Below are 57,671 nucleotides of genomic sequence, written 5' to 3' on the forward strand. Positions count from 1 at the left end.
GCCCCGCCCCGCCCTCCGAAGGGTTACTCCCCCTCGTTCTCGAAAGTCCGCAGCAGATCCGCCGCGACACTCACCGCGATCGTCGCGGGCTCCTTGCCTGTGATGTCGGTCAATCCGATCGGGGTCTGGATCCGGTCGATGGTGGCGTCGTCGTGGCCGCCCTCGGTGGCGAGGCGCTTGCGGAACCGTGTCCACTTGGCCGCCGAGCCGATCAGTCCCACGGAGCCGAGGTGGGTGGTGCGCAGGGCGGCGTCGCAGAGGGCCGCGTCCTCGGCGTGGTCGTGGGTCATGATCAGGATGTGGGTGCCGCGCGGCAGGTCCTCGAGGATTTCCTCGGGCAGCAGAGGCGTGTGATGCACGTGCAGCTGCGCCACCGAGTCCGACAGCGGTTCGAGCCGCTCGTCGGTGAGCATGTCCGAGCGGCTGTCGATCAGATGCAGGTCGAGATCCTGGCGGGCCAGGATGCGCGCCAGTTCCAGCCCGACGTGCCCCACGCCGAAGATCGCCACCGCCCGCACCACCGGGAGTGGTTCGAGCAGGACCGAGACCGTGCCGCCACAGCACTGCACGCCGTGCTGGTTGGTCACTTTGTCGTTCAGGGCGAAATCCATCAGTTCCGGCTCCGCCTTGGCCGCGGTGAGCATCTCCCGTGCGCGGTCGATCGCGACGGCCTCCACGTTGCCGCCGCCGATCGAGCCCCATGTCTCGCCGTGTCCGACGACGAGCTTGGCTCCGGCGTCGCGCGGGGCATGGCCGCGCACGGTCGCGACGGTCACCAGCACACCGGACTCCCGGCGTGCCCGCAACCGCGCGACCGCGGCGATCCACGTCATGTCAGGCACCGTTGACCGCTGTCGTGGCGGCCCGCACGCGGTCCGAGGCAGCAGGTGCGGGCTCGAACCGGCCATCGGCCGACGGCGCGTCGAGCGCTCGGTCGTTCTCGCGGACGCCGCCGCGGCGTGCCTCCTCGATCGCCCAGAACACCGCTTCCGGCGTCGCGGGCGAGGCCAGCTCGACGCTGATGCCGCTCGGTCCGAACTCCGCGGCCGCCTGCCGCAGCGCCTCACGCACCGAGAACGCCAGCATCAGCGGCGGCTCGCCCACCGCCTTGGAGCCGTAGACCGCGCCCTCCTCGGTGGCGCGCTCGAGCAGCGTGACGTTGAGCTCCTCCGGCGTCTCGGAGAAGCTCGGCAGCTTGTACGTGCTCGCCGCCTGGGTCTGCAGTCGGCCTCGGTTCGGGCCGTCGCCGGTGTCCCAACGCAGGTCCTCCAGCGTCAGCCAGCCGGCGCCCTGGACGAAGCCGCCCTCGACCTGACCGATGTCGATCATCGGGGAGAGGCTGTCGCCGACGTCGTGCACGATGTCCACGCGCCGGATCCGGTAGGCGCCGGTGAAGCCGTCGACCTCCACCTCGGTCGCGGCGGCTCCGTGGGCGAAGTACTTGAACGGCGAGCCCCGGAACGTCTTCGCGTCCCAGTGCAGTCCCTCCGTCCGGTAGAAGCCCGCCGCCGACAGCTGGACCCGCTGGAAGTACGCGGTGCGCACCAGGTCGTCCCAGGCCACCTCCTTGTCGCTGCCCAGGGCGCGTGCGACGCCCTCGACGATGCGTACGTCCGACGCGTTCGCGCCCAGCTGGGTGGCGGCCACCTGGAGCAGACGCTCGCGGAGCTGCTCGCAGGCGTTCTTGATCGCCCCGCCGTTGAGGTCGGCGCCTGCGCTGGCGGCGGTGGCGGAGGTGTTGGGCACCTTGTCGGTACGCGTCGGGGCGAGGCGCACCTTGGCCAGCGGGATGCCGAGGGTGGTCGCGGCCACCTGCATCATCTTGGTGTGCAGGCCCTGGCCCATCTCGGTGCCGCCGTGGTTGATCAGGACCGAGCCGTCCTTGTAGATCAGCACCAGCGCGCCGCCCTGGTTGAAGGCGGTGAGGTTGAAGGAGATGCCGAACTTGATGCCGGTGATCGCGACTGCCCGCTTGGTGTGCGGGTGCGTGGCGTTGAACGCGGCGATCTCGCGCTTGCGGTCGGCGATGCGTGCGTCCTTCTGCACCTGCTGCCAGACGGTGGAGATCCGCTCGGCCTGTGTGACGGGCTGTCCGTAGGGCGTGGTCTGGCCCTGTCCGGGCCGGTAGAAGTTGCGTTCCCGCAGCTCCATGGGGTCCAGGCCGAGCATCGGCGCGCAACGGCCCAGGATGTCCTCGATGACCAGCATGCCCTGGGGGCCGCCGAACCCGCGGAAGGCGGTGTTGGAGACGGTGTTGGTCCTGGCGATGCGGCCTGCCACGCGCGCGTTGGGTATCCAGTAGGTGTTGTCGATGTGGCACAGCGCGCGGGCGAGGACGGGTTCGGAGAGGTCCAGGCTCCAGCCGCCGTCGGCGACGAGGGTGGCGTCCAGGGCCTGGATACGGCCGTCCGCGTCGAAGCCGATCTTCCATGTGGCGTGGAAGCCGTGCCGCTTGCCGGACATGGTCAGGTCCTGGGTCCGGTTGAGCCGGAAACGGACCGGGCGGCCGGTGAGCTTGGCGCCGAGCCCGGCGATGGCCGCGAACCCGTGCGGCTGCATCTCCTTGCCGCCGAAGCCGCCGCCCATCCGCAGGCACTGCACGGTCACTTCGTGGGCGGGGACGCCGAGCACGTGCGAGACGATCTCCTGCGTCTCCGACGGGTGCTGGGTGCTGCTCTGGATGAACACCTGCCCGTTCTCGTCGATCTGGGCCAGGGCCGCATGCGTCTCGAGGTAGAAGTGCTCCTGTCCGGCGAACTGGAACTCGCCGCTGAGCACGTGTGCGGAGTCGGCGAAGCCCGCGTCGATGTCGCCGGTCTCCATCAGGGGCCGGGCGCCGTGGTAGCTGTCGGCCTCGATCGCTTCCCGGAGTGTGACCAGGGACGGCAGTTCCTCCAGGTCGACTTCGACGGCCGCCGCGCCGAGACGGGCCGCCTCCAGGGTCTCGGCCAGCACCCAGGCGACCGCGTGGCCGTGGAACATGACCTCGTCGGGGAAGAGCGGTTCGTCGTGCTTCATGCCCGCGTCGTTGACGCCGGGCACGTCGGCGCCGGTCAGCACGCGGATGACGCCGGGCACGGCGAGCGCGGCGTCGGTGTGCAGCGCGGTGATCCTGCCGCGGGCCTTCATGACCTGGACCGGGTACGCGTGCAGGACGCCCTTGGTGCGCTGGACCAGGTCGTCGGTGTAGAGGGCGGTGCCGGTGACGTGCTGGACGGCGCTCTCGTGCGGCATGGAGACGCCGACCACGGGCTTTTCGGGACGCTCGGACAGATGACTCATGACGACACCGCCTCGGTGGTTTGTGCGTGCAGCTTGAGCAGGCTCTGGCCGAGCATCGCGGAGCGGTAGAGGGCGCTGGCGCGATGATCGCTCATCGGGGTGCCCTCCCCGCGCAGCACTCGGGCCGCGGCCTCGACGGTCTCGGCCGACCACGGCTTGCCCTCAAGGACGGCCTCGGTGGCGAGGGAGCGGATGGGGGTTGCGGCCACACCGCCCAGACCGATGCGTGCCGTGCGTACGATCCCGTCCTCGATGTCCAGCGCGAAGGCGACCGCCACGCTGGAGATGTCGTCGAAACGCCGCTTGGCGATCTTGTGGAAGGCCGTGACCGGCGCCAGCGGCAGCGGGATGCGGACCGCCCGGATCAGCTCACCGGGGCGGCGGACGCTCTGCCGGTATCCGGTGAAGTAGTCCGCGAGCGGGACCACGCGCTCGCCGTCGGCGTCGGCGAGCACCAGCGACGCGTCGAGCGCGAGCAGCACCGGCGGGCTGTCGCCGATGGGCGAGCCGGTGCCCAGGTTGCCGCCGAGGGTGGCGCCGTTGCGGATGAGCCGGGATGCGAACTGCGGGAACAGTTGGGCGAGCAGCGGGACGTCTCCGTCCAGGCGGCGCTCGATCTCCGTGAGCGTCAGCGCCGCCCCGATCTCGATGTGGCCGGACTCGACGTGCAGCTCCCGCAGTTCGGGCAGCCGGTCGACGGCGACCACGCAGTCGGCCCGCCGGGAGCGGATGTTGACTTCGACGCCCCAGTCGGTGGAGCCGGCGACCACGACGGCGTCGGGCCGCTCGCGCAGCAGCCGCAACGTCTCGTTCAGGGTGCTCCTGCGCAGGAACGTACTGCCGTCCCGGGTGTACTCGGTGGCCACGGGCGGGGGCGGGGCCTGTTCGCGGCGTCGGGCCAGCGGGTCGTCCTCGGCAGGCGCGCCGACGGCGAACGCGGCGTCGCGGATGGGGCGGTAGCCGGTGCAGCGGCACAGGTTCCCGCTCAGCGCGTGCAGGTCGAAGCCGTTCGGCCCGTGCTCGGGGTCGGCACCGGCTGCCGCCTCCGCACCGTGCCCGGCTGCCGCGCCACCGCCCGCTTCCGTGCCGCTTCCGCTGTGCTCGCAGCGGCCCGGGCGGTAGTACTCCGCGGCCATGCTGCAGACGAATCCCGGTGTGCAGTAGCCGCACTGGGAGCCGCCTCGGATCGCCATCTCCTCCTGTACGGGGTGCAGCGAGGGCATCGAGCCGGGTTCGCCGTCCGTGGCGAGCCCTTCGGAGGTGATGATCTCCTGGCCGTCGAGTGCGGCGGCCGGGACCAGGCAGGCGTTGACCGCGACCCAGTCGGTGGGCCGGTGCACTCCGGGCTTGGCCACCATGACCGAGCAGGCGCCGCACTCACCCTCGGCACAGCCCTCCTTGGTTCCGGTCAGGCCGCGCTCGCGCAGGAAGTCGAGCGCGGTGGTGTGGGGCGTGGCCGGTGAGAGCGGTGTCTCTTTCCCGTTGACCGTGATCCGTGCCTCCGGCACGCCGGGCAGCCGTTCCGGTGCGTGATCGGTCGATGTCATGTTCGCCAATTTCAGGCAGCTTTCTGTGTTCAGACGCGCCTCGTGAGAGAAGCGGGCGCGGGAGGGCACGGGACAGCGACGTGCCGAAAAGGGGCGGGGAGAAAACCGGAGAATGCCGCAGAGCGGCACATCAGGACGGCGTGCTTCAGGAGCCGTGCGCGATACGACCCGGAGCCCAGGCGGTGCGCTGGGCGAGGCGACCGAGGTCGGAGCTGATGTACATCCGCTGGTCGCCTCCTTTCGATGCCGTGGGTCAGTGTCATCGCAAAGTAGTGACTCGGTTCACGCAGGTCAAGGGGAAGGGAGCGGGACCCGGGGCCGTGACGTCGAACCGTCGGCTTATGCGCCACCCCATAGACTCGAGAACAGACCCACATCGCGGTTTTGAAGGCCAAGATTCTTCTCAAGATCGACGGGGGCATCGGCATGATCAAGGCACCGTGGAGCAGGCCCGGGACTCATTCGCGCGGGAGCAGGAACCGACCATGACTCCCTTGGTCGGGCGCGACATCGACCTGCTGAATCTCTCTCTTCAACTCAGGCAGTACGAAGGCCGGTTGTTCACACTCGTCGGGCCCGACGGCGTCGGCAAGAGCTGCCTCGCCGAGGCCGCGGTGGCCGACGCCGCGCTGCCCGTCGTACGCCACGTGGACGCACATGGCATGGAGGCCTCCCAGGCGCTGGCCGAGGCCGTGGACATGCCCTCGCTGTCGGCCGGGAGCTGGCTCGTCCTCGACGGCTTCGAGCTGTCGGAAGACACCGCGCCCGGCGTGGTCGACTCGTTCCTCGGCGAGCGGCCCCCGCTGCGGATCCTGGCCACCGGGCGCAGACCGCTGCAGGTCTCCGGCGAGCAGGTGTTCCCCGTGCAGCCGCTGTCCGCGCCGACGCCTCCCTACCATCAGCAGGTGTCGGAGCTGCATGAGTACCCCGCAGTGGCGCTCTTCGTCGATCGGGCCAGGAGAATCATCCCCTCGTTCGCCCTGACCGCGTACAACGCCCGGCCCGTCGCGGAGATCTGCGCCCGACTGGACGGCATCCCCCTCGCCATCGAACTCGCCGCCAACCGGCTCCAGTTGTTCGACCTCAACGCCCTGCTGACCCGGCTGCGGGACGGCAGGCCGGTCCTCGGAGGTTCGCACCCCGCACGCTCGCCGGGGCACCGCTCCATCAGCGCGATCTCGGAACGCAGCCACCACCTGCTCGACGAGCGTCGGCGCGGGCAGTTCGACCGGCTGTCGGTGGCCGTCGGCAGCCTGAACCTCACCACGATCGCGGAGCTTTGGGGTTCGCCTGCCGACGGGGCGAAGGAGGCCGTCGACGCCTTGGTCGCCGATGAGCTGCTGCACGTGGACGCCACCGAATCCGGGGCCAGGTACTCGGTGTACCACCTCGTCCGCGAGGGCGGCCTGGCACGGCTCGCCGCAGCCGGTGCCCTCACCCACGCCCGCGATCAGCACGCCGAGCTCTTCCTGGCGCAGGTGCTGAGCGCGGAACCGCACCTGGCCGGGCCGCGGCAGCACGAATGGCTGGGCCGGTTGGCGGAGGACCACGGCAACGTCCAGGCCGCCCTCGCCCAACTCACCGCGCAGGGACGGCAGTACGACACGGCCCTGGCCGCACTCGCCCTGCGCCGCTACTGGCTGACGCGCGGTCACCTCGCGTCCGGCGAGCGATGGCTGTCGGACGCCGCGGCCGTCTTCCTCACCGACGCCGGACAGCGCCAACTCACCGCGCGGGCCGAGTCGGCGCGCGGCGCGCTCGCCATGGCCACCGGGGACGGCCACCTCGCGACGGACTGTTTCCAGCGGGCCGCCATCGCCTACGCGGAGTGCGGCCAACGCCACCACGAGCTGACCGCCCTCGCCCGACTCGCCGCGGCGCGGCCCGGCACGGCATCCGGCGACTCCCGAGTGTTGGCGGACCATGTCCTCAAGGCCTCACAGACGTCCCCGGCGCCCGAGGAGGTCGGGGAAGCGGCGCTCGCACTCGCCGCGCAGGCGCGCCAGACCGACGTCAAGCTCGCCTCGGACCTCCTCGACGCGGCGGAATCCGTGTACGCGCGAGCACAGGACGTACGCGGCCGGGGCCTCGTCCTGATTCAGCGCGCCGACCTGAGCATCGCGCGCGGCGATCAGGAGTTGGCGGAGAGCCTCCTCCACGAAGGCTTGCTCCGGCTGCAGGCCGTCGGGGAGTGCACCATGCTGCCCCGGGCCCTGGAAGCACGCGCCTATCTGCTGTGGCAGCGCCTGCCGGAGCAGGGCCCGCGGGTCGCCCGGATACTGGCCGCCTCGGCGGCCATCCGGGAGTCGACCGGAGCGAACCCGCTGCCGGCCACGGCCGTGCCCTCCACCGCCGCACGGGAACTGCACACACTCTTCTCCGCTCCGGAGTACGAGGCCGTACGACACGAGGGACGCACCCTGACGCCGTGGGCGGCGGCCCAGGAAGCGCTGGCCGCCCCCCTGTCAGCCAGGTCATCGCCGTCGGCGGCGCCCCGCTCCGCGCGCCTTTCGGCCCGCCAGTACGAGGTGGCCCTGCTCGTCAGCAACGGATTGACCAACCGGCAGATCGCCAGTCGGCTCGACCTGTCGGAGTGGACCGTGGTGAATCACGTACGGCACATCATGCGTCGGCTGGACGTGCCGTCCCGTATCCACATCGCTCAGTGGGTGGCGCAGCGGCAGGCGCGGTAGCGGCCATCGGGAGGCGGAGGGGCGGGACCCCCGAAGAGCCAGGGGCCGGCCCCTCCGACCTCCGTCCCGCGAGCGTCACTCCAGCAGTGGACGCAGCAGACCGATGACGACCTTCCCGTTCTCGTTCTTGGGAAGCTCCACGACTTCCAGCACGCGTTCGGGGATGTACCACTCCGTCATGCCGCGCCCGGCGAGGAACGCGCGCAACTCGGCCAGGTCGGGCGTCCGTTCCACCCTGGGAGCGAGGACCGCGCACGCGTGTTCCTGGCCGTCCTCGCCCGTGTATCCGATGATCACGGCCTCACGGACATCGGGGTGGTGCAGGATCTCCCCCTCCACGTCCGCCACGGGGATCATGTACGGCCCCCCGACGCGGCGGCTCGCCCGTCCCTCGAAGTGCACGCCGCCCGCGCCGTCGTCGCGGACCAGGTCGCCGGTGTCCATCCACCCTGCGTCGGTCGTCCAGGTCGGCGTCGCCGTACCGCCGTCCACACCGGGCGACCACACGGCCGTGCAGACGGAGGGGCCACGGACCCAGAGCCGGTAGAGGCCCTCCTCCCCCGCGACCTCCCGCAGGGAGGTCTCCAGACCTGCGAGGGGGCGTCCGTCGCTGCGCACGGCGCCGGGCGGCGGCCCGCCTTCCGGGGTGCGGATGCCCATGCCGAGTTCGGTCATTCCCCAACAGGTGCGCACCGGCACCGCCAAGGCGTCGGTGACGTCGGCCACGAGCTTCGGCACGACGGGCGCGCCCCCGCACATGACGAACCGCAGATCGGGCATCCGGCGCGGGTCCGCCCGCTGCGCCTCGACCAGCTGCGCCGCGAACGGTGGCGCGGCGAACACCTGGGTGACCTGCGCCTTCGCCATCAACTCCAGTTGCTCCGCCGCGTTCCAGGTGTCCAGGTACACCCCGGTCCCCCGGGCGATGACCGGCCCCCAGAGGCAGTACAGGAGACCGGCGAGACCCGAGATGGGGTGGGGCGAACAGAACACCTCACCCGTGTCCCAGCCTCGTTCGGCGACGCCCGCCGCCGCGGCGGTCCCGGCGTAGAGCGTGTTCTCGGTGTGCAGCACGGCCTTGCGCTCGCCCGTGGTGCCGGAGGTGAACATCACCAGGGTCACGTCGTCGAGGTCCCGCCCGGAGGGCACTTCCAGCGGGTGCGGCAGACGGGTCTCGTGCTCGGTGTCCAGGAAGTACGTCGCGAAGTCGACGGCCCCGTCGGGCACCTTGTCACCGTAGACGACCCGGTGGCGCAGCTCGGGGAGCCTGGGAGCCACCTCGTCGAGGGCCGCCGCGTAGTCGTGGCCGCCCCAGCTGTCGGGGACGACGCAGAGGCTCGCTCCGGTCACCCGGAGCAGGCGCTCGATCTCACGGCTGCGCATCGTGGGCAGCAGCGGTACGGCGACGGCCCCCGTCCACGTGCAGGCCAGGGTCAGCGCCGCGGCCTCCCACCAGCCGGGGAGCTGGAAGGCGACCCGGTCACCGCGGCGGATCCCGAGGGAGAGCAGGGCGGCGCCGAACCGTTCGGCGTGGAGCGCGAGTTGGCCGTATCCGATGGTGACCGCGGCGGCGGCGTTCGTGCGGGCGGCAACGACTGCCGGAGCATCGGGATGCTCGGCGGCCGCGTCGAGGAGGTCCTGGATGATGGACCGGTCGCGCCACCAGCCGCGCTCGCGCATGCGGGTGGTGACGTCGTCGGGCGGCCGGGTGCCGAAGGGGATCCCCGTGGCACGCGGTGCGTTCGGCCCGGAGGCGAGGGAGGTCACGGGCTCAGCCATGCGTCCCCCCGCCCTGCGGGGAGGACACGATTTCGGGCCCCGGGTCGACCAGGTCGCGGGGGAACTCGATGCCCCAGCGCACGAGCTCGATGTACGGCAGATGCAGCGACCCCACGGCCACGACCTGTTCGGTGATGCGGCCGTCGCGGACCCGCACGGTGTGGGCCTCGATGCTCGACCCGCGCTCGCCGGTGGGCTCGTGCCCGAGGAACGGGCCGGTGTTGTGCCAGTGCATCGAGAAGCGGAACGCCACCCGGGTGCCGTCCGCGTTGGAGAACTCGTCGTGCAGGGCCACCCGGACGCCGGGGAAGCCCTGGTGCACCGCCTTGCAGAACTGGACGATGAACGGGACGCCCTTGACCCCCCACTTGAGGGGCGTGTAGAAGACGGCGTCCTCGTCGTAGAGCTCGGTCAGGGTGTCCCAGTCCTGTTCTCCTAGGGCCCGGATGTATCGCTGGATGAGTGTCTCGCCGTTCAATTTTCGCCCTGCCTTCTCGTGTCGTCGTGCCTGCCGGTCCGTCGTACGCGTCGGGGCGGCCCTCCCGCAGCCACCCTCAACCAGGACCGACGCAGCGCAGCCGCGAAGTGTGACAGGACCGCCCTGACCAGGGGATTCCGTTCCGGTCCTGCGCCCATGTCACGGTTTCGCGCCCGGCTGCGTCGGTCCTGTTGAAGCACCTCACACGACTACGAACGAGAGGCCGCCGGATGGTCACGGACGCACCCCATACTCGACAGCGGAATCCCTGGCTGGTGCTTGCGGTGCTCTGCGCCAGCTCCTTCATGACGCTGCTGGACACGACGATCGTCACGATCGCCATCCCCGAGATGGCGGCGGGGCTCGGCGCGTCCCTGGACGACATCCTCTGGTTCGCCAACGCCTACATGCTGGTCTTCGCGGCGCTGCTGCTGCTCTCCGGACGGCTCGGCGACCGCTTCGGGGCCCAACGGGTCTTCGCCACCGGGCTCGCGGTCTTCACCCTGGCGTCGGTGGTGTGCGGCCTCGTGGACACACCGGGTCAGATGATCGCGGCCCGGGCGGTCCAGGGGCTCGGCGCCGCAGTGATGATGCCGCAGACCCTGGCCCTGATCAGCGCCGTCTTCCCGGCGGAGCGGCGCGGGGCGGCGTTCGGCGTGTGGTCGGCGGTCGCCGGCCTGGCCACGGTCGCCGGTCCCACCCTCGGCGGCGCGCTGGTCTCCGGCCTCGACTGGCGCTGGATCTTCTTCATCAATCTCCCGATCGGCGTGGCGGCCCTGTTGGGCGCGATCGTCGTGGTGCCGGACATCCGGAGGGAGCAGCGGCCCCCGCTGGACCTGGCGGGCGCCGTGCTGTCCACGGCGGGGCTCAGCCTGATCGTGTACGGATTGATCGAGGGCGAGCGCTACGACTGGGGCACCATCGAGTCGTTCCTCAGCATCCCGCTGGTCCTCGTGCTCGGCGTGGCGCTGCTCGGGGTCTTCGCGCTGCACCAGCGGACCCGTCAGGGCCGGCGTCCGCTGGTGCCGTTCGAGCTGTTCCGCAGCCGCGGGTTCACCGTCTCCGCGCTGCTCGGCGCGATGTTGCTGTTCGGTTCCATCGGCGTGCTGCTGCCGCTCACCCTCTACCTGCAGTCCGTGCTCGGGCTCTCCGCGGGTGAGGCCGGTCTCGCTCTGGTGCCCGGCCCTCTGGTCTCGATGGTGGTGGCGCCGCTGGCCGGTAATGCGGTCGGCAAGGTGGGGGGCCGCAAACTCCTCGTCCCCGGGATGCTGATCTTCGGGGCCGGTATCGCCCTCATCGCGGTGATGGCCAAGCCGGACTCCAGCGTATGGGCCATCATCCCGGGCCAGATCGTCTTCGGGGTCGGCATGGGTCTGGTGTTCGCGCCCACCAGCACGCTCGCCATGCAGGAGATCCAGCCGCAGCTGACCGGTGTCGCCTCCGGCATGTTCACCACGTTCCGGCAGATCGGCGCGGTCGTCGGCGGTGCCGCGGTCGGCGCCCTCCTGCAGAACCGGCTCGCCGCCGAGGGCGTCCCGGAGCAGGTGCGCCAGCAGGCCGGCCGGCTCACGGACTCGAGGTACGCCGACGGCCTCACCGACGCGGTGCGCTACGGCCTGCTGCTGACGGTCGCGGTGGCCGTCGTCGCCTCCGTAGTCGCCCTGCTCCTGCCGCCGGCCCCGCGCCGCGAGCCGGAATCGTCCGCACAGCTGCAGACGGAAACGGATGTGGTCCAGGCCCGGGACTAGCAGAATTGTTTCCGAGATATCGGCCTGTCCCCGGAGAGTGATTTCCCACCCGGAATCCCCGGAATTGATGGACATCATCTTCGAGTGCGACATGCCGCGATGATTGCTGCCCACACGACCGTACGAGATTCTCCGCGAAGCCACCGCTCGAGAACGGCAAGATTCCGTATCAGTGACCAGAGGTCATGATTGTAGACTCGGCGGGCAGTTGGCGATCGAACCCGATGCGCCCTGAACCTGAGTGAAGGTGGGACGGAGAGTCATGGCCGAGGCGACAGCCATCTCCGAGCGATCCGGCACCTCGGATCCGTTCGAACGGTACCGGCAGCTGCTGTTCGGAATCTCGTACCGCATGCTAGGCACCGTCGCCGATGCCGAGGACGCCGTCCAGGAGACCTGGCTTCGCTGGCAGCGCATCGACCAGGACGGCGTGGCAGATCCACGCGGTTACCTGGTGCGCGCCGTCACCCGCACCACCATCGACGAGATGCGCCGCAGCCGGGCCCGCCGCGAGGAGTACGTGGGGCCCTGGCTGCCCGAACCGCTGCTGGTCTCCTCCGACGTCGCGGTGGAGTCCTCACTGCTCGACGAGTCGGTGGGCATGGCGGTCCTGGTGATGATGGAGACGCTGTCCCCGCTGGAGCGCGTGGTGTTCGTGCTGCACGAGGTGTTCGCGTTCAGCTTCCCCGAGGTCGCCGAGGCGGTCGACCGCAGCGAGCAGGCCGTTCGGCAGCTCGGCAGCCGGGCCCGGCGCCGTGTGCGGCTGCGTGACCGGCGCTTCGAATCGGACCGTCGCCGGATCCGCGAGATCACCGAGAGCTTCGTCACCGCCTGCCTCGACGGCGACATGGAAACACTCATGACGGTGCTGGCCCCCGACGTGACCATGTGGGCGGACGGCAACGGCCGGGCGGAGACCCCGCGCGTCCCGCTGCACGGAGCCACCGGTGTCGCCGAGTACTTCGCGTCCACCGCGGGCAGCTACCCGGCCGGGCTCGTGGTCCGGATGGATGTGCAGTACGACGGCACGCCCGCCGCCGTACTGGCCACGCCCGCTGGGGTGTTCGCCTTGGTCACCGCGGAGGTCGACCTCACGGGCGACCACCCCCGCATCACCGCCGTGCGCGCCGTGCGCAACCCCGACAAGCTGAGCCGGATCCCGATCACGCCCTGAGCTGCCCCCCGGTCACTTCGCCACGGCGGTCGGAGCGTCCTCCTGCTGCCGTTCCAGCACCCACTTCGCCACATGCAGGCGCGATGGCACCTCCAAACGGCGCATGACCTCCCGGACGTGGTTGACCACGGTCCACTCGGACAACCGCAGCTGCTGCGCTATCTGGCGGTTGGTCATCCCCTGGCTGACCAGCACCGCCACCTCGTGCTGACGGGCCGTGAGCTGCGCCGGACGGGGCGCCTCCGAGGCGGGCCCGACGGGCGGCGGGCCGAAGGCGAGCGCCTCGCCCGCGGCCGCGACGGCCGAGAGCACCCGCCCCTCCTGCCACGCCGTCGCGTACTCGGAACCGGACAACACGCGGCGCACGTCGGGCAGGGCGGCGGCCGCGCCGTGCACGATCGGCGGCGGATGTGCCCCGGTCGACTCCCGCAGGGCGGACGCGGCCGCGAGCAGCCGGGCCACCCGGTGCCCCTGGTGCGGCAACCGGTGCCACAGGAGCACCGCATGGCTCTCCAGCACCATGGGCAGCACCATGTGTTCCTCGATGGACCGCAGCCGGTACAGCCCCTCCCACAGCAGCTGTTCCGACAGCGCCCGGTCGCCCTGGGAGTCGGCCAGCGCACCCCGCATGCCGAGGACCAGCCCCTCGCCCCGGACGTCCCTCGCCCGCCTGAACAGGGCGTTCGCCACGTCCAGCAGATCGGCGGTGAGTTTGGTGTCGGTGGACGAGCTCCCGACCGCCAACGGCAGGGCGGCGTTCGCCACCTCGACGGTCGCCTGCTCGTGGTCCGCCACGCGGAGCAACTGCGCCGCGGCCTGGTGCACCGTCTCGGGCCCCGTGGGCCGGTGGTCGGTGGAGGCGAGCCAGGCCAGCGCGGCCCCCTCGTGGGCGGTGTCGCCCTGCTCGCGGAAGACGCGGGCCGCGCGCCAGAAGCAGTCCGCCGCGAGCCGCACGCTGCCGCGCACCAGGGCCACCTCGCCCCGTGCCGACTCGGCCCGCGCGGCCTGCTCCTCGTGTCCGGGAGTGGCGGCGAACGCCTGTGCCGCCTTGGCCAGCCACTGTTCGCCGAGGTCCAGATGGCCGCGCACCAGCCAGAAGCGGTGCAGGGCGAGGGCGGCACGCGCCGCGTCCACGTGGCGGCCGCTCGCTTCCAGGCAGGTCAGCGCGGCCAGCATGTCCTCGTGCAGCGGGGCCAGCCGCTGCAGCCACTGCGCCTGCTGCGGCCCCGTCAGGTGGGGTTCGGCTTCCGTGGCGAGCACCAGAAAGTGCTCCGCGTGCCGCAGCCGGGCGTCCGACAACTCCCCCGCGGCGGACAGCTGCTCCAGGCAGAACTCGCGGACGGTGTTGGACATCGTGAACCGCGGCTCGTCGCCGCCCGGCGCCACGTGGAGCAGATGGTGGCCGACCAGCGTCTCCACCGCCTGCTCCGTCCGGTGCGAGGGGAGGCCCCAGTACTCCTCGGCGGTGGGGAAGTTCGTCCCGGCCGTGAAGACCGAGAGCCGGGCGAGCAGCGCGCGCTGTTCCTCGTCGAGCAGCCGGAAGCTGTGATCGGCGATCGAGCGGATGCTGCGGTGCAGCGGCGAGCGCACGGCGTGCCGGCCGCCCGGCACCGGCTGGTCCTGGCGCAGCCGGGTCAGCAGACCGTCCACCCGGCAGTGGCGCAGCTTCTCGGCTACCAGCTCGATCGCCAGTGGCAGTCCGTCCATGCGGGTGCAGATCTCAGCCACCGCCCGGGCGTTCTGCGCGGTCAGCGCGAACGACGGGTCGATCGACCGGGCCCGTTCGACGAACAACTGCACCGAGGCGCAGTCCTGGAGTTCGAGGACGTCCTGCCGGTACGGCGAGGGCGGGGTCGGCAGCGGTGGTACGGGAAAGAACTGCTCCCCGTACAGCCGGAGCGCCCGGCGGCTGGTGGCCAGGACGCGCAGTCCCGGCACGTGGCCAAGCAGGGTGTCGACCGCGGCGGCGACGACGTCGGCGGCCTGTTCGCAGCCGTCGAGCACCAACAGGCACGGCTCGTCCGGCAGCAGGGCGGCCATGGTCTTGGTGAGACCGTCACGCCCGGTGGTCCCGTGCAGGTCCAGATAGGCGACCCGGGCGATCCGGGCATCGGCCGCGGCCTCGCAGGCCAACCGGCTCTTGCCGACGCCGCCGGGGCCGGTCAGGGTGATCAGCCGGTGCGTCTCCTCGCCGAGCAGCGCGGAAAGGGTGAGTACTTCCAGGTCGCGTCCCACCAGCGTGTCGCGGTGGGTGGGCAGGCGGGACGCGATGTCGATGATCAGTTGTGGGCACAGTTCCCCTGTGGCGAGCGCCACGGCGGTCATGGGGACGTCGCGATCACTAATGGTGCGAATTTCTGGCACGCCGATAAATGAAGCCTTGTATTCCGCATAACACTACCCCCGTAGTCCCCCATGCGTGTTCCTCTGGAGAAAGCATACGGACCGCATATCCCGAGGGGAACCTTCTTTTCACTTTCATGGTTTCACTGTCGCCTCCCCTTTAGATCGGGGGACGAGCTGTCCATGTCAGAATTCCCATTCCGCTCCGGTTTCGTCAGTACCATCCGGCAGGCCACCCCGAAGACGAGACCCCACAAAGCCGCTCCGAGTCCCCACAAGGTGAGACCGGAAGCGGTGGTGAGAAATGCGACGATCGCGGGGGTTCGGCCGTCCGCGTCGGTGAACGCCGCCGACATGCTGCCGCCCAGGGCGCCCAGCAGGGCGACGCCCGCGGCCGCCGAGATCAGATCCTGCGGGAGCGCCGCGAACAGACCGGCGACGGTCGCCCCGAACAGGCCCACCACGACGTAGAACACCCCGCAGCTCAACCCCGCCACGTAGCGGCGGCCACGGTCCTCGTGGGCGTCCGGGCCCGCACAGATCGCCGCCGTGATCGCGCCGAGGTTGATCGCATGGGCCCCGAACGGCGCGAAGACAGCCGATGCCACCCCCGTGTCACGGACCAGCTGCCCCGAGGGCACCTCGTATCCCGCTTCCCTGAGCGCCCCCACCCCCGGCGCGTTCTGCGCCGACATGGTCACCAGGAACAGCGGGAGCGTGAGGCTCACCAACGCCTCTCCGGGCCACGCGGGCACCGTGAACACCGGGGCGGCGAGCGACAGACGGGTGCCGCCGAGGGACAGCGTGCCGGTGGCGCCCGCCACCGCGACGGCCGCCGCGAGCGGCGCCGCGATCGCATACCGAGGCGCCGCCCGCTGGCAGACCACGTACCCGGCGATCATCACCCCGGCCACGGCCGGACCGCTCTCCAGCGCTTGGAAGGCGTCCAAGCCGAACCGCAGCAGGATCCCGGCCAGTACGGCGGAGACGACGGCGCCCGGGATGCGCCGCATCAGCACGTCGAACCAGCCCGTCACCCCCACCAGCACGGTGAGCGCGGCGGCAGCCAGATACGCCCCGATCGCCGTCGCGTACGGGACGTCGGCCAGCTGCGTGACCAGCAGCGCCGCACCCGGGGTCGACCAGGCGGCGACGACGGGCACGCGGTACCGCAGGCTCAGCACGAACCCGGTCACACCGCTGCCCAGGGCGATCGCCCAGATCCACGAGGAGAGTTGGGCCTCGTCCAGATCGCCGGCGTGCGCGGCCTGGACGACGATGGTCAGGGGCCCCGCGAAGGAGACGACGACCGCGATGGCCCCGGCGACGACCGCGGAGACGGACGCGTCCTGCCACATCCGCCGCGCGCGGCCGCCGAGGGCCTCCGCCATCAGAGGATCTCGACGTTGGCGGCGGGCCGCAGCCGCCGCTGGCAGTCCAGGACGTGCCGGGCGCCGCGCAGCACCACGTCGTAGTCGAAGTCGTCGTGGGCGGTGAGCAGCACCACCGCGTCCGCGGCGGCCACCTCTTCCTCGGTGAGCTCGACCCTGCGCACGCGGGCGTCCAGCGGCACGGACTCGCGTACGTGCGGGTCCACCGCGTGCACCTGCGCGCCGGTGCGCAGCAACAGCTCGGCGACCTTGACCGCCGGCGACTCGCGGGCGTCACCGGTGTTGCGCTTGTAGGCAAGACCCAGCAGCAGCACGCGGGAGCCGTTCGCCGGGCGCTGGAGCTCGTTGAGGGCTTCGACCAGCCGCTGCACCACGTACTGCGGCATCTGGCTGTTGACGTCGTTGGCGAGGTCGACGAAGCGGAACCGGCGGCCCAGCTCGCGCTCGACCCGCCAGGAGAGATAGCGGGGGTCGACCGGCAGGCAGTGGCCGCCCACCCCGGGCCCCGGTGTGAACGGCATGAAGCCGAACGGCTTGGAGGAGGCCGCGTCGATCGCTTCCCAGACGTCCACGCCGAGTTCGCGCGCGATCACCGCCATCTCGTTGACGAGCGCGATGTTGACGTGCCGATAGGTGTTCTCCAGGAGCTTGGTCAGCTCGGCGGTCTTCGGGTCGCGCACCGGCACGGTCCGCTCGACCACCGTGTCGTAGAACTCCTCGGTGCGGCGCAGGGATTCCTCGTCCACGCCCGACACGATCTTCGGGGTGGTGCTCAGGGTCCAGCGCCGGTTTCCGGGGTCGATGCGTTCGGGGCTGTAGCCGAGGTGGAAGTCGGTGCCGGGGCACAGACCGCTCTCCTTCTGCAGCAGCGCGCCGAACACGTCCTCGGTGGTACCCGGGTACGTGGTGGACTCGAGGACGACCAGCGCACCCGGCCGCAGATGCTCGGCCAGCGTCAGCGCCGCCTCCTCGATGCAGCTCAGATCGGGGACGTCGTCGAGGAGCGGAGTCGGCACGGTGACCACGGCCACGTCGAATCCGGCGAGATCCGCCGCGTCGGTCGTGGGGCGGTAGGCCCCGGACTCCAGCGCCTTGGCCAGCCGCCGCTCGCCCACGTCCTCCACGTAGGAGTCGCCCGACCGGAGCCGGGCGATCCGTCCTTCGTCCACGTCGTAGCCGACGACCGTGTGGCCCGCCTCCACCGCCCCCACGGCCAGCGGCAGGCCCACGTACCCCTGGCCGACCACCGCCACGCGTCGGCCCGCACTCCGCGGGACGGCGTCCTTCTTCGTTGCGGACATCGTGTGCCCTTTCAGCCGTTGTGCACGAGCGCCAGGTTCGCGGCGACCAGCAGGACGACGCCCCAGCGGTGGATGGTGACGCCTTGTTTGCGGGCCGAGAGCACCTCGCCCGCGACGAGCCCGGCGTGCGCCTGCCGGGCGCGCAGACCCATCACGGGCAGCAGGAACGCGCAGAACCACCAGGGCACCGCGCCGACCGCCGCGGTGACGACGATCGCGCCGGTCTCGGCCAGCGAAAGTCCGGCGATGAAGCCCCGGTAGGCGCCGGGGGACACGCTCGTCGCCAGGTTGCGGCGGCCGGCCACCCGGTCGCCGTCCACGTCGTTGATGTTGGAGTAGACCGAGACCATGAGGCTCCACAGTCCGAACAGGAAGCACTCCAGCCATGCCGCCCCGGTCATCTCACCGTTCAGCAGGGCGAAGGGGATCAGCACGCACAGGCCGGTGCTCAGCCAGATGACCGCCTCCTGGCCGCCCCGGTAGCTGAGCTTGAGGCCGTAGGAGTACTGCACGCTGATGACCACCGAGAAGCCTGCCGCCGCCACCACCCACCAGGGGCGGTGGGGTGCGACCAGCGCGGTGAGCCCCCACAGGGCGCTGCCCCCGATGGCGCACCCCCAGCCGAAGCGCAGCGCCTGCCGCGTGGTGAGCGAGCCGTTGAGCAGTGGTTTGCGGTCGCGGGCCCGCAGCGCCTCCTTCGGGTCGTAGTTCCGGGCATCGCTGCCGTCCCGCACTCCGGTGACGTCGTCCAGTGCGACGGTGGCCGCCACGATCCCCACCCAGCCGAGGTCGAACAGCACCAGGACCCACCAGGTGCGCGGTTCGTCCCACATCGCGGCGGGCAGCAGCGCCAGGACCACGAAGACGCACAGGTAGTAGTCGAAGAACGACAGCTTCGCCAACTTCGCGTACGCGCCCGCCCGTTCCCGGATGCCCGGACGCGGCGGCGTCGAGATCGTCGCCGTCATCGCCCCTGCTCCGCTCCGCCCTTGCGGCCGACCGTGCTGATCAGCACCTGGCTCAGCCAGTGGTGGGACGGGTCGGCCATCTCGCCCAGGGCCTCGTCGATCCGGGCGTCGTCCAGGAGCCCTGCGCCCACGATGCGCGGGCGCATGAACTCCAGCCACAGCATGTAGTGCCGGGCCTGGTCGGAGCCGCCGCGCACCATCACGGCACGGCCCTCCGCCGTCGCCTCCAGTCCGGCGGCCAGGACCAGTTGGAGGTCGACGTGGCCTCCGCGCGGGTCGTGGCCCGAATCGCGCATCAGGCCGTATCCGGCGGCCCGTACGTCCTGGAGGAAGTCCTCCGACCCGGCGGAGCGGAACAGCGTGGAGGAGTCGGTGTCCTCCAGGAACAGCACTCCGCCGGGCCGCAGCGCGCGCACCATGCGGTCCACCGCGGCGGCCCGCTCGGGCAGGTGCTGGAGCACCATGCGGGAGTGCACGAGGTCGAAGGCCGCCTCGGGCAGATCCTCCTCGCGCAGATCGTGGCGTACGGCGTCCACCTGCGGCAGCGATGCCAGTGACGCCAGTCGATCGGTCTGGAGGTCGGTGGCGAGGACATGGCCGGCGGGGCCCACGCGGTCGGCGAGCCAGCGTGCCACGGAACCGGAACCGGCGCCGATCTCCAGGCAGCGCCAGCCCGGCCCCACACCCAGCGCGGCAAGCCGCTCCAGGGTGCCCGGGTCCCAGATCGCCTCATTGGTCCGAAGACGCTCGGTCTCCTTCTCCCAGACCGGGTCGAAGACGTACTCCCGCTGTGCCGGTGGGCTCGTCATGTTGATCTCCATAGGCTGCTCTCGCGTGCTCATGCGTAGAACTCGCAGATCGTGTCGGCTATGTACTCGACCTCGGTGTCGCTCAGGTGGGGCCAGATCGGGATGGCCAGGTTGTGGGTGGAGGCCAGCTCGGCGTTGGGCCAGCTGCCGCCCGGCGGGGCCCACGGCGCGAAGGCGGGCTGCCGGGGCAGCGGCACGGGGTAGTAGATGTGGCTGCCGATCTCGCGTTCCGCCAGGTAGGCACTCAGTTCCTTGCGGCGGTCGACGAGCAGCGAGTAGACGTAGTAGCAGCGGCCGTTGCGCCCCGCGGGCGGGGCCAGTGCTCCACGCTCGCGCAGGGGCTCGAAGCGCTCGGTGTAGTAGTCGGCGATCCGCGCACGGCGTTCCAGCCGGTCCGCGAAGCCGGGCAGCCGGTGCAGCTGGAAGGCGGCGAGCACCTCGTCGAACCGGTTGTTCTGACCGATCCGGTGGTGCAGGAAGCGGTGGACGCCGTCCTGCCCGTGGTTGCGCAGCATCCGTACGGTACGGGCCAGTTCCGGGTCGTCGGTGAGGACCATCCCGCCCTCGCCCGCCGTGCCGAACGCCTTGACCTGGAAGAAGGAGAACACCCCGAGGTCGCCCCAGCGCCCGGCCGGGCGGCCGTCGAGGACGGCACCCTGGGCGACCGCCGCGTCCTCGATCAGGGCGACACCGTGATCGCGGGCGATCGCTCCCAGCTGCTCCATGTCCGCCATGATCGAGAAGACATGGGCCGGCATGAGCGCCTTCGTGCGCTCGGTGATGAGTGCCTTCGTGGCATCGGGGTCCATGACCATCGTCCACGGGTCGACGTCGGCGAAGACCGGGGTGGCCCCCGTGTTCGCCACGGAACTGGCCACCGGCTGACAGCAGAAGGCGGGCACGATCACCTCGTCGCCCGGACCGATGCCCAGGGCGCGCACCGACAGCTCCAGTCCCCCGGTGCCGCTGGCGCAGGCGATGACGTGCTCCGCGCCGGTCATCTCGCGCAGCGCCTCTTCCAGTTCGGCGGTGCGCTCGCCGAGGATGAAGCGCTGCTCGGGGCCGGTTCCGAGCTCGTGCACCGCCAAGAGCAGCGCCTCGCGGTCCGCCTCGAAGAGATCGGGGGGAAAGAACGGCAGAGTTCTCATGATGCGGCCCCTGTGTAGAAGCGGCGGATGGCGTCGCACACCCGGTGCATGTCGTCGAGGGCGAGGTCGGGGTGGAAGGGCAGCGCGACGGTGCGCTCGCAGGCCGCCTCCGCGTTCGGGAAGTCGCCCCGGCGGTGGCCGAGTTCGGCGAAGCAGGGCTGGAGGTGCAGCGGGATCGGGTAGAAGACCTCGGTGCCGATGCCCTCCCGGGTGAGGTGCTCCACCAGGGCGTCGCGCCGCTCCACCTCGATCACGTACACGTAGAAGACCGGATCCGCCGAAACGCCCCGGTCGACCACCGTGGGCACCCGCAGCACGCCCGGCATGTCGCTCAGCAGCTCCGTGTACACCGCCGCCAGCTCCGTGCGGCGGTCGATCGCCGCATCGAGCCGGGGCAACTTGCCGAGCAGCACGGATGCCTGGATGTCGTCCATCTTGCTGTTGGTGCCCGAGGCGCCGGAGAGGTTGGAGATCCCGGCGATGTGGTCCACGGTGCGGCCCATCCGCCCGTGGTGGCGCAGGATCGCCACGCGCTCGGCGATGTCCGGGTCGTCCGTCAGGACGGCGCCCGCGTCGCCCAGTGCGCCCAGGGTCTTGGTGGGGAAGAACGACAGCACACCGGCATCGCCCAGCAGTCCGGCGTGCACGCCGTCGCGCCGCATGCCGATCGCCTCCGCGCTGTCCTCCACCACCTGCACGCCGTGCCGCTCCGCCAGGGAGCCGAGCGCGCCCATGTCGGCGAGCTGCCAGAACAGGTGCACCGGCATGATCGCCTTGGTGCGCGGGGTGATGACCGCCTCGACGGAGCGCGGGTCCAGCGAGTAGCTCTCCGGTTCGATGTCGGCGAACACCGGGGTGGCACGGGCCAGCGCCACCGAGGTGGCGGTGGCGGCGAAGCTGAAGGCCGGCACGACGACCTCGTCACCGGGGACGACGCCACAGGCTCGCAGCAGCAGGACCAGGGCGTCCGTTCCGCTGTTCACCGCCACCACGTGCCGCGCTCCGGTGTATTCGGCGAGCGCCTTTTCCAATGCCGCGACCTGCTGGCCGTGGGAGTACTTTCCACGGTCGAACATCTCGTTGAGGTGGCGGCTAATGTCCGGCCAACAGTCGCTGAAGGTGTCGGCCTGAGTGAAGAACGGAACCGGGCCTCCGATTTCTCGCTCCACGTTTCGATCGACGTTCCGGGCAGGGGAGATCACACAGTCCTCCGTGTAGCAGGCCGGAGATTTGGATGATGCGAAGCTAGGCCGGTCGCTTTACCCGTGGCAATGACAAACCCTTGCCGGGGCCGGGGGCAGGAACCCGGCAAGCATCAGCCATGCCGGACCGTCGACGGTGTCGAACCAGCAGTTCAGAAGGGGTCGGTGAAGGTCGACAACCGACTCCGCCAACGGGCCTTGGGGGGCGGGCGCTTGACAGGGACCTCCCCCTCACCGCAGCTTTTCCCAAGTGCCGCCGCATTGCCAGACACAAGTTCCTGAGTCCGATCAGCGGCTTACAGAGGATGTGCTTCCTTTGAAATTTCTTGGTGATCCCGGAGGACCAGAGAATCCGGCGGTTCCTCATCCGACGACTTTGACTCCCACCGATCACGAGGAAGTCGAAAGCGCCTGCCCAGAGCGCATCGTGTACGGACCGTCCTCCCCGACGAAAGGCACCGCATGAGCGACGACGGCGTGCTGACCCGGTCGCTGGAAGCTGTCCAGGAGCGCATCGACACCGTCCTCACCCGGGAGAGCGCGCGCTGGACCGACGTGGATCCGCGCTGTGCCCCGTTCGTCGACAGCGTCACCGCCATCACCACCGCCAAGGGCAAGCTGCTGCGCCCCCGCTTCTGTCTCCTCGGCCACCTCGCCGCCGGGGGCGATCCCGCATGCGACAAGGCCGTCGACGCGGCCGCCGCACTGGAACTGCTGCACACCTTCGCCCTGTTGCGCGACGACGTGCTCGACGACTCACCGCTGCGCCGGGGCGCCGTCACCGCGCACGAACGGCACGCCAAGGAGCACCGGGCGCGCCTGCTGCGCGGCGAACCCCGGCGTTACGGGGAGGGCGTCGCCAACCTCGCCGCCGACCTCGCGCACGTCTACGCCGACCGGCTCGCCCATGCTCTGCCCGCACAGGCCCAGGCGGTGTGGGACGAGACGCGGATCGAGGTCACCGTCGGCCAGTACCTCGACATCGCGATCGCCGCCGAGGGCGTGGCCGATCCCGAGCTCTCACGCTGGATCGCGGTCTGCAAGTCCGGCCGGTACACCATCCAGCGCCCCCTGCAACTCGGCTCCGCCCTGGCGGGCAGGCCCGATCTCGCCGGTGTCTTCGAGGGATACGGTCTGCCGCTGGGCGAGGCGTTCCAGCTCCGGGACGACCTCATCGACACCTTCGGCGACGCCGAGGACACCGGCAAGCCCGCGGGGCTCGACCTCGACCGGTTCAAGATGAGCTACCTGCTCAGTCTCGCCGTACGCCGGGACGACCGGATCCGGGAACTCGCCGCCACCCCCGCCGCCCCCGACAGCGCGGCCAGGATGCGCGAACTGCTCGTCACGACCGGCGTGGCCGACGAGGTCGAACAGCGCATCGCGGACCTCGTGGACCAGGCGCGCGAGGCGGTGGCCGATGTGCCCCTGGTGCCGCGGTGGCGAACCGAACTCATGGAACTCACCACCCGTGTGGCGTATCGCGACCGCTGAGCGGCACCGGAACCACGAAGCCGTGCCTGAACCAGAAGCCAGACCTGAATCACCGAAAGGAACCGCACCGGCATGGACCGAACACTGATCATCGGGCTCGGGCGGGCGGGCCTCGGACTGCACTGGGCGGTCCTGCGCAAGCTGCGCGCCGCCGGGCGGCACGCGGATCTCTTCGACACCGCCCCCGTCCTGACGCTCGACCCGCCGGCCCCCGAAGCGCCCGCACGGGCCGAGGGGCTGCGTCCCGTCGCCTCGGTCGCCGAGGCCCGCACCCTGCTGGACCCCGAGCACACCGTCGTGCACCTGTGCACTCCGCCCATCGCCCGTCTCGGCCTGCTGCGGGAACTGGCCGCCGCGGGCTTCCGCCGGATCATCGTGGAGAAGCCCCTGGCGGTCGACCGTCAGTCCGTACGCGAGATCCTCGCCCTCGCCCGCAGCGAGCGGCTGCGCCTGGCGATCGTCGCTCCCTGGCTGGCCAGCGCGCTGACCGCACGGCTCGAACGCCTCGTGCAGGAGGGAGCCCTCGGCGAACTGCGCTCCATCGACATCCGGCAGAGCAAGCCACGCATGAGCCGCACGCTGACCAACGGCGGCCACCCCACCGCGTTCGACGTGGAGCCCCCGCACTCCCTCGGGGTCTGTCTGCGGCTCGCCGGGGAGGCCGCGCTCGCCGCTGCCGAGCTGACCGACATGCGGATCGGTGACACCACCATCCCCGGCATGGGCCGCGCCGAGCTGGTTTTCCGGCACGAGGAGGCGACCAGCCGGATCGTCTCCGACCTCACCGCCCCGGTCCGCGAGCGCCGCGTCCAGTTGGAGTTCACCGACGGCCGGGCCGTCGCGCACTATCCCAACGGCGAGGACGACCACTACGCCCAGCTGAGGTTCAGCCGCACCGGTCGCCCCGAGACCTGGGAGGTCTTTCCCGACGACGCGCTGTCCGCCTACTTCGTCGACACCTACCGCGCCCTGCGCGACGGCACCGACCTGGAGCCCCAACTGCGTCTGGGCGCACGCGTGGTGGAACTTCTCGCCGACGCCAAGGACGCGACTCGGCGGCTCGGCTCGACCGATGCCCACTCCCCCGCCGGGTCCGGTCGGCGGCAGGTGAGCCATGCGGGATGACACGGGATCGCAGGGCGGCGCGGGCCCCCGGCGCGACACAGAACTCCGGCCCGCCGCCGGAGAGCCACACCTCTGCCCACCCCCCGGAATCCGCTTCGCGGGCATCGGCGACGAGGCCGCCCCCGACCTCGCCGGTCAGATCCGCGCCCATCAGCTCCTCGGCTGGTCGGCGATCGAGTTGCGCGACATCGACGGCACCGCCGTCGCCGACCTCGACGAGGCCGCGTTCGACCACGTCGTCACGGCCCTGCACGAGGCGCGCCTCGACGTGGTGTGCGTCAACTCCCGCATCGCCAACTGGGCGCGCCCCATCACCGGCGACTTCGAGCTCGACTACGGCGAGTTGGAGCGCCTCGCCCCGATGTGCGCCGCGCTCGGCACCCGTCACATCCGTGTGATGTCGTACCCGAACGACCCCGGCGCGCCGCTCGACGAGCCGGAGTGGGCCCGCCGGACGATCTCCCGCATGACGCGCCTGGCCCAGCAGGCCGAGGACGCCGGGCTCGTCCTGCTGCACGAGAACTGCGCGGGGTGGGCCGGTGCCGACCCGGCCCGCACGTTGCGGCTGCTGGCAGAGGTCGACAGCCCGGCGTTGCGGCTGCTGTTCGACACCGGCAACGGTGTGGCGTACGGCTACGAGGCGTACGACCTGCTCACGGAACTCGTCACGTGGGTCGACCACGTGCAGGTCAAGGACGCGCGGGCCGAGGCGGGCGATGCGGTCTACACCCTTCCGGGGGAAGGGAGTTGCCGGGTCGCGGACTGTCTGGACCTCCTTCTCGACCACGGCCACGCCGGCACCTGGACCATCGAACCCCACCGCGCGGTCCGCCCCCACGAGGGCCGGACCGACGCGGGCAGCAACGGCATCGACGAGTTCGTGCGGTACGGCCGCGCGCTGGAACGCCTGGCCACGCGGCTGCCCGCCGCCACGGCCACGCACCGGGAGGCCGTCCGATGACGAAACTGACCCGCACCGAACGCGACCTGCTGCTGCGGCTCCTCGAACTCCCCACCGTGAGCATGCTGGAGAGCGACGACGAGCCCCGGCTGCGGGATGCCCAGCAGGCCTACGCGGACGCCGCACGTCACCTCGGTTTCGACGTCGTGCACCACGCCGCCGCCGAAGCGGCCGAGCTGACGGACGACCAGGTGCCGCTCGCCGTGCGCCGGGCCGTCGAGGACAACCCCGGTTTCCTGGCCGCGCAGCCCTCCCTGGTCCTCGCGCTCGGCCCCGAACTCCCGCGGGCGGACACGGTGATGTTCAACGTGCACCTGGACACCGTCGCGGGTCTCGAACCGGTCGGGTTCGACGGGGAGCGCTTCACCGGGCGCGGCGCGATCGACGCCAAGGGCCCCGCCGTGGCGCTGCTGGCCGGGATTCGGGCGGCACTCGACGCCGCTCCCGACCGGCTCGCCGGTACCCGCGTGCTCATCCAGGCGGTGTCCGGCGAAGAGGGCGGCGCCATGGGCGTGTTCGGCACCCGCCCGCTGCTCCGCCGTGGCTGGTACGGCAGGCTCAATCTGTTCTGCGAGCCCACCGGCATGCGGCTGCTGTCGCGTTCCACGGCCGCGATGACCGCCTGTGTCCGGGTCGACGGGGACGACGCCATCGACGACCGCCCCGCCGCCGGGCACAACGCCACCGTCCTGCTCGGCCACCTCGCGCAACACCTCGCCACCCGGCTCCCGGAGCACGCGGCGGGCGGCCAGGTCTGTGTCGCGGGACTGCACACCGGGCACCTCCACAACCGGGTGTACGGGACCGGCCGGCTGCTGCTCAACTGCTCCTACCCCGACTCCGACACCGGCCGGGCGCTGGCCGACCGGCTGGAGCGGGACGTGGCCGACGGCATAAGGGAGTTCAGCGACTCCCACCGGACCCACCCGGTCCTGGCCCGCACCGCGGCGGACGCAGCGGCGATCACCCGTGTCGAGTGGCACAAGCGCGGTCTGCCCGCGCTCCGGGCCACCGAGGACCCCTGGGCCCTCGACCTGCTGACACCGGAGGGCGAGGCGGCCCGATGGCCCGCCGACGAACCCGCGTTCACCTGCGACGCCATCTGGATGGCGGGCCTGCCCGGTGCCCATACCGCCGTCCTCGGCCCCGGCGACCTCGACCGCAACCACGCGCACGCGGCGGGGGAGTACGCCGACCTGTCCGATCTCGAAGCCTTCGCCGGGGCGGTGAGCGGCATCCTCGTCCGCTTCGCCGCCCGGGAGCACGCCACCACAGGAGGAATGCGACAGTGACCCAGTCGACCGATGCCGCGCCGCACGGCGGGGTGACCATCCCGCACGACGCCCTCGTGGCCTTCACCACCGAGGTCTTCACCGGCCGCGGGGTACCGGAGGGCCGGGCCCGCACCGCCGCGGAGGCCCTCGTCCACGGCGATCTCACCGGACTCATCTCGCACGGCCTGGCCAACCTCACCCGGCTGTACCTGCCCGCCCTCGACGCGGGCCGCATCGACGCCACCGCGGAGCCGGAGAAGATCACCGACACCGGTGCCGCCGTCCTCCTCGACGGACGCCGGTCCCTCGGCCTGTGGGCGGCGTCGGAGGCACTGGAGCTGGCCGCCGACCGTGCGGCACAGACCGGCATCGCCCTGGTCACCATGCGCGACGCCACCCACTTCGGCTGCGCGGGACACCACACCGCCCGGATCGCCCGGCGTGGCATGGTGGCCTTCCTCGCCTCCAACTGCGGCCGCCAGCGCATCGCGCGCCCGCCGGGCGGCCGGGCCGCGATGCTGGGCACCAACCCGTTCAGCATCGCCGCGCCCGCCGGCGACCGCCCGCCGTACGTCCTCGACATGAGCACCACCGTGGTGCCGACGGGCAAGGTGCGGGCCGCCGCCCGCGCCGGGGAGCCGATACCGGAGGGCTGGCTGGAGGACGCCGAGGGGCGTCCGGTGACCGACCCCCATGCGCTCGACGCGGGCGAGGGCTTCCTGCGCTGGCTCGGCGGTGATCCGGCCACCGGCGCCTACAAGGGGTACGGGCTGGGGCTGATGGTCGAGGTGCTCGCCGCGCTGGTGCCCGGCGCCGGGCTCGGCCCCGCTCCGGAGGCCCTGAACGGCGACGGACAGCCCTCCGGGCGCGACGACGACATCGGTCTCACCGCCCTCGTCGTGGCACCCGGCGCGCTCCGCCCCGGCCCGGACTTCGGCGCCGATGCCGACAGTCTCTTCGGAGCGCTCCTGAACTGCCCGCCCCTCGATCCCGCCCGACCGGTGAGCTATCCCGGACGGCCCGAGGAGCTGACCGCGGAGCACCGCAGGAGGCACGGCGTACCGCTGTCCGCCCAGTGCCACGCCGAGCTCACCGCGCTCGCCGCCGAACAGAGCCTCGGTTTTCCCGAACCGGTCGTGGCGCAGGACGCTCTTCCCTCGGCGGGTGTGCGATGACCCCCCGCCCGGAAGTCCGGACCCGCGTCGGCCTCATCGGCCTGGGTGTCATCTCCAAGTTCTACGTCGCCGGCTTCGACCGGCTGCCCGGCCTCGACCTCGCCGCCGTGTGCGATCTGCGGCCCGACGCGCTGGAGCCGTTCCAGGACGTCGCCAAGTGCTACACGGGCCACGCCGAGCTCCTCGCCGACGCCGACGTGGACGCGGTCGTCGTGAACGTCCCCAACGACGCGCACGCCACCGTGTGCCGGGACGCCCTCGCCGCGGGGGTCGCGGTCTGTGTGGAGAAGCCGCTCGCCATCCGGGTCGAGGACGGCCGGGCGCTCGCCGCACTGGCCCGGGAGAAGGACGTAACCCTCTTCACCTCCTTCCACCGCCGCTACAACTCCGCCGTGCTGCGCCTGCTCGACGACGTCTCGGCGGCCGACTCCCCCATCCGCTCGCTCACCGTCCGCTACCTCGAACGCATCGAGGAGCATGCGGGCAGCGACCGCTGGTACCTCGACGCCGAGCGCTGCGGCGGAGGCTGCGTGGCCGACAACGGCCCCAACGCCTTCGACGTCGTACGACTGTTCCTCGGTGACGTCGAGCTGGCCGCGGCCGACGTCGTCCGCGACGAGCTGGGCACCGACCGCCAGGCCTCGGTCGACCTGCGCTCGACGGCCGGAGTCACCGCCCGGGTCGAACTCGACTGGGCGTACGAGGGCGAGGTGAAGGACGTCGCCGTCGAGCTCCGGGACGGCACCCGGCTGTACGCCGACATGCTCGACGGGCACCCCGAGTTCAAGGGTTCGCTCTGGCACGAGTACGTCGGCGTGCTCACCGACTTCGACGCACGCCTGCGGGGTGGGCAGGAAGCCTCCCGCGACGGCCTCGCCGCGCTCGAACTCGTCGACGCCGTCTACCGCGCGGAAGGAGCCACCCGGTGAACCCGGCCGAGGACGGCGGCAAACGCACCGTGCACGCCACGGTGGTGAAGGTGCTGACCCACCGCCGTGACGATCGGGGCATGCGCCTGGAGGAGTTCACCAGCCGCTGCGTCCGCACCGGAGAGGTGCACGAGCTGGTCACCACCGACCAGGCCGGCGATCCGCCCGGATCCCGCATCGACCGGGTCGGCTTCCTCGGCTTCGCCGAGATCCAGCGGGCCGGGGTGCTCGACCGCGGCGACGAGGTGTGGGTCGACGGCCGCCTCGTGGGCACCGTGCTCGGCTTCGACTCCTGCCACTTCCCCAACCACTACAACGTGCTCATCGCCGTCGACGACCTGGTCACGGGTCCCGACCTGGAACTGCGGCCGGAAACACCGCTGCTCTTCCGTCAGGTCCCGTCGGAAGCCCAAGAATCCGGAAGCAGAAGGGTGCAAGTCGCATGAATTCCGTCACCTTCGACGTGACTCCTCCGCACGCCCCCGGCACGACCTGGCGGCTCGACGCGGAGCTGTTCCTGCCACCCGGCAAGGCACCCGACACCGTACAGCTGCTGCTGCCGGGGCTCACCTACGACCGCCGCTACTGGACCGCTCCGGGGGCCCTCGACTACACCCGGCACGCGGTCGGCGAGGGTTACGCCGTCCTCGCCCTCGACCGCCCCGGCACCGGCGCGAGCGAGCACCCAGCCGCCGAACAGGTCACGGTGGAGAGCAACGTCGAGGCCGTGCACCAGGTGGTGGCCGCCCTGCGCCGGGGCGCTCCCGGACTGCCCGCCTTTCGCCGGGTGATCGCCGTCGGACACTCCTTGGGCTCCGGCATCGCCCTGATCGAGGCGGCCCGCCATCGCGATCTGGACGCCTTGGTGATCACCGGACTGCTGCACGCGGTCGGCCCGCTCTACCCGGAGGCGATGCCCGCCCTGTACCCGGCGACCGAGGACCCGTTGCTCGCCCCGACGAACCCGCCGGAGAACTACCTGACCACCCGCCCCGGCCGACGCGCCGCCCTGTACGAGCACCCGCCCGGCATCGACCCCGGTGTGTCCGCCTGGCACGAGGACACCAAGTCGACGGTGACCGCCGGGGAGGGCTTCACCCTGGATGCCATCTACCAGCCGGAGGTGGCCGCCGAGGTGCGGGTGCCCGTCCTGCTGGTCGTCGGCCAGGAGGACCGGCTCTTCGGCGGCGGGGACGCCTCCACCGAGGACGCCGCGTCCGTGGTCGCGTACGAGCGGAAGTTCTACACCGGCGCCACCGACCTGGAGGCGTTCGTCGTCCCGGACGCCGCCCACTCCCTCAACGTCCACCGCACCGCGCCGCGTTGGTATGCCGCCGCGCACGAGTGGCTCGACCGCCGCTGCCCCGCCCGTGAGCGCTGAGCCGAGAGGAGGCGACAGGACATGACCGACCGCAGCACCCGTCCGCAGGACGGCGGCCACGCCGTCGTCCTCGGCGGCAGCCTCGCCGGACTCTGCACGGCGGCCGCACTGGCCCCGCACATGGAGCGGGTCACGCTCGTGGAGCGTGACCGCTACCCGGACGAACCGGCCTGGCGCCGCGGCGTGCCCCAGGCCCGCCACACCCACAACCTGCTGGGCGCCGGCCAGCGCTCCCTCGAAGAGCTCTTCCCCGGCCTGCTCGACGAACTGCGCGACCTGGGCATGGTCGAGGTCCGCATGCCGCAGGACATGCTTCTCATGGTGCCGGGCGGCTGGGTGGACCGCTTCGAGGGCCCGCACATGGTCCTGTCCGGCTCACGCGACCTCCTCGACTGGGCCGTCCGCCGTCGGCTGCGGCAACTGCCCACCGTGGAGGTCCTGGAGGAGACGGAGGCCGTCGGTCTCGTCGCCGGACAGGGCGACACGGTCCGCGGCGTACTGCTCCGCGACCGGCGCCCCGAGGCGCGCGCCGGTGGGAACCAACCGTACGAGCAGGCGGCCGACCTGGTCGTGGACACCACCGGTCGCGGCTCCCGGGCCCCGGCCTGGCTCAAGGAGCTCGGCTACGGCACGCCCGAGGAGAGCGTCGTCGACGCCGGCTGCGCCTACTCCACCTGCATCCTGGAACCCGCTCCGGAGCACACCGCCGACTGGAAGTGCATCCTGCTCCAGTCCACACCCGAGGAGCCCCGCTCGGGCATCCTCAACCCCATCGAGAACGGCCGCTGGATGGTCTCGGTGGCCGGGCTCGGCGGCGAGCGCCCGCCGCTCGACCACGCGGGCTTCGTCGACTTCGCCAAAGGACTGCGCAGCACCGCCCTGTACGACGCGATCCGCGACGCGAAGCCCCTCGGCGACGTGTACGGCTCGGGTCGTACGGAGAACCGCTGGCGCCACTTCGAGCGGCTGACGCGCTGGCCCGACCGCTTCCTCGTGCTCGGCGACGCCGTCGGCGCCTTCAACCCGGCCTACGGACAGGGCATCTCCGTCGCAGGCATGAGTGCGCTGGTGCTGCGCCGGGCCCTGGAGCGGACCGCGGCCTCGGGCACCCACCGGATCCAGAACGGTCTGACCGCTGCCCTGCGGGGGCCGATCGCCGATTGTGTGGAGGCCGCCTGGATGCTGTCGGGCAATGCCGACCTGGCGTATCCGGGAGCCTCCGACGGTCCGCTGCCGCTCGCCGCACGGCTGGGCAAGCGGTATACCGACCGGCTGTTGAAGGTGGCGACCACCGACCGGACGGCGGCCCTGGCCCTGCTCGACATGACCCACCTGCTGGCCCCGCCCCAGGCCGTGTTCAGGCCGAGGGTGCTGGCCTCGGTCCTGCGCGGCCCGCGGAACCCGCCTTCACCGACCGCCCCGCCGCCCGCTCCGACCCGAACCGGCCCGCCCACCCGAGGAGAGCCCATGCCCGCCGAGCCCATGACCACCGAGTCCGAACGCATGGTGAAGGTCTACCGCAAGCGGGCCAAACGCTATGACCTGACCTCCAACCGGCTCTACCTCATAGGCCAGCGCACGATGGCCTACAAGCACCTGGCTCTGGAGCAGCTCGCGCTGCGCCCGGGCGACACGGTCGTCGACGCGGGCTGTGGCACCGGCCACAACCTGCCGCTGCTCGCCGAGGCCGTGGGGCCGACCGGCCGGGTGATCGGCGTGGACCTCACCGACGCCATGCTGGAACAGGCGGAGGACCGGGTGCGGCGCGCGGGCCTCTCCCAAGTCTCCCTGGTCCAGGCCGACCTGACGACGTGGGAGTATCCGGAGAACGTCCGTGGGATCACCGCCTGCTTCTCGCTGACGCTCATCAGCGAGTACGCCAAGGTGGTCGAGCGCGGCTACGAGGCGCTCGCGCCCGGCGGGCGCTGGGTGGTCCTCGACTACCGGCTGCCGGGCTGGTGGCCGGACCGGCTCATCCCCGCGCTGGGCCCGATGATCGCCCCGTTCGGCGGCGACACCAGCATGGTCCAGCGCCACCCGTGGGAGCCGATCCAGGAGGGCGCCGCCCGTCACCGCGTGCTGACCCGGTACGGCGGATGGGTGTACGTCGCGGTCGGGGAGGCCGCGGGGCGGTAGGACCCGATCCGCCCGAAGCGCGGATCTCGGCGCATTTCCACCCACAGCGACAGTCGATCACAGTCAGTGATCACCGCATCGAACTGGACGAATGATCCCCCGCCCGGAAGGCGGTCACCTGGATGCATATGCACACCTGAACGCAGTACGTCACACGGACCCCACACGAAACGTTGCGCCGCCGGACCGTGCGGAGCCCGGTCGGCGCAACGTCCGAGTGCCCCGGTCGGCCGGTTCGATCACGGATGGCGACGTTCGGTTACCGCATGGCCGAAACCTGTAGCCAAACAACCGAACAATCTTGGAATCTCTGGTCATGCGCCCCGACAGGCACTTAAGTACCTGTCGGGCACTCGCTGACGGCCAAAAGCGAAAGCCGTCGGCCGGGTTGCGCGTCGGCGGCCGTCCCCCCACGTCCCAACTGTCACGAGGGTCCTACTGCCTATGCCCGCCAGTGCACACCGGTCGGTGTCGTGCTCACACCACCCGGTGAGCCGCAGCGCTCACGGCAGCGGCCCGTGCCCGGTCCGGCCGGGGTGGCTCTGATGGAGGGTTCGAACCCGGCCGGTGGGGTGGGCCCGGCCGGCCGGGACACAGATCTCCATGCGGCGGTGCAGGACATTCAGGCGGGCTACTGGATGCAGATGCGTCAGGTGCTGGCCCGCACGGGCACCTGGCCGCAGTGGACGTCCCGCACCCAGGTGCTGGGCGTCGTCGCGGCTCAGGCCAACGTCGTGGAGTTGTGGCTCAAAGAGGAACCGGAGAGCCTCTCCGCCCGCGTGATGTACGCCAGGGTCGCCACCGAACGGGTGCTGCAGGCCCACCGGAAGCAGTGGGCGCGTGACTACCGCAAGGCAGAGGACCTGGAAAAGCTGGTGACCCGGGCCCGGGAGGCGTGCCAGAAGGCGAGCGAGGGAAACCCCGACGACGCGGTCCCGTGGATCTGCCGCCTGGCCCTGGCCGAGGCGGACCGAACGGGAAACCACCCGGAACATCACATGGCTCCGCCGCCCCATGAGTACCTGCTGCCCGGCGGGCCTTGGGGCCTGCTGGGGGAAGTGCACCGACGGGATCCGTTCAACCGCGAGGCGTGGCACCGCATGTCCCAGGCGCTCCAGGCCCGTCCGGGGCCGGCGGGCCGCCAGGCGGTCGCGACAGACTTCGCCCGCTGGACGGTCTCCTTCGCACCGCCCGACTCGCCGCTGCTCCTGCTGCCCCTCTACGCCCGCGTGCAGGAGCACCGGGAACGACGGGACCACGGCGCCTCGGTCATGCTGAACCTCCTGTGGACCAGGGAGGACACCACCCGGGCCATCACGCAGGCCTTCGAGGGCTGGTTCCGGAAGGCCGAGCCTGCCACCAGTTCCCAGCTGGATCTGAACTACCTCGCATACGCCTTGGCGAGGGGCGGCTTCGCCCAGTGGGCCACCGAAGTGTTCGCCGCCATCGGCGACTTCGCCACTCCCGCCCCGTGGCACTACGACGCCCGCTACCCCGCGGAGCAGTGGCGGAGGGCCTTCGAGGAGGACCGTGTCGCCTGCCTGAGGTCCCACCCGAGACAAACGGGAGAGCGCCCCTGACCGACGATCCGGCCCCCGGGCAGGTTCCGCCACGTCCCCGGCGGGGCCGCCACACCCCGCCACCCGCCAACGCGGCCAGGCAGCCACCCCGCCTGCACCCCCACCTCAGCTTTCCTGTGCGGAGAACCCATGACTTCGATACGAACACCGCGCCAGCAGCAGAATCCGGTCGACCACGACGGTGAGGACGCACGCATCCTCCAGTCGCTGGGCTACACCCAGCAACTGCACCGCCGGATGGGCGCCTTCGGCAATTTCTCGGCCTCCCTGTCGGTCATCTCGATCATGTCGGGGACCTTGCTGCTGTTCGGCTACGGCCTGAACTCGGGAGGCCCCGCGGTGATCACGTGGGGGTGGCTCGCCGTCGGACCGCTCGTGTTGTGCCTGGCCGCGGCCCTGGCGGAGATCACATCGCGCTACCCCACGAGCGGCGGCCTGTACTACATGGCCCGCCAGCTCGGAGGCGAGCGGTGGAGCTGGTACACCGGCTGGCTCAACCTCCTGGGCCTGCTCGGCGGAATCGCCGCCCAGGACTTCGGCATCGCGACGTTCACCGCCGCGTGGCTGAACCTGCAGTTCGACTACACGGCGAGCTCGGGCTCCTTGCTGGTCATCTACGCGGTCGTCCTCGCGCTGCACGCGGTCCTGAACCTCTTCGGGACCCGGCTGATGAACATCCTGACGTCCGTCAGCGCGTGGTGGCACCTGGCAGGCGCCGTCGTCATCATCGGCTCCCTCGCGTTCGTGCCCTCCCACCACCAGTCGGCCGGCTTCGTCTTCTCCGAGTTCACCAACAACACCGGCTGGAGCGCGCCGGTGTACGTGGTCCTGCTCGGCATGCTGCTGCCGGTCTTCGCGCTGGCGGGCTACGACACCTCGGCCCACCTGAGCGAGGAGACCAACCACGCCTCCGTCGCCGCGGCCCGCGGGGTCTTCCGCTCGGTGGCGGTGTCCTGGATCGCCGGCGGCATCCTGCTGACGACGCTGCTGTTCGCCATCCAGGACTACGCGGGGACCCTGGGCAGCGAGACCGGTGTACCGGTGGCGCAGATCCTGCTGGACGCGCTCGGCATGGCGGCGGCCAAGGCCCTGCTGCTGGTGATCATCGTGGCCCAGTTCCTGTGCGGCTACACCGTGACCGCCAGCGCCAGCCGGATGATCTACGCCTTCTCCCGGGACGGCGCCCTGCCCGGATCCTCGCGCTGGAAGAAGGTCAGCCCCCGCACCGCCATCCCCGCCAACGCGGTCTGGCTCGCGGTCGCCGTGGCTTTCGTGCTCGCGCTGCCGTCGTTGTATTCCTCGACGGCGTTCGCGGCGGTGACCGCCATCTCGGTCGTGGGATTCACCTCGGCCTACGCCATCCCGGTGCTGCTGCGACTGCTCCACCGCGACCGATTCACCCCGGGCCCCTGGCACTTGGGCCGCTGGAGCCAGCCGATCGGCTGGGTGGCAGTGGTGTGGGCGGCCGCGGTCACGGTGCTGTTCCTGCTGCCGCAGAGCAGCCCGGTCACCACCACCACGTTCAACTACACTCCCGTTGCCGTGGTGGTGGCCTTCCTCATCGCCGCCCTGTGGCGGCGCTTCGGACGCGACTCGTACCACGTGCCGCACTCCAGCTCCCCCACCGAGGACAAGCAGTTCGAAGGCATCATCTGATGGCAGCGACACCGCATGCCGCACCTGCAACGACCACAACTACTCCCGGGAGTACGGTGACCGACCTCACGGAGTCCACCGAATCGGTACAGCAGCTCACCGTGGCCTGGCGCGGCCTGGTGCTCGACCGCGACGCGGACGCGGATGTGCGCGACCTCCCCGGCATCGCGGTTCGCTGGGCCGACTGCCGGTTCTCGTTCTACAACTGCATCACCCTGACCGACACAGGAGCAGGCGCCGAACTCCTCGCGCAGCGACTCGCCCAGGCGGCGGACATCATGCGCGCGAAGAAGCACCCGGGCTTCCTGTGGCTCTTCGAGGACCTCATCGAAGAGGAGGCGCGCCCCACGCTGGCCAAGGCGGCCGAGCAGGCCGGCCTGCAGTACGCCTTCCCCGGCCGGGGCATGGCCGGCGACCTGCTGCCCATCCCCGACCCGGTCCACCCCGACCTGACGTTCGTGCGGGTGAGCACCGACGAGCACTTGCGGGCCTACGCGGACCTCCAATCGAGCGCCTACGGCTTCCCGTTGGAGGAAGGCCGCGACGGCCTGGTCGGATCCGCGTACTGGAAGAGCGAGATGTACGCCTACCTCGCCATGCGAGGCGACGTTCCGGTGGCGTGCGCCGCAACGGTCGAAGCGGAAGGCCGTCTGTTCGTCGCCTTCGTCGCCACCGACCCGCAGTGGCAGCGCAGGGGCTACGGCGAGGCGGTCACGCGCAAGGCGCTCTACGAGGGCTCCCTCGCCACCGGGCTGACCCGGGCCACGCTGCACGCCACGGTCGCCGGGGCCCCCGTGTACCCGCGTATCGGCTTCACACCCAACTCCCCCGTCCACTTCTATGGCCTGCAGGACTGAGCGCCCGCCCCGAAGGAATTGAACATCCGCTTCACACGCCGTCCTTGTGCCCGTTCGCGGCGAGCAGCTGCTCCATGCTCTTGTGGGCGGGGGCGGCTTTCTCGTTGCTCTCGTCGTGGAAGAGCCGGAGGTACTGGATGAGGGCGCCCACGCACGTGTCGCGCTTGTCGTACTCCGCGTTGTCGACGAGCTGACAGTCCTTGGAGATCTCCCTCGTCCGCCCGTCCGGACCGGTGTACAGGGGATGCCAGATCAGTTTCACGTTCGGGTTCAGCCGCTGGACGCGTTGGAGCTCCGGGACTTCCAGCCGGATGAGGATGCTGTCGGGAGAGTAGGCCCGCACGAAGATGTGTACGGGGCCGGTGGCGAGGGACACGAAGGCCTTGGACAGGATGCTCCACATCGGCCCTGTCAGCTTCCAGTCCGGATGCATCTCCAGGACGTTGAGCACGCTGCCGATCCGGGTCCGCGCCAGCGGTGTGTGGCCCTGCTCGTACGCGTAGTCATTGACCTCGATGCCACCGGCCCACAGGGCCATGGTGGGCGTCTTGATCTCCAGATGCCGCGTCATCAGCTTGACGAACTCCTGGTACCACGTGTTCGTCGCACGGATCTCGCGCTGCTCCTGGCGGTCACTCGTCTTCGCCGCGGCCTCGTCGTTCAGCGCGCCCTGCGAGTCGACCCCGCCGAGCAGGAGTTGCCAGGCGTTGTCGGCATCGGCTTGGGGAATGCCCGCGGCCTTTGTCAGCTCCTGGTACGTCGCCCACTCGGGGTGCTCCGTAGGCCTCGTGGCGTAGTGCTCGTTCAGGGCACCCGCCTGACGCTGCACCCAGTGGGTGGCCGCCGCGTTCCCGGCGCGCCGCTGAAGCGCGGCCATACCGGTGAGGGGCACCCCACGCCCACCACCGGCCCGCGTCGTCGCCTGCGCCTCCGCGACTCTCCGTTGCTCGCGCATGCTCTCTCGTCCTTCTGGTCGATGTCACGGAGCCTAAAGAGGCAGGGGGTGAACGGACGAGGTACGAGGGGGCAGTTCTGAGGGCACGCGCGTCTCCCCGAGGAGGAGACCGGGATCGCACGCAATAAGTTCAGCGTCGTCGACGCTCATCCGGGATGCTGGTCGTCATGGATGAAGTCAAGATCGTCGTGGCCCATTCCGAGCGCGCGACCCTGCGCGTCGGCGACGTGTTCCTGAAGGTGGACACCGACCAGGCGCGCATCGACGCCGAGGTCGAGGCGATGGCCACCGTGCCCGTCCCGACCCCGGAGATCCTGTGGCTCAAGCCGCCCGTGATCGCGATCGCCGCGGTTCCGGGGGCGACGCTCGGCCGCCTCGGCGAGCCGTCGACCGCGTCACCGGCGGCGTGGGCCTCGGCGGGCGCGGCCATCCGGAAGTTGCACGACGCGCCGCTGCCGGTCCGGGTCGGCCGGGCCGGGCGGGGGCTCGACGAGTTGAGGGCGGAACTCGACGGCGAGTGCGAGTCACTCGTGGCGAAGGGGCTCCTGCCCGCCGACCTGGTCACCCGCAACCGCCAGGTCGCCGAGGCCGCACTCCGGCCCTGGACCCCGGCGTTCACGCACGGCGACCTGCAGATCGCCCACGTGTTCGTCGACGGCGACAGTGACGAGGTCACCGGCATCATCGACTGGTCCGAGGCGGGCCGGGGCGACGCCCTGTACGACATCGCCACCTTCACGCTCGGCCACGAAGAGCACCTCGACGACGTCATCGCCGGGTACGGCGCCGATGTCGACCTCGACGTGATCCACGCATGGTGGTCGCTGCGCAGCCTGCTGGCAGTGCGCTGGCTGCTCGAGCACGGCTTCGACGCGTTCGCACCGGGCTGTGAGGTCGACGTACTCAAGTCCCGGATGTGAGGCGTCGGGGCCCGACTGCTGTGGCGAGGAGGCGGCCCGGACCGTCATGGCGTGGGCACGGTGGCACGGGGCTCTTCCCGTGACGCCTCGGCGGCCGACGCGAGTCGCTGCTGCATGCGCAGATGACGGAACTCGTAGTGCGCGCCGGACTGCCGTAGCACTCCCCTGCGGTGCGCCTCGTCGAGGAACGTCATGATCCGCCACGGCAGCCGCCTCGTCAGCGCCAGCCAGACACGGGCCACCGCCAGTTGTCCCCACGCGGTGAGCGCGAGTGCGGCGGTCCCCATCGGCACCCACATCTGTGCCGCGACGTGGTCGAGCCCGCCCCGCGCAGCGAACGCCCACGCCAGGACGACACACACCCCGCCCGTCATGACCGCCACCACCCCGGACCGGGACAGCGACGCCATGCGGTCCGTGCGCAGCGTGACTTGCGGATTGGCCGCCCGGATGAGATCGGACGGAGTGCTGAGCGCACGGTAGAGACCGGAAGCAGGGCCGCCGATCAGTGCGATCAGGACTCCGCCCATGGCACCGGGGAGAAGGAAACCCTTGAGCGGGTGCCGGGCGGCGCTCTGTGCGAGCCAGGTCCGGGACCGCTCGGGTAGCTCCGGCAGCATGTTCACCGCGTCGGCCACGATGTGGCCGTCGACGAGTATGCGCAGGTCGCCCTGGGCGACGCGGAAGGTCACCGGTGCGTCGAACGACTCGCACTTCTGGCCACAGCTCGGCGGGCGGCTGCCGTGCGGATATGCCGTGGGCCGGGCGTCCTCGTGCGGGTACACCAGGATGACGGCGATCTCCGTCGAGGACTCGACGGTGCGCACTCCGTCTGGTGCTTCCCGGTGCGACCAGTTCCCGAGCCTCGTGCCGTTCAGGTCGGGCGCCCTCGATGTCTCCACCGCGGAGAACGCGCAGGCGACGGCGCCCACCGTCCCGCCCGCCGCCACTCCGACGAGCAGGCACACAGCCCAGCCGTGTACAAGCCCGGTCACGAAACGTCGGGCGATGCGGCCCTCACTGGCATGGGAAACGCCCGTCCGCGCCCCCTGGCGCCCCGCTGCCGCCCACAGGCACAGGGCCGCGGTGAAGCACAGGGCGCCGGCCACCGTCGGCCACGTGCCGATGCCCTGCCCGAGCAGCCACGGCTTGACGACGACGAGCCCGGCCAGGGCGAGCACGCCGCTCCCGGCCCGTGCCGCGAGCCGACCGGCAGGACTGCCCGCCCAGGGCAGCCCGAGCGGCACCGCATGACGGGCCAGCCCCGCGACCCCGAAGTACAGGGCGATCAGTACGCCGAAGACCGCGCCCCCGAACAACTCGGCCACCCAGCCGTCCGTGACCGTGCCGAACTCCAGCCCGAACTGCACGGAGCCTCCGTTGAGGCCGTACCCGAGGGTGGCCACGGCGGCCGTCGCCATGCAGACCGTGAGCTGCCGGGGCAGGGCCGTGCGCCCTTCGCGACGCGCCACCGACACGGGCAGGAGCAGGGCCAGCCCACCGGCGAATCCGACCAGGTTGCCGACCAGATTGGCGGCCAGCGACGGCTTGTCGTCGAAGACGAAGACTTCGCCTCCGACGCTGGAGAGCAGGATGGGGGCAGCCAGGACGAACGTGATCGCCTGCGCGAGCAGGGCGGGCGCCGCCAGCCGCAGCACCCGCGGCACACAGAGATACAGCTCCCACCAGGCAAGCCGCTTGGAATCCCGCCGCTCCAACTCCAGGGCCAGCCACGCCAACCAGCGCCTGGCGTCCGCGGCGCGCCACCGGGAGTCGCCGCCTTCGCCGCCGAACGCCGCCGGCACGAACGCGTCGAGGAGATGCTCTTCGATCCCGGCCACCGTCCCGAAACGGGACTCGTCGAGGAGCTCTCGGGGATCGCGGGACACATCGCCGTACACCGTGCGGGCCAGGGCCACCATGAGCGGGTTGGTCAGGATCTGCCGGAGCGCGTCGGCCGCCAGGGGCCGTGAGTCCTCCCGCAGGGCTTCCAGCACCGGCGTCCACACCGTCGTGCGGCGATCACGGGGACCGGCCAACGGACGCGCGGTGCGCTCCAGATATGACGTCGCCTCGGCGAACTCCAGCGGCAGCAGTTCGAGCACCTCCGCGCCCGTGAGCACGTCGCTCCACGCGACCGTGGAGCGCCAGGACGTGGTCCGCGAGGTGACGAGCACCGGCATGCCGTCGTCCAGTTCGGCGTTGAGCCTGCGCATCGCGGTGCCGTACAACGCCGGGGGCAGTTCGTCGAAGCCGTCGAGCACAGGCGTGATCAGCCCCGCGTCGAGCAGCGCCCCGGCCAATGAGGTGCCGTCGGTAGTGGCGGCCAGGGGCCGGTACTCCGCCACGAGCCGCTCGCGGAGCCAGACGCGCAGCGGGGTGGTGCCCGGGTCCCAGGCCGCCAGCGGGAAGATCACGGGCACCGCCGCGCCGGACGTGCGCTGCTTCAGAAGATCGAGCGTGCAGCACACGGCGAGCACGCTCTTGCCCGAACCGGGGCTTCCGAGTACGACCATGCGCCTGGACGGCACCTCTTCGAAGGCCGTGGCGATCGATGCCAGACAGTTGCCGCCGGGCAGGTGCTCCGGCACCGGGCGATCACACCAGATGTTCCGCGTGTCGTCCGCGAGCAGCCTGTCGGCCCACCTCCAGCGGACGTTCAGCGGCTTCGGGTCCTGCAGCCGCCGCAGCCGCGCCTCCTGCGCCCATTGGACCCGTACCGCCTCGGCGAGCGCATCGGCGGTCTGCCGCAGCACAGCGCCGAGTTCCGGGGGCGTGTCCGTGCGACGCAGGACGTCCACGAGCAAGGCCACGACGGACACCATGACGCCGACCACGGACACGACGAACGCGGGTCCGTCGTACTGCGCTTCCGCACCGTGCTCTCCGCCGACCCGGCGGAGCGTGACGGCCAGCACGACCAGCGCCGCACAGGCGACGCCGACCCACAGCCTGCGTCGTGTCCAGATTCCCCGCCCCCGCATGCCGTCCCCTCCGTACCCCTCGCCCCGTGTGGAACCGAGCGTTTCAAGGAGCAAGCACCTGGCGGCGGGTCAGTGCACTTCTACAGCGGGGCGCTTAGTAGTGAACGGGGTGGCCTGTGTGTCGTCTGCGCGCCGGAGGTGTACGCCGTGCGTGCGCCGGACGGGCCGTGTGGTTCATTGCCGGGGCAGACTGACGGCGTCCTGGTCAGCCAGACGTTCGGCCGCCGACCCGCCGCAGACACGACATCATCCCCGCCCCCGCAGTGCCCCTGCCGATCGGCAGTCCCGCTCGTCACCGACCCATCAGGAAGGCCCTAGTCCGAGGCACGGCGCCCGTTGACGACGGCGCGTACGGCCCGGTCGCCGCGGGGGTCGGACATCAGGCGGGCGAGGTCCCACCAGCGCAGCAGCAGTGCCGGGTAGTGCGGCGGGATCGCGGCCATGAAGTCCCGGTCGAACCGTGCGCGGACGCTCTCGTGGCGCAGGGCGGTGCGGATGTCGTCGAGGGACGGCGGGCGGTGGCGGATTGCGGGCGGCAGTGTGGCCTCGTACTCCGGTGCCAGCGTGCGGCCGGGATGGACCAGGACGTTCCCGCCCAGCGCGGCGGCGACGTCGTCCTCCAGTTCCTCCTGGGTCTGCACGGCACGCTCCCACCAGTGGTCACGGAAGGCGACGACGGCCTCGGGGTCGCCCAGGTCCAGGGCGTCGCGCTGCTCGTCGAACTCCTCGCGCTCGTCGCCGGGCAGGGCCTCCCGGATCGCGCCGGGAGTCTTCGCGGGATGGCGCGGCGGGGCCTGGCCGAGGTGGCGCGCCCACCGGTCCCCGCGCTCCTCGTCCGCGGGCGGTCCCCACACCAGAGCGCCGCGCAACATGCCGGGCTTCTCCGGGCCGGCCCCGCCAAGGGGGCTTCCAGGCTGACCGCCATGAGTTCCAGGTAGGCGGGCAGCGACTCGCGCTCGCGCTCGCCGTACCTGGTCCACTGGCACACCTCCCCGGTCTCACCGTCCAGGTAGAGGCCGTAGACGGTGTTGTCGGGACTGAAGGAGCAGAACGGTATCCAGGACGGTTTCCACAGCACCAGGGCGTCCGCATCCGCGGTGCCGTCCTCACCGTGCGCCTCCTGGAACCCCCTCTGCATCCGGTGGACCTCGACCACGGCGTCGAGCGGCATCAGGGCCCAGTCGCCCAGCATGAGCCCCGAACCGTCCACGCCGTCCTCACCGGCGGACAGCCGCCACAGCGCCTTCAACTCCTCCGGAACGCTCACGCCGAGGGCTTCTTCCAGGGCCGCGAGCTCGTCGTCGGAGGCGCCGGGCCTGAGGGCCCCGTACGACGGCGGGGTGTACTCGGCCAGCCATTCCACGATCCGGCTCCATGCCCGGGTGACGCGCACATCCGCTGCTGTGTCAGTGGTCATGAGCACCACACTCGCACTGCGCCCCGGCCCATCACGTATCGGGGCCCGAGCGTTCAGGCTGCACATGCCCTAAGGGGAGGCCTTGATGGCCTGTTGGGGCAGCGTGCGGGCAGTTAGGGCACCGCCTGTGACGGAACGAAGACGCGGCGGGGAGCCGCCCGTAACTCGGTGAGAACTACAAATAGTTACGACCGCACACACCGCCACCACTCCTGGGGGAACACCATGCAGAAGACCCGCATCACCGCTCTCGCCGCCGTCAGCCTCGCCGCCGCCCTCTCACTCACCGCCTGTAACGGTGACGACTCCGGAACGGACACGTCCTCCCAGGGCTCCTCGTCCTCCAACTCCTCCTCGTCCTCGAACGGTGACGCGAAGTCGGAAGGCGGCTCGGGCTCGGGCAGCTCCGAAGCCGGCAACAAGCAGTCGGGATCCGGCGAGGACGTCAAGGACGAGGCAGCCGCGGGCGGCGCGAAGCAGGGCGGCACCAAGGCGACGTTCTGCAAGACGGAGGACCTGGCCATCGACGCGCAGGACGCCGCGCCCGACGAGAGCACCGGCCGGATCGACATCACCATGATCAACCGGGGTTCGACCACCTGCTCCGCCACGGGCTTCGCGGGCGTCGACATCAAGGACGAGGACAACACCTCCAGCCCCATCGAGCGCGGCCAGGCCCAGCCGCGCGTCACCACCCTCAAGCCCGGCGACGCCGCCGTCTTCAACCTCGCCTACGACATCGACAGCTCCGGCAAGAGCCTCGCCTCGCCGACCCACATCCTGGTCACGCCCCCGAACGAGACCCACACCGTGACCCTGGACTGGCCCACGGGCGCCGGGGACATCAAGGGCGCCTACACCGACGTCCAGGTCTACCCCACCCACACCACCAAGTAGCCCGCTTCGCCGGGCTGTGCGCGGCAGGCTCCGGAGCGATCTTCCCGCAGCGCGGTCCCCGGATCAGAGGCTGCTGTCGATCCCGGTGACCGCGGGAGGGCCGAGCGGGGCATCGGCTTCCTCGATGCCCGCCTCCCTCAGGGCAGCGCTGACGAGCCTCGTGGCGGTCAGTTCGGCCTCGTAACGGTCAGGTGCTTCGACTTCCAGACGGATCGAGAAGGTGTTGTCCTCGTTCAAGGTGAGCAGGTCAAGGCCTTCGCTCTCGCTCACGTCCGTGTGCTGTGAAGCCAGTGCCCTCTCCAGAGTCGATCGTGTCGAGCCGGTGACGTCGGTGAGAAACGTGCCGGGGACGGTGATGACGAAAGTGGTCATGGCGACTCCTCGTACGGGATGGCACTTGTACGGTTCCTGCTGCCCCCATCGTTCTGCCTTGAACGGCAACCCGCACCCGAGACCCCCTTGCCGGGTGCGGGCGAGGACCTCACACTGCGGGGCACGGGGGGAATGGGGAGCTGATGGCAGCATCGGTACGACGACGGCGTCGGCGTCGGCGGTTACGGAAGAAGACGCGCCGACAGGTGCAGCTCTTGGGGACCGCGGCCGCGGCAGTCGCCGTGGTGTGGACGGCCGGGAACTGGGCGAGCGTGTGGCCGGTCCTGGTGGCCGTGGTGGTTGTGGCCGTGCTGGGCGGTGCCGGGTACGGGCTCTGGCAGGCGCACCGCGCCGCGGTCGGGAAGGACCGGGCGTGGCGGCTGGAGGAGGAGGCCCGGGCTCGGGAACTGTCGATGGCGGAGGTCGACGCGCTCTCCTGGCAGGACTTCGAGCGGTACGTTGCCGACCTGTGCCGTCGGGACGGCTGTACGCAGGTCGTCGTCAGCGGGAAGAGCGGTGACCTCGGCGCCGACGTGATCGGCTACCTCGCGGACGGCCGCAAACTGGTGATCCAGTGCAAGAAGTACGCGCCCGAGCGCAGTGTGTCCTCGCAGGACATGCAGAAGTTCCTCGGCACGGTCCGCGACGAACACGGCGCGGATGTCGCCCTGTTCGTCACCACCGGCCGCAGGTTCACTTCGGCCGCCTTGGGCCTGGCGGTGCGGCACGACATCATCGCGCTCCACCGCGATCTGCTGGGGGCTTGGGTCAAGGGCGCCCGGCTGGACAGCCTGATCCCGCTGAACGGCCACGGCCACGGCGGCGGCCACGGTCGTACGCAACGCCGCTCGCGTGCCTGACGGAGCCCACCGGCCCACTCCAGCCTCAGCTGTGCGGAACGATCCCCACCGGACACGCCGCATGATGCAGCACCGCGTGGTCGACCGGACCGAGCCGCAGGCCGACACGGCCGTTGCGTCGACGCGCGCCGACCACGAGGAGGTCGGCCGTGCGGGAAGCGGCCAGCAGTGCCGTGCGCGCGTGGCCTTCGACCGTCCTGCGGTGGACCGGGATGTCGGGGTGGGCGGCCCTCGCGTCCCGCGCGCACTCGTCGAGTCGCGCCTCCGAGCGCTGTTGATGTTCGTCGGGGAGCGTCGTCGGGAAGTCGGGGACTTCCCTGGCGGGGCAGCGCCAGGCGTGGACGACGGTGACGGAAGCGCCGAGCAGGTGTGCCTCACGGAAGGCGAAGTCCACGGCGGGAGCCGCCTCTCGCGGGTCGCCGACGCCGACGACGCTGCGGTGGTCTCGCGCGATGGCCTCCTCGTAACCGCGTACGACGATGACCGGCGACTCGGCGTGCGCGGCGACCGAGAGGCTGACCGAACCGAGCAGCATCTCGGCGAGCTCGCCGTGTCCCCGGTTGCCGACCACCACCGCGCCCGCCTCTGAACCGAGGCGCACGAGTGCCAGGGCCGGGTCGTCGTGGAGGACCCCGCTCGTCACCTTCACGGCGGCTTCGTCCACCGCCCGGTCCAGCGCGCGCACGCTCGGTGCCTAGCCGTCGCCCCCCACGATCAAAGGCTTGTCCACGACGACACCACCTCTCGATACGCCCCGGACCCTGCCACCGCGGAACGCGACCGGGCAGGGGCGGAACGGCCCCCGTGGGGGACGTTCGGCCCCTGGCGGCTGCCTCCGCGGCCTCGCACAGTGGCAGCACGCTCAGCGGAAGGAGCTGGGAGAGCGGTGCGAGAAGTGAGCGTGCGGACACGGATCGCGGTGATCGGTGTCGGGAACGAGTTCCGCCATGACGACGGCGTGGGACAGGCGGTGATCGCCCGGCTGCGCGAGCGGGCCGACACCCGGCCCCTGCCGACGGGCACGGTGCTCGCCACCTGCGACGGGGACCCGGCCCGGCTGATCGGTCTGTGGGAAGGGGCGGCCCTCGCGGTCGTCGTGGACGCCGCTCACGCGCATCCGGCACGTCCGGGACGCGTCCACCGGTTGGCTCTCGACGAGGGGTTACCGGATCGGCCGCCGACGACCAGTTCGCACGGGCTGGGGCTGGGTGAGGCCGTCGAACTCGCCCGGATTCTGGGACGACTGCCGGGCCGCCTCGTCGTGTACGGGGTGGAGGGCGCCGACAGTTCGCTGGGCATCGGTCTGTCGACGCGTGTCGAAGCCACGGTGGAGCCGCTCGCCGGAGACATCGAGGACGAGGTCGCACGGCAGGGCGGCGTCGGCGCGTGCGGCTGAGAGGTGAGAGGCGGGGTGGTCATGGCAGAGCGCACCACGCTCCACGGAGAGCACCCCGCTCTCCGTGCGGAACGCACCGCACTCCGCTTCGAAGTGTTCGGCACGGTCCAAGGAGTGGGGTTCCGTCCCTTCGTCCACAGGCTGGCGACCGGTCTCGGCCTGGACGGCTGGGCGGCCAACAGCGCCGGGCACGTCCGGGGCGAGGTGGCCGGTCCGCCGCAGGCGGTACGGGAGTTCACGACGCAGCTGCGGACGGCGGCCCCTGCTCTGGCCCGGGTGCGGGAGGTGAGGGTCACGGAGATGCGCGGGCGTACCCCGCCACCCACCACGGGCTTCGTCATCCGAAGCAGCCGCCCAGGCGACACACCGGGTGACAAACCGTCGGAGGCACCGCGAGAGATCCCGCCCGACGCCGCCATCTGCGCCGACTGCCTGCGCGAGCTCCTCGATCCGCACGACCGCCGGTTCCGGTATCCGTTCGTCAACTGCACCGACTGCGGCCCCCGCGCGACCGTCATCGAAGACCTGCCGTACGACCGGGTCCGCACCACGATGCGGCACTTTCCGCTCTGCGCGGCCTGCGCGGCGGAGTACCGCGACCCCGGCGACCGGCGTTTCCACGCCGAACCGCTCGCGTGCCCGGTCTGCGGGCCGCGCCTCTCCTGGGGCGAGCTCGTCGCGGAGGCCGCGCTGCGCGCCGCGGTCGAGACGGTGGCAAGGGGCGGCATTGTCGCGGTGAAGGCGCTCGGCGGCTATCAGCTGGTGTGCGACGCCACCGATCAGCAGGTGGTGCAGACGCTGAGGGAGCGCAAGAACCGGCCCGCCAAACCCTTCGCGGTGATGGTCCAGGACGTCGACGGCGTAAGGGAGTTGGCCCGTCCGACCCAGGGCGAGCAGCTCGCGCTGGAGTCGATGGCACGCCCCGTGGTGCTGCTCGCGTCACGAGAGGCCGGACTCGCCCCCGCGGTGCACCCCGGGAGTGACCGCATCGGTCTCTTCCTGCCCACCACCGGGCTGCACCACCTCCTGGTCCGCGAGCTCGCCCGTCCGCTCGTCGTCACCAGCGGCAACCTCGCGGGCGAACCGATCGCCACCGATGACACGGAAGCGCACCGGGCGCTTGCGGCGGTCGCCGACGGCTTCCTCGGGCACGACCGGCCCATCCACGCGCGCTACGACGACTCGGTCGTCCAGGTCGTCGAAGGCTCCGTGCTCACCGTTCGCAGGGCGCGAGGTCTCGCACCCGCACCGCTGCCCTTGCACGTCGCGGCCCCCGTGCCCTTGATCGCCGTCGGCGCGCAGCTGAAGCACACGTTCGCGCTCGCGGAGGGCCATGACGCGCATGTGTCGCCGCACGGCGGTGATCTGGCGGACGCGGCCGCCCTCGACGCCTTCACGCACGCGTACGACGGTCTTGTGCGGCTCACGGGCATCACCCCGCGTGCCGTCGCGCACGACCTGCATCCCGGCTATCTCTCCACGCAGTGGGCGCAGGCGCAGACCTTGCCCCGCTTCCCCGTCCAGCATCATCACGCCCATGTGGCGGCGTGCGCGGCCGAGCACGGGGTGCGTGGGCCCTTCCTCGGCGTCGCCTACGACGGCCTGGGGCTCGGTGCCGACGGGACGCTGTGGGGAGGGGAGATCCTCGTCGCCGACCTCACGGACCACCGACGGGCGGGCCGGTTCGCGACCGCACCGCTCCCGGGCGGCGAGGCGGCGGTCCGCCACCCGTACCGGATGGCTCTCGGCTATCTGCACGGCACCGAACTCCTCGGCAGCCCCCGGCCATACCCCTGGTTGACGAAACCCTTCACCGACCGGATCGATCCGGACGAGGCCGCAGTCGTACGCGCCATGGTGGCCCGGGGCATCAACTCCCCGCGCGCCTCCAGCGCCGGACGGCTCTTCGATGCCGTGGCGAGCCTGCTCGGCCTCGCCGATTCCGTCAGTTACGAAGGAGAGGCCGCCGCCGCTCTGGAGGGGGCGGCGAGCGGCGTGGACGCCACACCGCTCGCCCACCGGCTGGTCCGGGCCGGTGGCCTGTGGGTGTACGACCCCGGCACGACCCTGATCGACCTCCTGGAGCGGCAGTACAACGGGGAGAGCGTCGCCGCGCTCGCCGCGGCCTTCCATCTGACCCTCGCCCTCGTGACCGCCGAACTGGTCGCGCACGCCGTCGAGGACGGCGCTCCGCGCACCGTCTGTCTCGCCGGCGGCTGTTTCCTCAACCGCCGTCTGCTGACCGAAGTGAGCGTGCGCCTGCGCGCGCAGGGGCTGCGGGTCCTGGTCTCCAGCGCCGTGCCGGTCGGGGACGGCGGCATCTGCTACGGGCAGGCAGCCGTCGCCGCCGCCCGGCTCGCGAAGGGGTGAGCGCGATGTGCCTGGGCATTCCCGGCCGCATCCTCGACATCAGGTCCGAGGGCGGGCTCCCGATGGCCAGCGTCGATTTCGGCGGTGTGCGCCGCGAGGCGTGTCTCGCCTACACGCCGAACGCCACGGTCGGCACGTACGTCATCGTGCACGTCGGATTCGCGATCACCGAGGTCGACGCGGTCGAGGCCGCGCGGACCCTGGACGTCCTGCGGGCGATGGCGGGGGCGGTTCAGGCCGAGCTCGGCGAGCCACTGCCCGCGGCCGACGCGTAGGGCCGATCGGCCCCGGGCCGTGCCCGCCCGGCCCCTGGGGGGCGCCTCGTGCCGCGTCGACTCTTGAGGGGACACCCTGTCGTCAGGAGGACCGAGATGACGCACGACGAGCGAAGCCGACCGCCGGTCCACGCCCTGCTCGCCGATGGGACCACCGCCTGCATACGGGCCGCCGGCCCTGATGACCGCGCCCAGGTCCAAGGCCTCTTCGAGGGGATGTCGTCCGAGAACCTGCGGCTCCGCTTCTTCGTGGCGAGCGACCGGTCCGCCGCGCGGGCAGCGGACCGTTCCTGTGCCCCTCCTCGCCCCGGCCACCGCGCGCTGCTGGCCGAGGCCAAGGGCCACGTCATCGGCCTCGCCGAGTACGAGAGGACGGACGGCACCGACACGGCGGAGATCTCGCTCGCCGTGGCCGAGGGCCTGCACCACCGGGGCATCGGGACGCTCCTCCTGGAACACCTCGTCTCCGCCGCCCGCGCCGACGGCATCACCGCGTTCACCGCCGACGCGCTCGCCGAGAACCACGAGGTCCTGAAGGTCTTCGCCGATCTCGGACTGCTCGCCGCCCGGCGCTTCGAGGGCCCCGAGGTGCGCTGCACCATCCAGTTGCAGGAGGGGGAAGAGGCGTATCTGACCGCGGTCGAGGCAAGGGGCAGGGTGGCGGATGTCGCCAGCCTCGAACCGCTGCTGCGGCCCGACTCGATCGCCGTGGTCGGGGCGGGCCGCAGAGCCGGCTCCGTCGGCCGTGCCGTTTTGCGCAATCTGCGCACGGGCGGCTTCACCCGGCAGCTCTTCGCCGTCAATCCGCACGTCTCCTCGCTGCTGAGCGTGCCCGCCTACCCCTCGGTCGCCGCACTCCCCCTAGTCCCCGACCTCGCCGTCCTCGCCGTGCCCGCACCGGCCCTGCCCGCCACCGCGGAGGAGTGCGGCAAAGCGGGTGTACGGGCCCTCGTGGTCCTCACGGCCGGCCTGGACGCCGGACAGGCCGCCGCCGTGCTCGCCACCTGCCGGCTGTACGGAATGCGACTGGTGGGTCCCAACTGCCTCGGCATCTCCAACACGGACAAGGAGCTGTCCCTGGACTCGACCTTCGCCGCGCGGCACCCGCGTCGGGGGACGGCCGGTGTGGCCGTGCAGTCGGGAGGCGTGGGCATCGCGCTGCTCGACGGAGTGTCCCGGCTCGGCCTCGGCGTCTCCAGCTTCGTCTCGCTCGGCGACAAGTACGACGTGAGCGGCAACGACCTGCTCCAGTGGTGGGAGAGCGACGGCGTGACCGATCTGGCCCTGCTGCACCTGGAGTCCTTCGGGAACCCACGGGCGTTCTCGCGGACCGCACGGCGGGTCACCAGGCACATGCCCATCCTCACCGTCGACGCCGGGCGGACCCGGGCCGGCCGACGGGCCGCCGCGTCGCACACCGCGGCGGCCGCCACCCGCACCATGACCCGGCAGGCCCTGTTCACCCAGGCGGGCATCACCGCCACCCGCACGATCGGTGAACTCCTGGAGACCGCTGCCCTGCTGCACTCCCAGCCCCCGCCCGCCGGGAACCGCGTCGCCGTCGTCACCAACGCGGGCGGCGCCGGGGTCCTCGCCGCCGACGCGTGCACCGAGGCCGGGCTCGCCCTGCCGCTGCTGCCGATCCGTCTCATCGACGATCTGCTCGCCACCCTCCCCGAGGGATCCGCGGCCACCAACCCGGTCGATGCCACCGCCGCCGTCACCGAGACCCAGCTCAAGAACGCCGTGGACCGGCTCATGGCACACGACGGCATCGATGCCGTGCTGGTGGTGCTCGTGCCCACCGCGGTCGCCGCGGCCACCGGCGACGACCTCGTACGGGCCCTCACCCACTCCCCCGGCCATCGCTCCCGGACGATCGCCGCGGTCCTCCTCGACCAGGCGCTGCCCGTACGGCTGTTGGCCGTCGCGGACGGCGGCTCCATTCCCTGCTACGGGGATCCGCAGCCCGCCGCGCGCGCCCTGGCCCACGGGGTCCGACGGTCGCAGTGGCTGGCCCGCCCGCCCGGCAGCATCCCGGACATCGCCGGCGTGGAGACGTCCCGTGCCCACGACGTGGCCGAGACCTGGCTGGCCGGGCATCCGGACGGCGGCTGGCTCGATCCGTGCACCTGCGCCCGACTCCTCGCCTGCTACGGCATTCCCCAACTCCCCTGGGCCTGGGCCGAGACCGAGGACGACGCCGTCCTGGCGGCCGAGCGGCTGCGCGGTCCGGACGGCAGGGTCGTACTGAAGGCGCACTGGCCCGGCCTGGTGCACAAGAGCGAACAGCGGGCGATCCACCTCGATCTGCAGGGTGACAGCCAAGTGCGCTCCGCCTTCCGGGACTTCGAGGTCCGCTTCGCCGGGCTGCTGAGCGGCGTGGTGGTCCAGCCCCTCGCCGAACGCGGCACCGAGCTGTTCGCGGGCGTCGTCCAGGACGGCGTCTTCGGCCCTCTGGTCCTCTTCGGCCTCGGCGGCACGGCCACGGATCTCCTCGCCGACCACGCGGCCCGTCTGGCGCCCCTCACCGATCTCGACGTGCACGACCTCATCACCGCGCCCCGCTGCGCCCCGCTGCTCTTCGGGCACGGCGGGAGCGGGCCGGTGGACCTCGAAGAACTGGAGCAACTGCTGCACAGGCTGTCGCGGATGGCCTGCGACCTGCCGCAACTCGCCGAGGCCGACTTCAATCCCGTCCTGGCGTGGCCGGACGGCGTCTCGGCGCTCGACGTACGGATCCGCCTCCTGCCCCGGACCGCCAACGATCCCCATCTGCGCCGACTGCGCTGAAAGGAGACAGAGATGAGGCACAGCAAGATCGGTTCCGTGATGGCCGGAGAGGTGGTCAGCGCCGGGTACGCCACCCCGTTCAAGGACGTGGCCAGGCTCCTTTCCGAGCACCGCATCAGCGGGCTGCCCGTGATCGACGTCGACGACAAGGTGATCGGTGTCATCTCGGAGACGGACCTGCTGGTGCATGCGGCCGAGGCCCCCGCCTCGTACCGGCCGCAGCCCCGCTTCCGGCTGTCGTGGGCCAGGTCCTCGGCGCGGAAGTCCCGGGCGAAGGCCACGGCCCGTACCGCGGGGCAGCTCATGTCCACGCCGCCCGTGTGCGTGCACGCCGAGAACACCATCGCCGAGGGTGCCCGTCGGATGGCCGAACACAAGGTCGAGCGGCTCCCCGTCATCGACGACGAGGACCGGCTGGTCGGCATCGTGACGCGCAGGGACCTGCTCCAGGTGTTCCTCCGCCCGGACGACGAGATCCGCCGCGAGGTGATCGCACAGGTGCTGGTGCACACCCTCTGGCTCGCGCCCCAGAGCATCGAGGTCGACGTGGACAACGGGGTGGTGACCCTCACCGGGGCGCTGGAGCGCCGGAGCGAGGTGCCCGTCGCGCTGTACATGACGCGGGAGATCGACGGAGTGGTCGCGGTCCTGGACAGGCTCACCTACCGCGTGGACGACTCCCACCTCCAGCCGACCGAACAGGCCCTGCGCGGCGTCGCCGACGACTGGCTGCGCAAACTCTGAGAGGGGACGGGCCACCATGACCATCAAGGTGCTGGTCGCCTACGCGACGAAGAACCGGTCCACGGCCGAGATCGCCCGCACCATCGCGGCGGTCCTCCGCAAGCAGGGCCGCGACGCCGAGATGAGGTGGGCGCGCGATGTCGGCGAGGTCCACGCGTGCGACGCCGTGGAGCTCGGCAGTCCGCTCCACGCGGGGCAGTGGCAGATCTCCGCGTGGGCGCTGCGCATCGGCGCCACCCTGCTGGGCGAGCCCGCGGTGGACCCGGGGGGACGGACATGACGACCGCGGGAGCCACGGCAGTGCTCGACCGGAAGGGCCTGGCCGTCCTCGTCGAGGAGCTGATGGCCGACGGCCGCACCGTCGTCGGCCCCACCGTGCGCGACGGAGCGATCGTCCTCACCGAGCTCGATTCGGCCGAGCGGCTCCCGTACGGATGGGGTGTCGAGCTGGAGGCGGGGCACTATCGTCTGCGGCGCCGCGAGGACGGGGCCGCCTTCGCGCACTCGGCCGGCCCGCAGTCCTGGAAAAACTTCCTCCATCCAGAGCGCGAGAAGCTGTGGAGCGCGGACCGCGCGCCCGACGGCACGGTGTCCGTCACACCCGACAGCACCCCTCGCCCCTCGTACGCCTTCCTCGGGGTCCGGCCCTGCGATCTGCGGGCCATCGCGATCCAGGACCGGGTGCTGACAGGGGGGCGCTTCAAGGACCGCGGCTATGAGGAACGCCGGGGAGGCACGTTCCTCATAGCCGCTGAATGCACGGAACCCGGAGCGACCTGCTTCTGTGTCTCCATGGGCAGCGGCCCCGGGGCCGACACCGGCTTCGACCTGGCCCTCACGGAGGTCGTCGATCCGGCGGGGCACCGCTTCCTCGTACGCGTCGGCAGCGAGTCCGGGGCGGCGCTGCTGGCCAGGGTCCCGCATCACGAGCCCGACGCTGTCACCCGCGATGCCGCGACAGCCGCGGTCGCCGGGGCCGTCGACAAGATGGGCCGGGCCATGCCGCCGGTGAGCCTGCAGCGGCTGATGGGGGCGAGCCTGCGGGCGGAGCGCTGGGACGACGTGGCCGCACGCTGTCTGACCTGTGGCAACTGCACGATGGTGTGCCCCACGTGCTTCTGCACCACCACCGAGGAGGTCACCGACCTCACCGGCGACCACGCGGAGCGTTGGCAGCGCTGGGACTCCTGCTTCGACCTGGACTTCTCCCACCTCCACGGCGGGCCGGTGCGCTCCTCCGCCCGCAGCCGCTACCGGCAGTGGCTCACCCACAAACTCGGCACCTGGCACGACCAGTTCGACAGCTCCGGCTGTGTGGGCTGCGGGCGCTGCATCGTCTGGTGCCCGGTCGGCATCGACATCACCGAAGAGGTGGCGGCACTCAGGGACGAGACAGCCGAGACGGCCGGGGTGGACGAGACGGACGAGAACAGCGAGACGAGCAGGACGAACCCGAAGGAGACGGAGCGATGAGCAACACCCCGCCCATGATGGCCGCACTCCCCGCCGAGCACCGCGAACGGCTGATGCGGATCGCCCGGCAGGTGTCCTTCCCGGCCGGGACACGGATCTTCGAGGAAGGCGGTCACGCCGACCGGTTCTGGATCATCCGCACCGGATCGGTCACCCTCGACATGCACGTGCCCGGTCGCCGCTCGCCCGCGATCGAGACGCTCGGTCACGGCGAGCTGGTCGGCTGGTCCTGGCTCTTCCCGCCGTACGTCTGGCAGCTGGGCGCCGTGGCGCAGAGCCCGGTGCGGGCCGAGGAGTTCGACGCTCTCGCGGTCCGCTTGATGTGCGAGAACGACCCGGTCCTCGGCGCGCTCGTCGGCCATTGGGTGGGCCGCGTCCTGGCCCACCGCCTGCAGTCGGCGAGGACGCGCCTGCTCGACCTGTACGCCCCCTACGGAAGCGGAGAGGGCGTACGGAGGTGAGCTCAACGCCGGTTCCCTACCGGGTCGTCGCCCGTTGGGCGGAGACACCGGACACGGCCACGCTCCGCCTGGAGCCGGTCGGGGAACCGCTGCCCGCTTTCGCACCGGGGCAGTTCGCGATGGTGTGGGCGTTCGGCCGGGGCGAAATCCCGCTCTCCGTCAGCGCCATCCCCACCGACGGAGGGCTGGCCCACACGGTGCGCAGCGTCGGCGCCGTCTCAGCGGGACTGTTCGCCGCCGAGGTCGGTGACGTGCTCGGGTTGCGCGGGCCCTACGGAACCGGCTGGGAGTTGGAGAAGGCCCACGGACAGGACCTGTTGGTCGTCGCCGGCGGCATCGGACTCGCCCCGTTGCGCCCTCTCGTACGGGATGCGGTGGCGGACCCGAAGGCGTACGGGCGCCTCAACGTCCTGGTGGGTGCGCGCACGCCCTCGGACCTGATGGCGAAGGTCGAGACGCGGCTGTGGAGGACCGCCTGCACCGGGGTGGTCGTCGACCGGCCCGACGCCTGCTGGACGGGCCGGACAGGCGTCGTCACCCAACTCCTCGGCCAGGCGCGCTTCGCCCCGCGCGACACCACCGCGTTCGTGTGCGGACCCGAACCGATGATCCGGGCGACGGCCCGTGACCTGCTGCACCGAGGGGTGGCCGGCGACCGCATCAAGGTGTCCTTGGAACGCAACATGCGCTGCGCGACCGGCCACTGCGGTCACTGCCAGCTCGGCCCGCTGCTGCTGTGCAGGGACGGCCCGGTCGTCACCTGGAGCCGCGCGGAACCTCTCCTCTACGTCAGGGAGCTGTGACATGGACATCAGGGAGCCGTGACATGAGCCGACCGACACTGGCCGTCTTCAAGCTGGCCTCCTGCGACGGCTGCCAGCTCACCCTCCTCGACTGCGAGGACGAGCTGCTGGCTCTGGCCGGACAGGTGGAGGTCTCCCACTTCCTGGAAGCGTCCAGCGCGAGCGCTCCCGGACCCTACGACCTCGCGCTGGTGGAGGGATCCGTCACCACGCCCGCCGACGCCGAGCGGATCCACGCGATCCGCGCCGCCTCCCGACACCTGGTGACGATCGGCGCCTGCGCGACGGCCGGTGGCATCCAAGCCCTGCGCAATTTCGCCGACGTCGAGGAGTTCACGCGCACGGTCTACGCGCGACCCGAGTACATCGACGCGCTGGCGACATCAACCCCCGTGTCCGCCCACGTCGACGTCGACTTCGAACTGCGCGGCTGTCCCATCGACCGGCGCCAGCTCCTGGAGGTCATCACCGCGTACCTCGCCGGTCGCAAGCCCGACATCCCGAACCACAGCGTGTGCTTCGAGTGCAAGCGCCGCGGCACGGTCTGCGTCACCGTCGCCCACGGCACCCCTTGCCTCGGTCCGGTCACGCAGGCCGGCTGCGGCGCGATCTGCCCGGCGTACGGCCGCGGCTGCTACGGCTGCTTCGGTCCGTCCGGTTCGGTGAACCTGCCCGCGCTGATCCCGGTGCTGCACCGCGACGGCATGGACGACCGGGACACCGACCGCTTCCTGCACACCTTCAACGCCGCCGCGTTCGAGGAGGAGCTGCGCCGATGACGCACCGAGGCACGCGCGTCCTGCACGTCGGCTCGCTCTCCCGGGTCGAGGGAGAGGGCGCATTGCATCTGCGGGTCCAGGACGGGACCGTCACCGAGGCGCAGCTGCGGATCTACGAGCCGCCGCGCTTCTTCGAGGCGTTCCTGCGCGGCAGGTCGTACACCGAACCCCCCGACATCACCGCCCGCGTGTGCGGGATCTGCCCGGTCGCCTACCAGATGAGCGCCTGCGCCGCGATCGAGGACGCCTGCGGGGTCACCGTCGATCCGTCCCTGCGGGAACTGCGCCGTCTGCTGTACTGCGGGGAGTGGATCGAGAGCCAGACCCTGCACATCCACCTGCTGCACGCCCCCGACTTCCTCGGCTGCGACGGCGCCATCGAGCTGGCGCGCACCGACCGCCCCGCCGTCGAGCGCGGCCTGCGCCTGAAGCAGGCGGGCAACGCGATCCTCGAACTTCTGGGCGGCCGCGCCGTCCACCCGGTCAACGTCCGGCTCGGCGGCTTCCACCGCGTCCCCACGACGGCCGAACTCCGTTCGCTCCGCGAGCAGTTGCGCCGCGCTTCGGACGATGCCCGGGAAACCGTCGAGTGGGTGTCCGGCTTCCACTTCCCGGACGCCGAGACCGACGCCGACCTGTTCGCTCTGGCGGATCCGGGGACGTACGCCATCGATGCCGGCGTTCCCACGGTGCTGCGGACGGACGGCACGGCGAGCTCCTTCCCCCTGCGCACGTTCCTCGACCGGGTCCGTGAGACGCACCTCCCGCATTCCACCGCCCTGCACTCCGCCCTCGACGGGCGTCGCCACCTCACCGGCTCCCTGGCCCGGTTCGCGATCAGCGGCCGTTACCTGTCGCCCACGGCCGCCGAGGCCGCACGGACCGCGGGACTCGGTGATCCCTACGAGGGGGCGATCTGCCGGAACCCGTACCGGTCGATCATCGTCCGGGCGGTGGAGGTCGTGTACGCGATCGACGAAGCACTGCGGATCATCGACGGCTACGAGCCGCCCCCGCGCCCGTACACCGACGTCCCGGCAGCCCCGCGCGTCGGCCACGGAGCGACGGAGGCGCCGCGCGGACTCCTCTACCACCGCTACCGCCTGGGCGGCCGGGGCACCGTCGCCGACGCCCGCCTCGTACCGCCGACCGCGCAGAACCAGGGGGCCATCGAGGACGACCTGCGGCGCGTGGCACAGGACGCTCTCGCCCAAGAGGGCGTGGACGACGCGGAACTGACGCGGCGGTGCGAGCGCGCCATCCGCAACCACGACCCCTGCATCTCCTGCTCCACGCACTTCCTCGACCTGACCGTCGCCCGCACCTGACCACCGCCCGCACCTCATCTCCCGGGAGGACGCCGTGCTCCACTCACCGCGCACCGTGAGCGACGTGATGACCCACACCGTCATCGCCGTGGGCCGCGAGGCCCCCTTCAAAGAGATCGTCGCCCTGATGGGGCAGTGGAACGTCAGCGCGCTGCCCGTCCTGGCCGGTGAGGGCCGGGTGATCGGCGTGGTCTCCGAGGCGGATCTGCTGCCGAAGGAGGAGTTCCGCGACAGCGACCCCTCCCACTTCGACCAACTGCGCCGCCTCTCCGACCTGGCCAAGGCCGGTGGCGTCAGCGCGGGCGAGGTGATGAGCTCGCCCGCCGTCACCGTGCACCCGGACGCGACCCTCTCGCAGGCCGCCCGCATCATGGCCCAGCGGAAGGTCAAGCGCCTCCCCGTGGTCGACGCCA

The 57,671-nt window shown here is 71.4% G+C and carries 47 protein-coding genes and 1 pseudogene (1 of these 48 running past the window's edge); 30 read left to right on the top strand and 18 right to left on the bottom strand.

The genetic code is table 11. The features are described 5' to 3' along the window. Positions 1 to 23 precede the first annotated feature (23 nt). The 3 genes from xdhC to AOK03_RS18065 are packed head-to-tail and all read right to left on the bottom strand — an operon-like array spanning position 24 to position 4,790. Positions 24 to 833 (bottom strand): xanthine dehydrogenase accessory protein XdhC, encoded by an 810-nt coding sequence (xdhC, locus tag AOK03_RS18055; RefSeq protein WP_107098023.1) that lies wholly within the window; start codon positions 831 to 833, stop codon positions 24 to 26. 1 nt (position 834) lies between these two features. Continuing rightward, complete coding sequence (gene xdhB / locus AOK03_RS18060) at positions 835 to 3,282, bottom strand: xanthine dehydrogenase molybdopterin binding subunit (RefSeq protein ID WP_055566316.1); 2,448 nt, start codon at positions 3,280 to 3,282, stop codon at positions 835 to 837. Further along, positions 3,279 to 4,790: a xanthine dehydrogenase small subunit gene (locus AOK03_RS18065; RefSeq protein WP_107098028.1), complete on the bottom strand. Its 1,512-nt coding sequence runs from the start codon at positions 4,788 to 4,790 to the stop codon at positions 3,279 to 3,281. Before AOK03_RS18065 ends, xdhB begins: the two co-directional genes overlap by 4 nt. Before the next feature lie 524 nt (positions 4,791 to 5,314). Here AOK03_RS18065 and AOK03_RS18070 point away from each other — a divergent pair. Beyond that, positions 5,315 to 7,522 carry an ATP-binding protein gene (locus AOK03_RS18070; protein ID WP_157868989.1) on the top strand — a complete coding sequence of 736 codons (2,208 nt, stop codon included), beginning with the start codon at positions 5,315 to 5,317 and terminating at the stop codon, positions 7,520 to 7,522. 75 nt (positions 7,523 to 7,597) lie between these two features. Here the strand turns inward: AOK03_RS18070 and AOK03_RS18075 are convergent, their stop codons facing one another. Beyond that, on the bottom strand, positions 7,598 to 9,301 hold the full coding sequence (locus AOK03_RS18075; protein ID WP_079074800.1) for an AMP-binding protein: 1,704 nt from the start codon (positions 9,299 to 9,301) through the stop codon (positions 7,598 to 7,600). Beyond that, entirely contained in the window at positions 9,294 to 9,779 is a 486-nt protein-coding gene (locus tag AOK03_RS18080; RefSeq protein WP_055566320.1) for an ester cyclase, read from the bottom strand. The genes AOK03_RS18075 and AOK03_RS18080 overlap by 8 nt, the downstream gene beginning before the upstream one ends. 284 nt (positions 9,780 to 10,063) lie before the next feature. On the opposite strand from AOK03_RS18080, the gene AOK03_RS18085 reads away from it, so the two are divergent. Together AOK03_RS18085 and sigJ are read left to right on the top strand one after the other, a co-directional pair. After that, complete coding sequence (locus tag AOK03_RS18085; protein ID WP_208609552.1) at positions 10,064 to 11,527, top strand: DHA2 family efflux MFS transporter permease subunit; 1,464 nt, start codon at positions 10,064 to 10,066, stop codon at positions 11,525 to 11,527. Positions 11,528 to 11,789: 262 nt separating this feature from the next. Further along, entirely contained in the window at positions 11,790 to 12,701 is a 912-nt protein-coding gene (gene sigJ / locus AOK03_RS18090; RefSeq protein ID WP_055566322.1) for an RNA polymerase sigma factor SigJ, read from the top strand. A gap of 12 nt (positions 12,702 to 12,713) precedes the next feature. Here sigJ and AOK03_RS18095 read toward each other — a convergent pair whose 3' ends face one another. The 7 genes from AOK03_RS18095 to AOK03_RS18125 form a co-directional block, all read right to left on the bottom strand. Continuing rightward, entirely contained in the window at positions 12,714 to 15,026 is a 2,313-nt protein-coding gene (locus AOK03_RS18095; RefSeq protein ID WP_055566323.1) for an ATP-binding protein, read from the bottom strand. A 161-nt stretch (positions 15,027 to 15,187) separates the two neighbouring features. After that, entirely contained in the window at positions 15,188 to 16,435 is a 1,248-nt protein-coding gene (locus AOK03_RS18100) for a benzoate/H(+) symporter BenE family transporter (protein ID WP_055566324.1), read from the bottom strand. Further along, positions 16,435 to 17,736, bottom strand: a complete 1,302-nt coding sequence (locus tag AOK03_RS18105; RefSeq protein WP_055566325.1) for a nucleotide sugar dehydrogenase — start codon at positions 17,734 to 17,736, stop codon at positions 16,435 to 16,437. The genes AOK03_RS18100 and AOK03_RS18105 overlap by 1 nt, the downstream gene beginning before the upstream one ends. Before the next feature lie 11 nt (positions 17,737 to 17,747). After that, on the bottom strand, positions 17,748 to 18,704 hold the full coding sequence (locus AOK03_RS18110; protein WP_055566326.1) for a UbiA family prenyltransferase: 957 nt from the start codon (positions 18,702 to 18,704) through the stop codon (positions 17,748 to 17,750). Then, entirely contained in the window at positions 18,701 to 19,513 is an 813-nt protein-coding gene (locus AOK03_RS18115) for a class I SAM-dependent methyltransferase (RefSeq protein WP_107098029.1), read from the bottom strand. The genes AOK03_RS18110 and AOK03_RS18115 overlap by 4 nt, the downstream gene beginning before the upstream one ends. A 29-nt stretch (positions 19,514 to 19,542) precedes the next feature. Beyond that, on the bottom strand, positions 19,543 to 20,661 hold the full coding sequence (locus tag AOK03_RS18120) for a DegT/DnrJ/EryC1/StrS family aminotransferase (RefSeq protein ID WP_055566328.1): 1,119 nt from the start codon (positions 20,659 to 20,661) through the stop codon (positions 19,543 to 19,545). Continuing rightward, positions 20,658 to 21,863 (bottom strand): aminotransferase class I/II-fold pyridoxal phosphate-dependent enzyme, encoded by a 1,206-nt coding sequence (locus tag AOK03_RS18125; protein ID WP_157868991.1) that lies wholly within the window; start codon positions 21,861 to 21,863, stop codon positions 20,658 to 20,660. The genes AOK03_RS18120 and AOK03_RS18125 overlap by 4 nt, the downstream gene beginning before the upstream one ends. Positions 21,864 to 22,325: 462 nt before the next feature. Here AOK03_RS18125 and AOK03_RS18130 point away from each other — a divergent pair, with 462 nt between their 5' ends. From AOK03_RS18130 to AOK03_RS18185, 12 genes are all read left to right on the top strand, one after another. Beyond that, positions 22,326 to 23,357: a polyprenyl synthetase family protein gene (locus AOK03_RS18130; RefSeq protein WP_055566330.1), complete on the top strand. Its 1,032-nt coding sequence runs from the start codon at positions 22,326 to 22,328 to the stop codon at positions 23,355 to 23,357. Between the two features lie 72 nt (positions 23,358 to 23,429). Then, the gene (locus AOK03_RS18135) at positions 23,430 to 24,482 is read left to right on the top strand and encodes a Gfo/Idh/MocA family oxidoreductase (RefSeq protein WP_055566331.1); all 1,053 of its coding nucleotides are present in this window, start codon (positions 23,430 to 23,432) and stop codon (positions 24,480 to 24,482) included. Further along, the gene (locus AOK03_RS18140) at positions 24,472 to 25,443 is read left to right on the top strand and encodes a sugar phosphate isomerase/epimerase family protein (RefSeq protein ID WP_079074803.1); all 972 of its coding nucleotides are present in this window, start codon (positions 24,472 to 24,474) and stop codon (positions 25,441 to 25,443) included. Before AOK03_RS18135 ends, AOK03_RS18140 begins: the two co-directional genes overlap by 11 nt. Next, entirely contained in the window at positions 25,440 to 26,735 is a 1,296-nt protein-coding gene (locus tag AOK03_RS41920; protein ID WP_055566332.1) for a M20/M25/M40 family metallo-hydrolase, read from the top strand. Before AOK03_RS18140 ends, AOK03_RS41920 begins: the two co-directional genes overlap by 4 nt. Continuing rightward, complete coding sequence (locus tag AOK03_RS18150; RefSeq protein WP_055566333.1) at positions 26,732 to 27,892, top strand: Ldh family oxidoreductase; 1,161 nt, start codon at positions 26,732 to 26,734, stop codon at positions 27,890 to 27,892. Before AOK03_RS41920 ends, AOK03_RS18150 begins: the two co-directional genes overlap by 4 nt. After that, entirely contained in the window at positions 27,889 to 28,821 is a 933-nt protein-coding gene (locus AOK03_RS18155) for a Gfo/Idh/MocA family protein (protein ID WP_055566334.1), read from the top strand. Before AOK03_RS18150 ends, AOK03_RS18155 begins: the two co-directional genes overlap by 4 nt. Next, positions 28,818 to 29,267: a DUF6917 domain-containing protein gene (locus AOK03_RS18160; RefSeq protein ID WP_055566335.1), complete on the top strand. Its 450-nt coding sequence runs from the start codon at positions 28,818 to 28,820 to the stop codon at positions 29,265 to 29,267. The genes AOK03_RS18155 and AOK03_RS18160 overlap by 4 nt, the downstream gene beginning before the upstream one ends. Beyond that, positions 29,264 to 30,202: an alpha/beta hydrolase gene (locus AOK03_RS18165; protein ID WP_055566336.1), complete on the top strand. Its 939-nt coding sequence runs from the start codon at positions 29,264 to 29,266 to the stop codon at positions 30,200 to 30,202. The genes AOK03_RS18160 and AOK03_RS18165 overlap by 4 nt, the downstream gene beginning before the upstream one ends. Before the next feature lie 21 nt (positions 30,203 to 30,223). After that, complete coding sequence (locus AOK03_RS18170; protein WP_055566337.1) at positions 30,224 to 32,338, top strand: methyltransferase domain-containing protein; 2,115 nt, start codon at positions 30,224 to 30,226, stop codon at positions 32,336 to 32,338. Positions 32,339 to 32,949: 611 nt separating this feature from the next. Beyond that, positions 32,950 to 33,918, top strand: a complete 969-nt coding sequence (locus AOK03_RS18175) for a hypothetical protein (protein ID WP_244177652.1) — start codon at positions 32,950 to 32,952, stop codon at positions 33,916 to 33,918. 129 nt (positions 33,919 to 34,047) lie between these two features. Continuing rightward, a complete protein-coding gene (locus AOK03_RS18180; protein ID WP_055566339.1) occupies positions 34,048 to 35,574 on the top strand; it encodes an amino acid permease in 1,527 nt (508 codons plus the stop codon). A 56-nt stretch (positions 35,575 to 35,630) separates the two neighbouring features. After that, on the top strand, positions 35,631 to 36,431 hold the full coding sequence (locus tag AOK03_RS18185; protein ID WP_055566340.1) for a GNAT family N-acetyltransferase: 801 nt from the start codon (positions 35,631 to 35,633) through the stop codon (positions 36,429 to 36,431). Between the two features lie 31 nt (positions 36,432 to 36,462). Here AOK03_RS18185 and AOK03_RS18190 read toward each other — a convergent pair whose 3' ends face one another. Beyond that, positions 36,463 to 37,386 carry a hypothetical protein gene (locus AOK03_RS18190; protein ID WP_157868992.1) on the bottom strand — a complete coding sequence of 308 codons (924 nt, stop codon included), beginning with the start codon at positions 37,384 to 37,386 and terminating at the stop codon, positions 36,463 to 36,465. A 167-nt stretch (positions 37,387 to 37,553) separates the two neighbouring features. Between AOK03_RS18190 and AOK03_RS18195 the strand changes: the two genes are divergently transcribed. Continuing rightward, on the top strand, positions 37,554 to 38,306 hold the full coding sequence (locus tag AOK03_RS18195; protein ID WP_055566418.1) for a phosphotransferase family protein: 753 nt from the start codon (positions 37,554 to 37,556) through the stop codon (positions 38,304 to 38,306). A gap of 44 nt (positions 38,307 to 38,350) precedes the next feature. On the opposite strand, the gene AOK03_RS18200 is transcribed toward AOK03_RS18195, so the two are convergent. The 3 genes and pseudogenes from AOK03_RS18200 to AOK03_RS44080 all read right to left on the bottom strand — a co-directional run. Then, positions 38,351 to 41,290, bottom strand: coding sequence for an NACHT domain-containing protein (locus tag AOK03_RS18200; RefSeq protein WP_055566342.1), 2,940 nt, complete (start codon positions 41,288 to 41,290; stop codon positions 38,351 to 38,353). 314 nt (positions 41,291 to 41,604) lie between these two features. Beyond that, positions 41,605 to 42,162, bottom strand: coding sequence for a hypothetical protein (locus AOK03_RS44075; protein ID WP_244177657.1), 558 nt, complete (start codon positions 42,160 to 42,162; stop codon positions 41,605 to 41,607). 143 nt (positions 42,163 to 42,305) lie between these two features. Continuing rightward, a pseudogene (locus AOK03_RS44080) lies at positions 42,306 to 42,773 on the bottom strand (SMI1/KNR4 family protein); the annotation flags it as partial. Positions 42,774 to 42,932: 159 nt separating this feature from the next. Between AOK03_RS44080 and AOK03_RS18210 the strand changes: the two are divergent. Continuing rightward, entirely contained in the window at positions 42,933 to 43,604 is a 672-nt protein-coding gene (locus AOK03_RS18210) for a DUF4232 domain-containing protein (RefSeq protein ID WP_055566343.1), read from the top strand. Positions 43,605 to 43,667: 63 nt separating this feature from the next. Here the strand turns inward: AOK03_RS18210 and AOK03_RS18215 are convergent, their stop codons facing one another. After that, positions 43,668 to 43,976 carry a hypothetical protein gene (locus AOK03_RS18215; protein WP_055566344.1) on the bottom strand — a complete coding sequence of 103 codons (309 nt, stop codon included), beginning with the start codon at positions 43,974 to 43,976 and terminating at the stop codon, positions 43,668 to 43,670. Between the two features lie 206 nt (positions 43,977 to 44,182). Here AOK03_RS18215 and AOK03_RS18220 point away from each other — a divergent pair, with 206 nt between their 5' ends. Beyond that, positions 44,183 to 44,836: a restriction endonuclease gene (locus AOK03_RS18220; RefSeq protein WP_425264391.1), complete on the top strand. Its 654-nt coding sequence runs from the start codon at positions 44,183 to 44,185 to the stop codon at positions 44,834 to 44,836. A 25-nt stretch (positions 44,837 to 44,861) separates the two neighbouring features. Here the strand turns inward: AOK03_RS18220 and AOK03_RS18225 are convergent, their stop codons facing one another. After that, positions 44,862 to 45,521, bottom strand: coding sequence for a universal stress protein (locus AOK03_RS18225; RefSeq protein WP_055566345.1), 660 nt, complete (start codon positions 45,519 to 45,521; stop codon positions 44,862 to 44,864). Positions 45,522 to 45,731: 210 nt separating this feature from the next. Here AOK03_RS18225 and AOK03_RS18230 point away from each other — a divergent pair, with 210 nt between their 5' ends. The 12 genes from AOK03_RS18230 to AOK03_RS18285 all read left to right on the top strand — a co-directional run. After that, positions 45,732 to 46,232, top strand: coding sequence for a hydrogenase maturation protease (locus tag AOK03_RS18230; protein WP_055566346.1), 501 nt, complete (start codon positions 45,732 to 45,734; stop codon positions 46,230 to 46,232). A 21-nt stretch (positions 46,233 to 46,253) separates the two neighbouring features. After that, on the top strand, positions 46,254 to 48,602 hold the full coding sequence (gene hypF / locus AOK03_RS18235) for a carbamoyltransferase HypF (protein WP_055566420.1): 2,349 nt from the start codon (positions 46,254 to 46,256) through the stop codon (positions 48,600 to 48,602). Positions 48,603 to 48,607: 5 nt separating this feature from the next. Then, positions 48,608 to 48,877, top strand: a complete 270-nt coding sequence (locus tag AOK03_RS18240) for a HypC/HybG/HupF family hydrogenase formation chaperone (protein WP_055566347.1) — start codon at positions 48,608 to 48,610, stop codon at positions 48,875 to 48,877. A gap of 96 nt (positions 48,878 to 48,973) precedes the next feature. Continuing rightward, entirely contained in the window at positions 48,974 to 51,670 is a 2,697-nt protein-coding gene (locus AOK03_RS18245) for a bifunctional acetate--CoA ligase family protein/GNAT family N-acetyltransferase (protein ID WP_055566348.1), read from the top strand. Positions 51,671 to 51,682: 12 nt separating this feature from the next. After that, a complete protein-coding gene (locus tag AOK03_RS18250; protein WP_055566349.1) occupies positions 51,683 to 52,414 on the top strand; it encodes a CBS domain-containing protein in 732 nt (243 codons plus the stop codon). A gap of 16 nt (positions 52,415 to 52,430) precedes the next feature. Continuing rightward, positions 52,431 to 52,694, top strand: a complete 264-nt coding sequence (locus AOK03_RS18255) for a flavodoxin domain-containing protein (protein ID WP_055566350.1) — start codon at positions 52,431 to 52,433, stop codon at positions 52,692 to 52,694. Then, entirely contained in the window at positions 52,691 to 53,887 is a 1,197-nt protein-coding gene (locus AOK03_RS18260) for a 4Fe-4S dicluster domain-containing protein (RefSeq protein WP_079074805.1), read from the top strand. Before AOK03_RS18255 ends, AOK03_RS18260 begins: the two co-directional genes overlap by 4 nt. Then, on the top strand, positions 53,884 to 54,348 hold the full coding sequence (locus AOK03_RS18265) for a Crp/Fnr family transcriptional regulator (protein WP_055566351.1): 465 nt from the start codon (positions 53,884 to 53,886) through the stop codon (positions 54,346 to 54,348). Before AOK03_RS18260 ends, AOK03_RS18265 begins: the two co-directional genes overlap by 4 nt. Next, entirely contained in the window at positions 54,345 to 55,151 is an 807-nt protein-coding gene (locus AOK03_RS18270) for an FAD/NAD(P)-binding protein (protein ID WP_055566352.1), read from the top strand. The genes AOK03_RS18265 and AOK03_RS18270 overlap by 4 nt, the downstream gene beginning before the upstream one ends. Positions 55,152 to 55,174: 23 nt before the next feature. Further along, positions 55,175 to 55,930 (top strand): NADH-quinone oxidoreductase subunit B family protein, encoded by a 756-nt coding sequence (locus tag AOK03_RS18275; RefSeq protein WP_055566353.1) that lies wholly within the window; start codon positions 55,175 to 55,177, stop codon positions 55,928 to 55,930. After that, a complete protein-coding gene (locus AOK03_RS18280) occupies positions 55,927 to 57,258 on the top strand; it encodes a Ni/Fe hydrogenase subunit alpha (RefSeq protein WP_055566354.1) in 1,332 nt (443 codons plus the stop codon). The genes AOK03_RS18275 and AOK03_RS18280 overlap by 4 nt, the downstream gene beginning before the upstream one ends. Before the next feature lie 67 nt (positions 57,259 to 57,325). Continuing rightward, on the top strand, positions 57,326 to 57,671 hold the 5' portion of the coding sequence (locus AOK03_RS18285; RefSeq protein ID WP_107098030.1) for a CBS domain-containing protein. It continues 278 nt past the right edge of the window; 346 of the gene's 624 nt are visible here — the first part of the coding sequence; it begins with the start codon at positions 57,326 to 57,328; its stop codon lies beyond the right edge, outside the window.

It is taken from the genome of Streptomyces atriruber, assembly GCF_001418325.1.
In the GTDB taxonomy this organism is placed as follows: domain Bacteria; phylum Actinomycetota; class Actinomycetes; order Streptomycetales; family Streptomycetaceae; genus Streptomyces; species Streptomyces atriruber.

What these genes read in the sequence shown, in the direction of transcription:
- AOK03_RS18215 (WP_055566344.1), bottom strand. Translation starts at nt 43,976, where the DNA reads ATGACCACTTTCGTCATCACCGTCCCCGGCACGTTTCTCACCGACGTC.
- AOK03_RS18155 (WP_055566334.1), top strand. Translation starts at nt 27,889, where the DNA reads ATGACCCCCCGCCCGGAAGTCCGGACCCGCGTCGGCCTCATCGGCCTG.
- AOK03_RS18200 (WP_055566342.1), bottom strand. Translation starts at nt 41,290, where the DNA reads ATGCGGGGGCGGGGAATCTGGACACGACGCAGGCTGTGGGTCGGCGTC.
- xdhC (WP_107098023.1), bottom strand. Translation starts at nt 833, where the DNA reads ATGACGTGGATCGCCGCGGTCGCGCGGTTGCGGGCACGCCGGGAGTCC.
- hypF (WP_055566420.1), top strand. Translation starts at nt 46,254, where the DNA reads ATGGCAGAGCGCACCACGCTCCACGGAGAGCACCCCGCTCTCCGTGCG.
- AOK03_RS18275 (WP_055566353.1), top strand. Translation starts at nt 55,175, where the DNA reads ATGAGCCGACCGACACTGGCCGTCTTCAAGCTGGCCTCCTGCGACGGC.
- AOK03_RS18255 (WP_055566350.1), top strand. Translation starts at nt 52,431, where the DNA reads ATGACCATCAAGGTGCTGGTCGCCTACGCGACGAAGAACCGGTCCACG.
- AOK03_RS18280 (WP_055566354.1), top strand. Translation starts at nt 55,927, where the DNA reads ATGACGCACCGAGGCACGCGCGTCCTGCACGTCGGCTCGCTCTCCCGG.
- AOK03_RS18115 (WP_107098029.1), bottom strand. Translation starts at nt 19,513, where the DNA reads ATGACGAGCCCACCGGCACAGCGGGAGTACGTCTTCGACCCGGTCTGG.
- AOK03_RS18075 (WP_079074800.1), bottom strand. Translation starts at nt 9,301, where the DNA reads ATGGCTGAGCCCGTGACCTCCCTCGCCTCCGGGCCGAACGCACCGCGT.
- AOK03_RS18260 (WP_079074805.1), top strand. Translation starts at nt 52,691, where the DNA reads ATGACGACCGCGGGAGCCACGGCAGTGCTCGACCGGAAGGGCCTGGCC.
- AOK03_RS18110 (WP_055566326.1), bottom strand. Translation starts at nt 18,704, where the DNA reads ATGACGGCGACGATCTCGACGCCGCCGCGTCCGGGCATCCGGGAACGG.
- AOK03_RS18105 (WP_055566325.1), bottom strand. Translation starts at nt 17,736, where the DNA reads ATGTCCGCAACGAAGAAGGACGCCGTCCCGCGGAGTGCGGGCCGACGC.
- AOK03_RS18250 (WP_055566349.1), top strand. Translation starts at nt 51,683, where the DNA reads ATGAGGCACAGCAAGATCGGTTCCGTGATGGCCGGAGAGGTGGTCAGC.
- AOK03_RS18195 (WP_055566418.1), top strand. Translation starts at nt 37,554, where the DNA reads ATGGATGAAGTCAAGATCGTCGTGGCCCATTCCGAGCGCGCGACCCTG.
- AOK03_RS18120 (WP_055566328.1), bottom strand. Translation starts at nt 20,661, where the DNA reads ATGAGAACTCTGCCGTTCTTTCCCCCCGATCTCTTCGAGGCGGACCGC.
- AOK03_RS18240 (WP_055566347.1), top strand. Translation starts at nt 48,608, where the DNA reads ATGTGCCTGGGCATTCCCGGCCGCATCCTCGACATCAGGTCCGAGGGC.
- AOK03_RS18130 (WP_055566330.1), top strand. Translation starts at nt 22,326, where the DNA reads ATGAGCGACGACGGCGTGCTGACCCGGTCGCTGGAAGCTGTCCAGGAG.
- AOK03_RS18245 (WP_055566348.1), top strand. Translation starts at nt 48,974, where the DNA reads ATGACGCACGACGAGCGAAGCCGACCGCCGGTCCACGCCCTGCTCGCC.
- AOK03_RS18140 (WP_079074803.1), top strand. Translation starts at nt 24,472, where the DNA reads ATGCGGGATGACACGGGATCGCAGGGCGGCGCGGGCCCCCGGCGCGAC.
- AOK03_RS18180 (WP_055566339.1), top strand. Translation starts at nt 34,048, where the DNA reads ATGACTTCGATACGAACACCGCGCCAGCAGCAGAATCCGGTCGACCAC.
- AOK03_RS18210 (WP_055566343.1), top strand. Translation starts at nt 42,933, where the DNA reads ATGCAGAAGACCCGCATCACCGCTCTCGCCGCCGTCAGCCTCGCCGCC.
- AOK03_RS44075 (WP_244177657.1), bottom strand. Translation starts at nt 42,162, where the DNA reads ATGTTGCGCGGCGCTCTGGTGTGGGGACCGCCCGCGGACGAGGAGCGC.
- xdhB (WP_055566316.1), bottom strand. Translation starts at nt 3,282, where the DNA reads ATGAGTCATCTGTCCGAGCGTCCCGAAAAGCCCGTGGTCGGCGTCTCC.
- AOK03_RS18100 (WP_055566324.1), bottom strand. Translation starts at nt 16,435, where the DNA reads ATGGCGGAGGCCCTCGGCGGCCGCGCGCGGCGGATGTGGCAGGACGCG.
- sigJ (WP_055566322.1), top strand. Translation starts at nt 11,790, where the DNA reads ATGGCCGAGGCGACAGCCATCTCCGAGCGATCCGGCACCTCGGATCCG.
- AOK03_RS18165 (WP_055566336.1), top strand. Translation starts at nt 29,264, where the DNA reads ATGAATTCCGTCACCTTCGACGTGACTCCTCCGCACGCCCCCGGCACG.
- AOK03_RS18070 (WP_157868989.1), top strand. Translation starts at nt 5,315, where the DNA reads ATGACTCCCTTGGTCGGGCGCGACATCGACCTGCTGAATCTCTCTCTT.
- AOK03_RS18190 (WP_157868992.1), bottom strand. Translation starts at nt 37,386, where the DNA reads ATGCGCGAGCAACGGAGAGTCGCGGAGGCGCAGGCGACGACGCGGGCC.
- AOK03_RS18135 (WP_055566331.1), top strand. Translation starts at nt 23,430, where the DNA reads ATGGACCGAACACTGATCATCGGGCTCGGGCGGGCGGGCCTCGGACTG.
- AOK03_RS41920 (WP_055566332.1), top strand. Translation starts at nt 25,440, where the DNA reads ATGACGAAACTGACCCGCACCGAACGCGACCTGCTGCTGCGGCTCCTC.
- AOK03_RS18095 (WP_055566323.1), bottom strand. Translation starts at nt 15,026, where the DNA reads ATGACCGCCGTGGCGCTCGCCACAGGGGAACTGTGCCCACAACTGATC.
- AOK03_RS18265 (WP_055566351.1), top strand. Translation starts at nt 53,884, where the DNA reads ATGAGCAACACCCCGCCCATGATGGCCGCACTCCCCGCCGAGCACCGC.
- AOK03_RS18170 (WP_055566337.1), top strand. Translation starts at nt 30,224, where the DNA reads ATGACCGACCGCAGCACCCGTCCGCAGGACGGCGGCCACGCCGTCGTC.